This is a genomic window from Brachybacterium sp. AOP3-A1-3 (assembly GCF_052378285.1).
In the GTDB taxonomy this organism is placed as follows: Bacteria; Actinomycetota; Actinomycetes; order Actinomycetales; family Dermabacteraceae; genus Brachybacterium.
The window spans coordinates 1-43,559 of record NZ_JBQSXM010000022.1; the positions used below are offsets into that span (position 1 = coordinate 1).

41 protein-coding genes are annotated in these 43,559 nt (G+C 69.7%); 10 read left to right on the top strand and 31 right to left on the bottom strand.

What is annotated here, in order from left to right; all coding sequences use genetic code 11:
• Positions 1–679: 679 nt before the first annotated feature.
• From tyrS to ACT3T5_RS17385, 10 genes are all read right to left on the bottom strand, one after another.
• Positions 680–1,948 (bottom strand): tyrosine--tRNA ligase, encoded by a 1,269-nt coding sequence (gene tyrS / locus ACT3T5_RS17340; protein WP_444579963.1) that lies wholly within the window; start codon positions 1,946–1,948, stop codon positions 680–682.
• Between the two features lie 375 nt (positions 1,949–2,323).
• A complete protein-coding gene (gene argH, locus ACT3T5_RS17345; RefSeq protein ID WP_444579964.1) occupies positions 2,324–3,862 on the bottom strand; it encodes an argininosuccinate lyase in 1,539 nt (512 codons plus the stop codon).
• Entirely contained in the window at positions 3,859–5,094 is a 1,236-nt protein-coding gene (locus tag ACT3T5_RS17350) for an argininosuccinate synthase (RefSeq protein WP_444579965.1), read from the bottom strand. Before ACT3T5_RS17350 ends, argH begins: the two co-directional genes overlap by 4 nt.
• Positions 5,095–5,244: 150 nt before the next feature.
• Positions 5,245–5,844, bottom strand: coding sequence for an arginine repressor (locus tag ACT3T5_RS17355; RefSeq protein ID WP_443351089.1), 600 nt, complete (start codon positions 5,842–5,844; stop codon positions 5,245–5,247).
• Positions 5,841–6,824: an ornithine carbamoyltransferase gene (argF, locus tag ACT3T5_RS17360; RefSeq protein ID WP_444579966.1), complete on the bottom strand. Its 984-nt coding sequence runs from the start codon at positions 6,822–6,824 to the stop codon at positions 5,841–5,843. Before argF ends, ACT3T5_RS17355 begins: the two co-directional genes overlap by 4 nt.
• 1 nt (position 6,825) lies before the next feature.
• Complete coding sequence (locus ACT3T5_RS17365; protein ID WP_444579967.1) at positions 6,826–8,103, bottom strand: acetylornithine transaminase; 1,278 nt, start codon at positions 8,101–8,103, stop codon at positions 6,826–6,828.
• On the bottom strand, positions 8,096–9,097 hold the full coding sequence (argB, locus tag ACT3T5_RS17370) for an acetylglutamate kinase (protein ID WP_226850379.1): 1,002 nt from the start codon (positions 9,095–9,097) through the stop codon (positions 8,096–8,098). The genes ACT3T5_RS17365 and argB overlap by 8 nt, the downstream gene beginning before the upstream one ends.
• On the bottom strand, positions 9,094–10,263 hold the full coding sequence (argJ, locus tag ACT3T5_RS17375; protein ID WP_193117988.1) for a bifunctional glutamate N-acetyltransferase/amino-acid acetyltransferase ArgJ: 1,170 nt from the start codon (positions 10,261–10,263) through the stop codon (positions 9,094–9,096). Before argJ ends, argB begins: the two co-directional genes overlap by 4 nt.
• A 104-nt stretch (positions 10,264–10,367) precedes the next feature.
• Entirely contained in the window at positions 10,368–11,495 is a 1,128-nt protein-coding gene (argC, locus tag ACT3T5_RS17380) for an N-acetyl-gamma-glutamyl-phosphate reductase (RefSeq protein ID WP_444579969.1), read from the bottom strand.
• A gap of 202 nt (positions 11,496–11,697) precedes the next feature.
• On the bottom strand, positions 11,698–12,531 hold the full coding sequence (locus ACT3T5_RS17385; protein ID WP_444579970.1) for an EndoS/ChiA family endoglycosidase: 834 nt from the start codon (positions 12,529–12,531) through the stop codon (positions 11,698–11,700).
• A 408-nt stretch (positions 12,532–12,939) separates the two neighbouring features.
• Here ACT3T5_RS17385 and ACT3T5_RS17390 point away from each other — a divergent pair, with 408 nt between their 5' ends.
• The 5 genes from ACT3T5_RS17390 to ACT3T5_RS17410 are packed head-to-tail and all read left to right on the top strand — an operon-like array spanning position 12,940 to position 18,999.
• Positions 12,940–14,064: an ABC transporter permease gene (locus ACT3T5_RS17390; RefSeq protein ID WP_444595046.1), complete on the top strand. Its 1,125-nt coding sequence runs from the start codon at positions 12,940–12,942 to the stop codon at positions 14,062–14,064.
• Between the two features lies 1 nt (position 14,065).
• On the top strand, positions 14,066–14,995 hold the full coding sequence (locus ACT3T5_RS17395) for an ABC transporter permease (protein ID WP_444579972.1): 930 nt from the start codon (positions 14,066–14,068) through the stop codon (positions 14,993–14,995).
• Positions 14,992–16,104 (top strand): ABC transporter ATP-binding protein, encoded by a 1,113-nt coding sequence (locus tag ACT3T5_RS17400; protein ID WP_444595047.1) that lies wholly within the window; start codon positions 14,992–14,994, stop codon positions 16,102–16,104. The genes ACT3T5_RS17395 and ACT3T5_RS17400 overlap by 4 nt, the downstream gene beginning before the upstream one ends.
• On the top strand, positions 16,101–17,198 hold the full coding sequence (locus ACT3T5_RS17405) for an ABC transporter ATP-binding protein (protein WP_444579816.1): 1,098 nt from the start codon (positions 16,101–16,103) through the stop codon (positions 17,196–17,198). The genes ACT3T5_RS17400 and ACT3T5_RS17405 overlap by 4 nt, the downstream gene beginning before the upstream one ends.
• Before the next feature lie 46 nt (positions 17,199–17,244).
• Complete coding sequence (locus tag ACT3T5_RS17410) at positions 17,245–18,999, top strand: ABC transporter substrate-binding protein (RefSeq protein ID WP_444579814.1); 1,755 nt, start codon at positions 17,245–17,247, stop codon at positions 18,997–18,999.
• A gap of 104 nt (positions 19,000–19,103) precedes the next feature.
• Here the strand turns inward: ACT3T5_RS17410 and ACT3T5_RS17415 are convergent, their stop codons facing one another.
• From ACT3T5_RS17415 to pheS, 4 genes are all read right to left on the bottom strand, one after another.
• Positions 19,104–20,012: an endo-beta-N-acetylglucosaminidase H gene (locus ACT3T5_RS17415; protein ID WP_444579813.1), complete on the bottom strand. Its 909-nt coding sequence runs from the start codon at positions 20,010–20,012 to the stop codon at positions 19,104–19,106.
• 157 nt (positions 20,013–20,169) lie between these two features.
• Positions 20,170–21,270 carry a family 20 glycosylhydrolase gene (locus ACT3T5_RS17420; RefSeq protein WP_444579812.1) on the bottom strand — a complete coding sequence of 367 codons (1,101 nt, stop codon included), beginning with the start codon at positions 21,268–21,270 and terminating at the stop codon, positions 20,170–20,172.
• A 50-nt stretch (positions 21,271–21,320) separates the two neighbouring features.
• Complete coding sequence (pheT, locus tag ACT3T5_RS17425; RefSeq protein ID WP_444595048.1) at positions 21,321–23,939, bottom strand: phenylalanine--tRNA ligase subunit beta; 2,619 nt, start codon at positions 23,937–23,939, stop codon at positions 21,321–21,323.
• A gap of 1 nt (position 23,940) precedes the next feature.
• Positions 23,941–25,047, bottom strand: coding sequence for a phenylalanine--tRNA ligase subunit alpha (pheS, locus tag ACT3T5_RS17430; RefSeq protein ID WP_444595049.1), 1,107 nt, complete (start codon positions 25,045–25,047; stop codon positions 23,941–23,943).
• Positions 25,048–25,239: 192 nt separating this feature from the next.
• Between pheS and ACT3T5_RS17435 the strand changes: the two genes are divergently transcribed.
• Positions 25,240–26,340, top strand: coding sequence for an S-(hydroxymethyl)mycothiol dehydrogenase (locus ACT3T5_RS17435; RefSeq protein ID WP_444595050.1), 1,101 nt, complete (start codon positions 25,240–25,242; stop codon positions 26,338–26,340).
• The gene (locus ACT3T5_RS17440; protein WP_444595051.1) at positions 26,337–26,957 is read left to right on the top strand and encodes an MBL fold metallo-hydrolase; all 621 of its coding nucleotides are present in this window, start codon (positions 26,337–26,339) and stop codon (positions 26,955–26,957) included. Before ACT3T5_RS17435 ends, ACT3T5_RS17440 begins: the two co-directional genes overlap by 4 nt.
• Before the next feature lie 52 nt (positions 26,958–27,009).
• Here ACT3T5_RS17440 and ACT3T5_RS17445 read toward each other — a convergent pair whose 3' ends face one another.
• From ACT3T5_RS17445 to infC, 5 genes are read right to left on the bottom strand one after another with little or no spacing between them, the layout of a single operon-like run.
• Positions 27,010–29,067: a cytochrome c oxidase assembly protein gene (locus tag ACT3T5_RS17445; protein WP_444595052.1), complete on the bottom strand. Its 2,058-nt coding sequence runs from the start codon at positions 29,065–29,067 to the stop codon at positions 27,010–27,012.
• Positions 29,064–29,966 carry a TrmH family RNA methyltransferase gene (locus tag ACT3T5_RS17450; RefSeq protein WP_444595053.1) on the bottom strand — a complete coding sequence of 301 codons (903 nt, stop codon included), beginning with the start codon at positions 29,964–29,966 and terminating at the stop codon, positions 29,064–29,066. The genes ACT3T5_RS17445 and ACT3T5_RS17450 overlap by 4 nt, the downstream gene beginning before the upstream one ends.
• A 19-nt stretch (positions 29,967–29,985) precedes the next feature.
• A complete protein-coding gene (rplT, locus tag ACT3T5_RS17455; RefSeq protein WP_443398116.1) occupies positions 29,986–30,366 on the bottom strand; it encodes a 50S ribosomal protein L20 in 381 nt (126 codons plus the stop codon).
• A 58-nt stretch (positions 30,367–30,424) separates the two neighbouring features.
• The gene (rpmI, locus tag ACT3T5_RS17460) at positions 30,425–30,619 is read right to left on the bottom strand and encodes a 50S ribosomal protein L35 (RefSeq protein WP_193117972.1); all 195 of its coding nucleotides are present in this window, start codon (positions 30,617–30,619) and stop codon (positions 30,425–30,427) included.
• A 25-nt stretch (positions 30,620–30,644) separates the two neighbouring features.
• A complete protein-coding gene (infC, locus tag ACT3T5_RS17465; RefSeq protein WP_444595057.1) occupies positions 30,645–31,271 on the bottom strand; it encodes a translation initiation factor IF-3 in 627 nt (208 codons plus the stop codon).
• 325 nt (positions 31,272–31,596) lie between these two features.
• Here infC and ACT3T5_RS17470 point away from each other — a divergent pair, with 325 nt between their 5' ends.
• Both ACT3T5_RS17470 and ACT3T5_RS17475 read left to right on the top strand, forming a co-directional pair.
• Positions 31,597–31,971 (top strand): hypothetical protein, encoded by a 375-nt coding sequence (locus ACT3T5_RS17470; protein ID WP_444579802.1) that lies wholly within the window; start codon positions 31,597–31,599, stop codon positions 31,969–31,971.
• A complete protein-coding gene (locus ACT3T5_RS17475; RefSeq protein WP_444579801.1) occupies positions 31,968–32,342 on the top strand; it encodes a DUF1844 domain-containing protein in 375 nt (124 codons plus the stop codon). The genes ACT3T5_RS17470 and ACT3T5_RS17475 overlap by 4 nt, the downstream gene beginning before the upstream one ends.
• An 83-nt stretch (positions 32,343–32,425) precedes the next feature.
• Here the strand turns inward: ACT3T5_RS17475 and ACT3T5_RS17480 are convergent, their stop codons facing one another.
• The 7 genes from ACT3T5_RS17480 to ACT3T5_RS17510 form a co-directional block, all read right to left on the bottom strand.
• Complete coding sequence (locus ACT3T5_RS17480; RefSeq protein WP_444595054.1) at positions 32,426–33,283, bottom strand: SseB family protein; 858 nt, start codon at positions 33,281–33,283, stop codon at positions 32,426–32,428.
• Entirely contained in the window at positions 33,280–34,014 is a 735-nt protein-coding gene (priA, locus tag ACT3T5_RS17485) for a bifunctional 1-(5-phosphoribosyl)-5-((5-phosphoribosylamino)methylideneamino)imidazole-4-carboxamide isomerase/phosphoribosylanthranilate isomerase PriA (RefSeq protein WP_444579798.1), read from the bottom strand. Before priA ends, ACT3T5_RS17480 begins: the two co-directional genes overlap by 4 nt.
• Before the next feature lie 208 nt (positions 34,015–34,222).
• Positions 34,223–34,381, bottom strand: coding sequence for a hypothetical protein (locus ACT3T5_RS17490; RefSeq protein ID WP_193117967.1), 159 nt, complete (start codon positions 34,379–34,381; stop codon positions 34,223–34,225).
• Complete coding sequence (hisH, locus tag ACT3T5_RS17495) at positions 34,378–35,112, bottom strand: imidazole glycerol phosphate synthase subunit HisH (RefSeq protein ID WP_444595058.1); 735 nt, start codon at positions 35,110–35,112, stop codon at positions 34,378–34,380. Before hisH ends, ACT3T5_RS17490 begins: the two co-directional genes overlap by 4 nt.
• A gap of 26 nt (positions 35,113–35,138) precedes the next feature.
• A complete protein-coding gene (locus tag ACT3T5_RS17500) occupies positions 35,139–35,765 on the bottom strand; it encodes a hypothetical protein (protein WP_444595055.1) in 627 nt (208 codons plus the stop codon).
• Complete coding sequence (gene hisB / locus ACT3T5_RS17505) at positions 35,762–36,385, bottom strand: imidazoleglycerol-phosphate dehydratase HisB (protein ID WP_443412548.1); 624 nt, start codon at positions 36,383–36,385, stop codon at positions 35,762–35,764. Before hisB ends, ACT3T5_RS17500 begins: the two co-directional genes overlap by 4 nt.
• Positions 36,382–37,524: a histidinol-phosphate transaminase gene (locus ACT3T5_RS17510; protein WP_443412547.1), complete on the bottom strand. Its 1,143-nt coding sequence runs from the start codon at positions 37,522–37,524 to the stop codon at positions 36,382–36,384. The genes hisB and ACT3T5_RS17510 overlap by 4 nt, the downstream gene beginning before the upstream one ends.
• A 333-nt stretch (positions 37,525–37,857) precedes the next feature.
• On the opposite strand from ACT3T5_RS17510, the gene ACT3T5_RS17515 reads away from it, so the two are divergent.
• Positions 37,858–38,271: a DUF3054 domain-containing protein gene (locus tag ACT3T5_RS17515; RefSeq protein ID WP_444579795.1), complete on the top strand. Its 414-nt coding sequence runs from the start codon at positions 37,858–37,860 to the stop codon at positions 38,269–38,271.
• 111 nt (positions 38,272–38,382) lie between these two features.
• On the opposite strand, the gene ACT3T5_RS17520 is transcribed toward ACT3T5_RS17515, so the two are convergent.
• The 5 genes from ACT3T5_RS17520 to ACT3T5_RS17540 form a co-directional block, all read right to left on the bottom strand.
• The gene (locus tag ACT3T5_RS17520) at positions 38,383–39,969 is read right to left on the bottom strand and encodes a glucoamylase family protein (RefSeq protein ID WP_444579793.1); all 1,587 of its coding nucleotides are present in this window, start codon (positions 39,967–39,969) and stop codon (positions 38,383–38,385) included.
• A gap of 104 nt (positions 39,970–40,073) precedes the next feature.
• Complete coding sequence (locus ACT3T5_RS17525) at positions 40,074–40,892, bottom strand: carbohydrate ABC transporter permease (protein ID WP_193117962.1); 819 nt, start codon at positions 40,890–40,892, stop codon at positions 40,074–40,076.
• Positions 40,892–41,881, bottom strand: a complete 990-nt coding sequence (locus tag ACT3T5_RS17530) for a carbohydrate ABC transporter permease (RefSeq protein ID WP_444579790.1) — start codon at positions 41,879–41,881, stop codon at positions 40,892–40,894. The genes ACT3T5_RS17525 and ACT3T5_RS17530 overlap by 1 nt, the downstream gene beginning before the upstream one ends.
• A gap of 1 nt (position 41,882) precedes the next feature.
• Positions 41,883–43,175 (bottom strand): sugar ABC transporter substrate-binding protein, encoded by a 1,293-nt coding sequence (locus tag ACT3T5_RS17535; RefSeq protein WP_444579789.1) that lies wholly within the window; start codon positions 43,173–43,175, stop codon positions 41,883–41,885.
• Between the two features lie 116 nt (positions 43,176–43,291).
• Positions 43,292–43,559, bottom strand: a 268-nt coding sequence (locus tag ACT3T5_RS17540; RefSeq protein WP_444595056.1) for a substrate-binding domain-containing protein, incomplete at its 5' end; no start/stop codon positions are given.

The window sequence follows — 43,559 nt, forward strand, 5'->3', positions numbered from 1 at the left end:
ACACATCGTCATCGCACCGCATCAAGCGGCGTGAGTCAGAGGCTCGGATGCGCCAGCCGGTAGTAACCGTCTTGCGACTTCGTACTTCGTCGGCCCGGCGCGAGTCACTACTCTAGCAGTTCTTCGCGGCCCTGTCCAACTCCGCAGTCCGTGTCCTGCGTCTCGTCCAGATCGTCTGGCGATCCTTCCAGTGAAGCAGTCACAGCCGATCGTGCGGTCTCCCGCTCTCTCGGGCCCTCAGCTCTTCCGCATCCACTCCGTGCCGCTGCTCCCGGGGGAGCTGCTCGGCCTGTCGTGTCTGCGTCCTCGCTGCTGACAAGAAAGAACATTACGCACCTCGAGAGGGTCTGGCAAACCGAGGAATTCAGGCTCCGTTCACCCGGCCGTTGAGGCATACCTGCAGGTCAACGAAGGTTTTCCCGCGCTCGGAAAGCGCTCATCGGGCCCGATGTGACCCACGTCTGAGAGTGGGGTCACCAGGAGTTGCTGCCGGCGTCGACGCCATGGCAGTGCGTCGGCGACGTCCGCTCCAGGCACGGGCGCCGGCTGCTCCAGGGTCCTCCTGCGGACCCCTCGTGCACTCTTCCCAGGGCGGGCTCCTCGGGCGGCCTCCCCGGAATGCAGAACGCCCCGGCCCCTCCACGCAGGAGGGAACGGGGCGTTCGAGGGCATCAGGTCGTCAGCCGACCAGACGGACCATCGCAGCGTTCTTCCGTCCGCGGCGCAGCAGGAGGTGGCGACCTGGCAGCAGCTGGAGGTCTCCGATCTCCTGGGCAAGGGTGTCAGCAGAGAGCTTCTCGCCGTTCACGGACAACCCACCCTCATCGGCGCCACGCCGTGCAGCCCCCTTGGACTGCACGATGCCTGCCTCCACGAAGGCGTCGACCAACGGGGTCGTCGGTGCGACCTCTGCACCCGGGAGCTCGCGGGCGATCGAGACGATGGTGGCCTCGTCCAGCTCACGCACGTCCCCGCGGCCGAAGAGCACCGCGGCTGCGGCGGTGGCCTGGTCCGTCGCCTGCTGGCCATGGACCATCGTGGTGAGCTCATCGGCCAGAGCGCGCTGCGCAGCCCGCTTGTGCGAGGCCTCCCGCGTGGCCTGCTCGAGCTCGGCGATCTCCTCCTGGCCACGGAAGGTGAAGTACTTCAGGTAGTTCACGACATCCGCATCGGCCGCATTGAGCCAGAACTGGTGGAAGGCGTACGGGCTGGTGAGCTCGGGATCGAGCCAGATCGCGCCGCCCTCGCTCTTCCCGAACTTGGTGCCGTCGGCCTTGGTGACCAGGGGGGTGGTCAGAGCGTGGGCGTCATGTCCCTCCACCTTGTGGATCAGCTCGACACCCGAGAGCAGGTTCCCCCACTGATCGTTGCCCCCGAACTGGAGGCTGACTCCGTGCCTCCGGTGGAGCTCGAGGAAGTCGATGCCCTGGAGCACCTGGTAGCTGAACTCGGTGTAGCTGATCCCCTCGTCGCTCTGCAGGCGGCGCGAGACAGTCTCCTTCCCGAGCATCGTCCCCATCCGGAAGTGCTTGCCCATGTCCCGCAGGAAGTCGAGGGCGCTCATCTGTCCGATCCAGTCGAGGTTGTTCACCATGGTCACGGCGAACTCTCCGTCGAGGTCGAGGAATCGGGAGATCTGCCCACGCAGGCTGTCCACCCAGGTCCTCACGAGCTCAGCGTCGTTGAGCACGCGCTCCCCCGACATCCGGGGATCGCCGATCAGGCCGGTCGCCCCGCCCACGAGGGCGTAGGGGTGGTGACCCGCCAGCTGCAGGCGCCGCATCGTGAGCACCTGGGTCAGGTGCCCCACGTGGAGGGAGGCTGCGGTCGGGTCGAAGCCGCAATAGAGGCTGATCGGTCCGTCCGCCAGAGCGCTGCCGAGCGCTTCGCGCCCGGTGGTCTGTACGACGAGTCCTCGCCAGGCGAGCTCGTCCAGGACGGAATGCATCGATCGGTTCCTCTCGGTGAGGCACAGGATGTGCCGGTCAGCGGTCCGAGACGGCCGACGAGTTCGTCGTGCGCGGTTCGGACCGTCAGCGCCTGGGTGGCGCCGGTGCCCAGTATCCCAGATCCGTGACCGGGGGGACCGCTCGTGCCATGACGGAAGAGTGCGGGACTCTCCGAGCACTCGCGTCGCGGCACACGGGGCCGTCTCGACACGGAACCGTCGCCACGAGGGACTGTCTCCGCGCGGCACCGTCGTCACGAGGGACTGTCGCCACGAGGGACCGTCTCCGCGCGGCACCTTCTCGGAGAGTGACGCAGCGGCCGGCGACCATGGCGGTCACCGGCCGCTGACGGCGAGTGCTCGGAGCGCGGCGGCTCAGCGGCCGCGCGTGAACTCGCGCAGAGAGGTGAGGGCGTCGGAGACGGCCTGCTCCTGCTCCGCGACCCGCACCGGGGCGGTCCCTCCCTTGGCGTCGCGGGACGCGATGGAACCCTCGACGGAGAGGACGTCGCGCACCGAGGCGTCCAGATGCTCGGAGATCTCGGCGAACTCGTCGTCGGTGAGGTCCCACAGCTCCTTGTCCTGCTCCTCGGCCACCTTCACGCAGGCGCCCGAGATCTCATGGGCGCTGCGGAAGGGCACCCCATTGCGCACCAGGTGATCGGCGATGTCGGTGGCCAGGGAGAAGCCCTGCGGGGCCAGCTCCGCCATCCTCTCGGTGTGGAAGGTGAGCGTCGCCATCATCCCGGTGAACGCCGGCAGCACCAGGCCCAGGGAGTCGACCTGGTCGAAGACCGGCTCCTTGTCCTCCTGGAGATCCCGGTTGTACGCCAGGGGCAGCGCCTTGAGCGTGGTCAGCAGACCGACGAGGTCACCGACGATGCGTCCGGCCTTGCCCCGCGCGAGCTCGGCGATGTCGGGGTTCTTCTTCTGCGGCATGATCGAGGAGCCCGTGGAGAAGGAGTCGTCCAGAGTGATGAACGAGAACTCCTTGGTGTTCCACAGGATGACCTCCTCCGCCAGGCGGGAGAGGTCGATGCCGATCATCGCGAGCACGAAGGAGAACTCCGCGGTCAGGTCCCGCGAGGCGGTCCCGTCGATCGAGTTCCAGACCGAGTCGGAGAACCCGAGCTCGGCGGCGACGGCCTGCGGATCCAGGCCGAGGCTCGAGCCGGCCAGGGCGCCGGAGCCGTAGGGCGAGCAGTCCGCACGACGATCCAGATCCCGCAGGCGCTCCACATCGCGCAGCAGCGGCCAGGCGTGGGCCAGCAGATGATGGCTCAGCAGCAGCGGCTGGGCATGCTGGAGATGCGTGCGTCCGGGCATCGGCACGCCGTGCACCTCCAGGGCGCGTGCGAGCAGCACGTCGACCAGGTCCAGCACCTGGTCACCGACGACACGCGCCTGGTCCCGGATGAACAGCCGGATCAGGGTGGCGATCTGGTCGTTGCGGGAGCGGCCGGCGCGCAGCTTGCCGCCCACCTCTCCCCCGGCCCGCTCGATGAGGCCGCGCTCGAGGGCGGTGTGCACGTCCTCGTCATCCGGTGCCGCGACGAACTCCCCGGAGGCGACGTCGGCGGCGAGCTGATCCAGCGCGCCCTGCATCGTGGCGAGCTCGTCGTCGCTCAGCAGGCCCGCGGTGTGCAGGACGTTCGCGTGGGCCTTGGACCCCCGCAGGTCGTACTGCGCCAGGCGCCAGTCGAAGTGCGTGGACACCGACAGCGCGGCGAGCGCCGCCGCCGGGCCGGAGCCGAAGCGGCCGCCCCACAGGGAGGCACGCTCCTGCGCGGCCGACGGATCCCCGGCAGCCGAGAGGTCCGCGGCGACGGAGGGGTCCCCGGCAGGGGCGGCGGCCCCCGAGGAGGGCACCCCCGCCGAGCTGATCCCTGCCGAGCTCATCCCGTCCGAGCTCATGCGTCGGCCTCGCCGGTGGTGAGGTCCTCCCCATTGCCGAAGGCGACGTCGCGGGCCGCTGCCTGCTTGGCGGCCAGGCCGTAGATGTCGATGAAGCCGCGGGCGCTGCCCTGGTCGAAGGTGTCGCCCTCGTCGTAGGTGGCGAGGTTGAAGTCGTACAGGCCGGTCTCGCTGCGGCGACCGGTCACGGTGGCGCGGCCGCCGTGGAGGGTCATGCGGATGTCGCCGTTCACGTAGCGCTGGGTCTCGTCGATGAACGCGTCCAGGGACTTCTTCAGGGGGGAGAACCACTGGCCGTCGTAGACCATCTCGGTCCAGCGATCGCCCACGGTGCGCTTGAAGCGGGCCTGCTCGCGCTCGAGCGTCACACGCTCCAGCTCCTGGTGCGCGGTGATCAGTGCCATCGCGCCGGGGGCCTCGTAGACCTCACGGGACTTGATGCCCACGAGACGGTCCTCGACGATGTCGATCCGGCCGATGCCCTGGGCGCCGGCGCGACGGTTCAGCTCCTGGATCGCTTCCAACGGGGTCACCTTCCGGCCGTCGATCGCGACGGGGATGCCGCGTTCGAAGGAGATGACGACCTCGTCGGCGACCGGCGGGAAGGCCGGGTCGTCGGTGTAGCTGAAGATGTCCTTGGTGGGCTCGTTCCAGATGTCCTCGAGGAAACCGGTCTCGATGGCGCGGCCCCACACGTTCTGGTCGATGGAGAACGGGTTGTGCTTCGTGGTCTCGATCGGCAGACCCTTCTGCTCGGCGTACTGGATCGCCTTGTCGCGGGTCAGCGCGAGGTCGCGCACCGGGGCGATGCACTTGAGCTCGGGAGCGAGCGAGGTGATCGAGACCTCGAAGCGCACCTGGTCGTTGCCCTTGCCGGTGCAGCCGTGGGCCACGGTCGTGGCGCCGAACTTCTTGGCGGCCTTCACGAGGTGCTTGGTGATCACCGGGCGGGAGATCGCCGAGACGTTCGGGTAGGCGTCCATGTACAGCGAGTTGGCCTTGAGCGCCTGCATGCAGTACTCCTCCGCGAACTCGTCGCGGGCGTCGGCCACATAGGCCTCGACGGCGCCGCAGTCCAGGGCGCGCTGGCGGATGACCTCGAGGTCCTCGCCGCCCTGGCCCACGTCCACCGCACAGGCGATGACGTCGGCGCCGGTGGCGTCGTGGATCCAGCCGATGGCCACGGAGGTGTCGAGGCCGCCGGAGTAGGCGAGGACGATGCGTTCGGTCACGGGAATGCTCCTAATCGAGTTCTGCTGAGCACGTTCTACGGATTGTCCCGCGGGTGCGATGCACCCGGTGCCCTGGTCGCCCAGGGCGGGGTCCTGTCGTGCGGGTTCCATCGGGTCTTGGGGTCTTGCTGGTCTTGCGGTGCTGCGGGTCTATCGGGTCGTCGGGATCGGGTGCTGCGGATCGGCGCGATGCCGGCGCTCAGGGGCGGGTTCCGGCGGATCGGAGGCGTCCCGTCGGCCTTCGGCGAGATCGAGCAGGCGGGCGGCGAGCCGATCCCCGCCGTCGGGATCCCGGGCGATCAGCAGCACGGTGTCGTCACCGGCGATCGTACCCAGGACATCGGGCATGACCGACCTGTCCAGGGCCGAGGCGAGATACTGCGCACCCCCGGGAGGGGTCCGCACGACGACGAGATTGCCGCTCGCCTCGGCGGAGACCAGCAGGCCCTCCGCGAGGCGGGGCAGGCGGGCCTCGAGCAGCTCGTTCTCGGCCGGGGGCCCTGCCGGCCGATTCGTGCCGCCCTCCGGCGGGAGCCGGTAGACGAGACTCCCCGCGGAGCCCCGGACCTTCTCCGCCTGGAGCTCGACGAGATCGCGCGAGAGGGTCGCCTGGGTGACCTCGGTCCCTTCGGCGGTCAGCAGCTGCGCGAGCTGGGACTGCGAGGAGACCTCCTGGTGCGTCAGCAGCTGCACGATGCGCTGCTGACGGGACGTCTTGGTCTGGGCCAGTGCCCGCCGCTGCTCGCTCATCGTCGCGCGCCCCGGGGCCGAGCGTGCTCGGCGGTCTCCTCGTCAGGGTGGGTGAGGAGCCAGGTGAGCAGAGCCTTCTGCGCATGCAGGCGGTTCTCCGCCTCGTCCCACACCACCGAGGCGGGGCCGTCGATCACCGAGGCGGCGACCTCCTTGCCGCGGTAGGCGGGCAGGCAGTGCAGAAAGATTCCGCCGGAGAGCTCCATGAGCTCCTCGGTGACCTGGTAGGGCGCGAAGGTCTCCTCGCCCCGGCCGTCCTCACCCTCCTGCCCCATCGACACCCAGGTGTCGGTGAGGACCGCGGTCGCGCCCGCCACGGCCTCGCGCGGGTCCTCGGTGACGGTGACCGCTCCGCCGGTGGTCGCGGCGATCTCCCGGGCCCGGGCCACGATCTCGGGATCGGGCTGGTGGGAGGCGGGCGCGCCGATCCGCACGTCCATGCCGGCGGTCACCCCGCCCAGCAGGTACGAGTGGGACATGTTGTTCGCGCCGTCGCCGAGGTAGGCCATGGAGCGCCCGGCCAGGGCGGCGTCGCCGTCGGCGAGGCCCCCCGTGTGCTGGGCGATGGTCTGCAGGTCGGCGAGGATCTGGCAGGGGTGGAACTCGTCGGTCAGCGCGTTGACGACGGGGACGGTCGAGACCGACGCCATCTCCTCGATCCGCTCCTGGCCGAAGGTGCGCCACACGATCGCGGAGACCATGCGGGTGAGCACCTCGGTGGTGTCCGCGATGGACTCTCCCCGGCCCAGCTGGCTGTTCCCCGCCTCGATGACGAGCGGGCTGCCGCCCAGCTCGGCGACGCCGGTCGCGAAGGAGATGCGGGTCCGGGTCGAGGACTTGTCGAACAGGATCGCGACGGTGCGGGGGCCCTCGAGCGGCCGCTGGGCGAAGCGGTCACCCGCGAGCTCGAGAGCGAGGGCCAGGACCTCCTTCTGCTCGGCGGAGCTGAGGTCGTCGTCGCGCAGGAAGTGGCGGGGCATATCAGTTCTCTCCTTCGGGGGCCGCGACCTTGAGCAGTCCGGGCAGGGCGGCGACGAACTCGTCGAGGTCCGCCTGCGTGATGATGAGCGGTGGCGCGAGGCGCAGGGTGGTGGAGTTCGGGGCGTTGACGATGAACCCTGCCTGCAGGGCCGCCGCGGCGACCTGCGGGGCGATCGGGGCCGTGAGCCCGATCCCGATCAGGAGACCCGCTCCGCGCACCTCGGAGATCAACGGGTCGCCGAGGGCGAGCACGTCGGCCGTGAAGCGGGCGCCGACGGTGCGCACATGCTCGAGCAGGTCGTCCTCGATGAGGGTTCCGAGCAGGGCGAGCGCCACGGCGCAGGCGAGCGGGTTGCCGCCGAAGGTGGTGCCGTGCTGACCGGGCTGGAGGAGGTCGTGGACCTTCGGTCCGTAGGTGATCACGGCGCCGATCGGGAACCCGCCGCCGAGGCCCTTGGCCAGCGTCATGACGTCGGGCTGGAGATCGTCGACCGCCTGATGCGCGAACCAGTGGCCGCTGCGGCCGATCCCGGTCTGGACCTCGTCGAGGACCAGCAGGGTGCCGTGCTCGCGGGTGAGGCGACGCAGTGCCAGCAGGTAGTCGCGGCTGAGCGGCTGCACTCCGGCCTCGCCCTGGATGGGCTCGGCGAAGACGGCGGCGACGTCCCCGGGCGCGAGCGCCTCGGCGAGGGCCTGCTCATCGCCTGCGGGGAGGAACTCGACCCCGCCCGGGAGCGGCTCGAAGGGGGCCCGGTAGGCCTCTTTCGAGGTCAGTGCGAGGGCGCCCATGGTGCGGCCGTGGAAGGAGTTCGACAGCGCCAGGATGCGCGGGCGGCCGGTGCGGCGGGCGATCTTGAACGCCGCCTCGTTCGCCTCCGAGCCCGAGTTCGCGAAGAACACCGCGGACCCCTCCGGGGCCTCGGCGAGCGCGAGCAGCTTCTCGGCGAGCTCGATCTGCGGGGCGCTGGCGAAGAAGTTCGAGACGTGGCCGAGGGTGCCTGCCTGCTTGGTCAGCGCCGCGAGGATCGACGGGTGGGCGTGACCCAGGGTGTTCACGGCGATCCCGGCCAGCAGGTCGAGGTACTCCTTCCCGTCGGTGTCCCAGACGCGCACTCCCTCGCCGCGGGCGAGAACCTTCTGCGGGGTGCCGAACACGGGCAGCAGGGCCTCGCGGTAGCGATCCTCGAAGGACTCCCCCGCCACGTGGTCCGTGGGCGTCGCGCCGGTCGTCGTCGCGCCGGTGGTCGTCGTCGTGCCCGTCATCTCGTCCTCAGACATAGTCGTCCCTCCTCACCATCGTGCCCACACCCTTGGTCGTGAAGACCTCCAGCAGCACCGCGTGCTCGATCCGGCCGTCGATCATGGCGGCGGTGCGCACCCCGGCGTCGACCGCGCCCAGCAGCGCCTCCGCCTTCGGGATCATCCCGGCGGTGAGGGAGGGCAGCATCTCGCGCAGCTCGGTCGCGGAGATCTCGGGGATCAGCGAGCTGCGGTCGGGCCAGTCGCGGTACAGCCCCTCGACGTCGGTGAGCATCACGAGCTTCTCGGCGTCCAGACCCTCGGCGAGGGCCGCGGCCGCGAGATCGGCGTTGATGTTCAGCACCTCCCCGGTGGGGTTGCCGTCGGCGTCGACCTCGGGGGCGATCGAGGAGATCACCGGGATCCGGCCGCTGGCCAGGAGGTCGCTGATGCCGTCGATGTTGACGCCGTTGACGGCGCCCACGTGCCCGAGGTCCACGTCCTCGCCGTCCACGACGGTGCCGCGACGGGTGGCGGTGAACAGCCGTGCGTCCTCACCGGACATCCCGACCGCGAACGGCCCGTGATGGTTGATGAGGCCCACGAGCTGCCGGCCCACCTGGCCCACCAGGACCATGCGCACCACGTCCATCGTGTCCGTGTCGGTGACGCGCAGCCCGCCCTGGAAGGTGGAGTCGATGCCGACGCGCTCGAGCATCGTGTTGATCTGGGGGCCGCCGCCGTGGACGACGACGACGTGGATGCCGGCCAGCCGCATGAAGACCATGTCCGCCGCGAAACCGCGACGCAGCTCGTCGTCGACCATGGCGTTGCCGCCGTACTTGACCACGACGATCTTCCCGCGGAAGCGCTGCATCCAGGGCATCGCCTCGATGAGCACCTCGGACTTCTCGCGCGCCTCGGTGCGGGCGGCGTCGAGCTGCGCGAGCGGGTTCTTGCCGACCAGCTGGCCCTCGGCGGTGTCGGCCTCGGGCCCTGCGGCGGGCTGGGGAGTGTTCTGCGGAGAGGTCATGAGGAGTAGGCGCTGTTCTCTTCGACGTAGTCGTGGGTGAGGTCGTTGGTCCAGATGTCACCGGTGGCCTCCCCGGCGCCGAGATCGACCTCGATGAGGGTCTCGCGCGGGGTCATGTCCACCTCGGAGCGGTCGCGGTGGGCCCCGCCGCCACGGCACACCTCGATCCCGTTGACAGTGACGCTGAGATCGGCGACGTCGAAGGGTGCGACCGCCTCGGGCACGCAGCCGGCCGCGGAGACGATCCGGCCCCAGTTGGGGTCGTTGCCGAAGATCGCGGCCTTGACCAGGTTGGAGCGGGCGATCTCGCGGGCCACCGCGAGGGCGGACTGCTCGGAGGTCGCCGAGCGGACCACGACGTGGACGTCATGGCTCGCGCCCTCGGCGTCCGCCACCAGCTGCCGGGCGAGGTCCGCGCTGACGGCCCGGATCGCCTCGGTGAGCTCGTCGGCCGCGACCATCACGCCGCTGGCCCCGGAGGCGAGCAGGATGACGGTGTCGTTGGTGGACATGCAGGCGTCGGAATCCACCCGGTCGAAGGTGGTCGAGGTGGCCGCCTTCAGGGCCTCCTGCGCGATCGTGGCGTCGACGTCCGCATCGGTGGTGAGCACCACGAGCATCGTCGCGAGCTGCGGGGCGAGCATGCCCGCCCCCTTCGCCATGCCGCCGACGATCGCTCCGGACGCAGTCGTGACCTCTGCGGTCTTCGGCACCGAGTCGGTGGTCATGATCGCGCGGGAGGCGGCCGCATCCGAGTCCGCCCCGGCGGCGAGCTGCTCGCTGGCGGCGGCGACGCCGGCCAGCAGTGGCTCCATCGGCAGCCGCTCCCCGATCAGTCCGGTCGAGCAGACCAGCACGTCCTGGGCGGAGACGTCGAGCAGGCTCGCGAGGTGCTCCGCGGTGCGATGGGTGTCGGCGAAGCCCTCGGGCCCGGTGCAGGCGTTCGCGCCGCCGGAGTTCAGCACGACCGCGCGGGCGCGGCCGTCGGCCACGGCCTCGCGGGACCAGAGGACAGGGGCGGCCTGGACCCGGTTCGAGGTGAACACGGCGGCGGCGACGTCACGCGGGCCGTCGTTGACGACGAGGGCGAGATCGGCGGCGCCGGTGGACTTGATGCCGGCGGCGAGTCCGGCTGCGCGGAAGCCGCGAGGGCGGGTGATCGTCATGAGGAACTCCTCGGGGAGGGTCGAGAACGGGAGGGGCCGACGGGACCGGGCCGACGGCGGGGGGCACGGTCGGGCCGGACGCGTGCGGTGCGGACGGCCGGCCCTCAGGGGGCGAGTGCGGTGCGGGTGAGGCCGGTGGCCTCGGGCAGGCCGAGCGCGAGGTTGAGCGACTGGATCGCCGCACCCGCGGTGCCCTTGACCAGGTTGTCGATCGCGGCGATCACGGTGGCCTGGCCGCTGCGATGGTCCACGGCGGCACCCAGACGGATCGTGTTGGCCCCGGTGACCTCGCCGGTCGTGGGGAAGACGCCCTCGGGCAGCACGGTCACGAAATGCTCGTGCGCATAGTCGGCGGTCAGGGCGGCGAGGAGGTCCGCCGTGGTGGCGGATCCCGTGACCGGGGCGTTGAGCACCGCGAGGATGCCGCGGCTCATCGGCACCAGCACCGGAGTGAAGGTGAGTCGCAGGCCGTCCTTCCCGGAGGAGCGACGGAGGTTCTGCAGCACCTCGGGCACGTGGCGGTGACTGCCTCCGACGGCGTACGGTGCGGCGCTGCCGGAGGCTTCTGCGAACATCAGGTGCTGCTTGGCCGAGCGGCCGGCCCCGGAGTAGCCCACGGGCAGAACGGCGCTGAGCTGGGTGTGGTCGATCAGGCCGGCGCGCACGAGCGGTGCCAGCGCGAGGGATACGGCCGTCGCGTTGCAGCCGGGCACGGCGATCTCTCGGGCGCCGACGATCTGATCGCGCTGCCGGGTGCCGTCGGCCAGCGGCAGCTCGGGCATGCCGTAGGTCCAGGTGCCGGAGTGCTCGGACCGGTAGTACTCGGCCCAGTCCTCGGCGCTCTCGAGCCGATGATCGGCGCCGAGATCCAGCACCAGCACGTCCGGATCCTTCTCGCGCAGTGCGGCCGCGATCTGCCCGGACTGGCCGTGAGGCAGTGCGAGGACGACGACGTCGTGACCGCTGAGCGACTCGACGGAGGTCTCCGTCAGGATCGGGTCATGACCGAGGTCGATGTGCGGCGCGACCTCGCTCAGCCGCTTGCCCGCACTGGAATGCGCGGCGACCGTCGCGATCTCGACCCCGGGATGCGCGGACAGCAGTCGCAGCGTCTCTCCCCCGGCGTACCCGGAAGCGCCGACGACGGCGACGCGCGGCAGGCGCGCCGACGCGTCGCGAGGCGCAGCAGAGACAGGGGAAGCAGAGGCGGGGGTGCCCGATGCGGAAGTCATACCGGAAGTATATACAGCAGAGTGCATGAACAGCCAGTTGGCATCGGAGGGCGTCGATCACTCGTCCCGAGGACCCGTCCCGCACGGCATGACATCGGCACCATGACCTCCTCGACGAACCCACCCCCGTCCGCGCCATATGGCCGCGAGGCAGCACGGCGAGGCAGTGAGCCGGCCCTTTCACGTCGGGGAGAGCATCCGCTCAGGCCTGGTCGAGCATGCGATGCTTCAGCGCCTTGCTCCACTCGTAGGTGGTGTGCGTGATCGCGTCGTCCTTGAAGGCGACGCCATCGCGGTCGACGGCATACGAGAAGATGCCACCCTTCGCCGCCCCGTCGGGCTGCCAATCGGCGAACTCCACGGCCCGGGACTCTTCGAAGGGATCCGAGGTGTCGTTCCACTCGTTCGACCCGTCGTTCTCCTCGTAGAACGAGAATCCGATGAGGTACTGCTCCGGGTCGATGAACGGCGCGAAGGAATCCCAGGTCGACTGCAGCGACGAGATCGAGCGTCCATAGGACTGCACCAGAACGAAGTCGAAGCAGTCGGGCGTGGCGCGGAACAGCGGCACACGCCCGTCCCGGTTGGTGTCGTAGATGAAGAGTCGGTCGGTCCCGCTCTTGGGGCCGATCAGTCGCGAGAGCTCGAGGAACACCCCCACCGCTCGTGCCGTCTCGGACTCGTCGAGGGTGCGCTCCATATCGATGTCCAGACCATCGAGCCCGTGCGCCTCGACCAGCGTCTCCACAAGGTGCTCGGCATTCGCGCGGTGCCCGTCGGCGGTATCCGGGAATGCAGGATCCAGGACGGCCTGGATGTCCGTGGTCCTCACGACGCGGGTTCCCCTGCTGCGGAGAGCTGGCACGTACTCCTCACGCAGCACGGTCCAGAACGGACTGTCATCCGGGGTGTAGTCGGGGAAGACGAAGGCCAGGTCGATCTCCGCGGGAATCTCCCCCATCGAGTTCGGACGAGTCGGGTCGACCGCCCGGTCGTGCCAGGTGCGGAAGTAGGCGAACTCGAGCGGAGGAGCCATCTCGCACCCATCACCTCCTTCTGACTGCCGCGCGTGGCGTGGCATCCTCTCCTCCTCCGTCGCCCCGGGCAGGAGGCCCTGCCCCCGCGAGGGTTCCGGTGGTGCCGCCGCAGCCAGCGTCGACGTTCCGAGTGCTGCGGCACCCATCGCCCCTGCTATCAGGGCGCGGCGAGAAGTGTTCTGAGTCATCGGTGGCCTTTCTCCATACGGGCGTCGTCGCCCGCCGTCGGCACAGCTCCCTGCAGGGAGTCGCGTCCCGGACCATTGCCCCAACATCGATCCTCGGTTCGGTCACGAGTGGGTAACGTGGTCCGGAACAGCCAAGTTAACCGCTAAAGTCACGCTGGACAACCAATCATCGACGATTGCTCGAACTCCGAGGTACGTCGCGTTCACGAGGTGGTGATGATGACCGAGCCTGCCCCCATCGACGCCGTGACACCGGTAGCCGAAGCGACCCGTGCTGCCGAGTCGACACACGACGGGTCCACAGCACCGGGCCGCCGGCCCGGAGCGCGATCGAGTCGACTCGCCGGACTCGTCTATCTGCGACAGCGCCTCACGATGTACCTGACCGTGGCCATCGTGAGCATCCTGGTGAACTTCATCCTGCCGCGCTTCATGCCGGGCGATCCGGCAACCCAGATGATCCGCGACATCACCAACCGCACTGGCGCCCCGCCGTCCGGCTATCAGTCCCAGCTGATCAAGGCGCGCTACGGGGATCCGGACCGTCCCGTGCTGCTCCAGTTCTGGGACTACTTCTCGCGACTCGTGCAGGGCGACCTCGGTCAATCCGCGCAGTACTACCCGATCTCCGTCACCGAGCTCATCGGGCGCGCTCTCCCCTGGACCCTCTACCTGGCCATCGTCTCCACCGTGCTCGGCTGGATCATCGGCACGTACCTCGGAGCACGGCTCGGGTGGAAGCCCGGACGCCGGCTCGACGCGATCCTGACCCCTGTGTCGATGTTCTTCAGCTCGATCCCTGCATTCTGGCTCGGCCTGCTCATCGTCTGGTACCTGGCCTACAGCAACGGTTGGTTCCCGAACCAGGGCGCATACAACAACTCGCTCGAGATCGACTTCACCAGCCTTGACTTCTACCTCTCCGCCCTCTTCCACGGTGCACGTCCGCTCTTCACCTTGATCATCGTCGGCTTCGCCAGATGGCTGTTCTCCATGCGCAACATGATGATCACGACCGTCAACGAGGACTACGTCCAGCTCGCCCGCGCCAAGGGCCTGCCGGAGAACAGGATTCGCAGCCGTTACGCCGCGCGAAACGCCCTGCTGCCCAACTTCACGGGGCTCGCGCAGTCCATGGGCGGCGCGCTGACGGCGGTGATCCTCGCCGAGACGGTGTTCATCTACCCCGGAATCGGATCACTCCTCACCGGAGCACAGGCTGCCCGCGACTACCCCGTCATGCAGGGCGTGATGCTCATGGTCATCTTCGCTTCGCTGCTGTTCAACTTCATCGCCGATTCCGTCTACGTCCTCCTGGACCCACGTACACGAGAGGTGAAGTGACATGCTGAAGCGCTTCCTCCTCATCGGCAAGGTGCAGATCGGCCTCGCCATCATCGCGGTGTTCACGCTCACCGCGTTCTTCGGGCCCTGGTTCAGCCAGAACGTGCTGGGCATGACCCCGCAGCAGGTCGATTACCAGAATCTGACCGGAGGTCCGCCGGACTCAACGCACTGGCTCGGCACCACCAGCCAGGGCCAGGACGTCATGGCGTGGATGCTCTACGGCACGCGCACGTCGATGCTGGTCGGATTCGCCTCCGCCGTGATCGGCACGGTGCTCACAGTCGTCATCGGTGCCTGGGCAGGATTCTCCGGCGGGCTCGTGGACCGATTCCTCAACGGGACGATCCTGGTCTTCGGAAACTTCCCGACCTTCGCCCTGCTGTTCATCGTGGCCGCAGCCTTCCAGAACGCGAACTGGTTGCTGGTCTCCATCGTCATCGGCGGCATCGAATGGGCCAGCGGGGCCAGGCAGATCCGCGCTCAGACCATGAGCCTGCGGGGCCGCGATTTCACCACTGCGCTGCGTACCGTCGGGGAATCCCGGGCACGGATCATCCTGGTCGAGGTCATGCCCCACCTGCTCGGAGTCATCTCCCCGATGTTCCTCGGCCTCATCGCCGCTGGCGTGAACCAGCAGGCTGCCTTGGCCTTCCTGGGCATCGGCAATCCGTCGGAACCCTCCTGGGGCCTGATGATCAACTGGGCGATGACGCAGAACGCCCTCTTCCGTGGCCTCTGGTGGTGGTTCATTCCTCCGGGCCTCGCCCTGTGCCTCATCGGATTCGCGACCACCATGGTCAATTTCGGCTTCGACGAGATCACCAACCCCACGCTGTCGAGCAAGCGGATGAAGCTCATGCGGGTATTCCTACGGGACCGATCCCGCAGCACCGCTGCCGCGCGGAAGAAGGAGATGGCCACGCGATGACACTCACCACTGCACCTGCAATCCTCGAGACCGAATCGGAGATCATCGACCGGCTCGAGAACTCGCCGACACTCTTGGACGTCCGCGGCCTCTGCGTCGATTACGTGACGGAAGCCGGGAACATCCGCGCCTGCGACGACATCGATCTCACCCTCAAACGCGGGGAGATCCTCGGGGTCGCCGGCGAATCCGCCAGCGGGAAGTCCACCCTGCTCAACGCACTCGGGCGACTGCAGCGGATGCCCGCGGCGACCAGCGCCGGAGAGATCGTCTTCCATCCGACGGACGGCACCGACCCGGTCGATCTCGCGGCTCTCAGCGAGGCCGAGCTCGCCCCCTACCGCTGGACCAAGATCTCCGTCGTCATGCAGTCCGCGATGGCGAGCCTGAATCCCGTCATCCGGCTCGGAGAGCAGTTCACCGACGTCATCCGTACGCATGATTCTCGGCTCTCGGAACAGGACGCACGCGACCAGGCCGCAGACCTCCTGACCATGGTGGGGATCAGCTCCGACCGACTGACGGCCTTCCCGTTCCAGCTCTCCGGCGGCATGCAGCAGCGGGCTCTCATCGCGCTCTCGCTCGCCTGCGATCCGGACCTCGTCCTCATGGACGAGCCGACCACCGCGGTCGACGTCGTGATGCAGCGGCAGATCCTCGACCAGGTGCTGGCGGCCCAGGAACGACTGGGATTCGCCGTCGTCTTCGTGACCCATGACCTGTCCCTGCTCCTGGAGATCTCGGACCGCATCGCCATCATGTACGGCGGCAAGATCGTCGAGAACGGCACAGCTGCCCGACTCCACGGCAGCGCGAAGCACCCCTACACACGTGCTCTTCGCCAGGCGTTCCCGCCACTCTCCGAACCGGTGCGCCGGCTCTCGGGCATTGCGGGCTCTCCCCCGGATCTGTTGGACCTCCCGCCCGGTTGCGCCTTTGCGCCACGATGCGGTTCGGCGATGCCGATCTGCCATCAGCGCATACCCGAGCTCCGTGACATCCCGCAGGGGCGCAGCGCCTGTTTCCGCAGCAACGGAGAACTCAGCGAGACAGAGCTGTCCGAGCAGAGCAAGGCAGCCGACGACCAGGAAGAGGGAGACCACCGATGAGCACGTCCGCACGCCGCTCTCCTGCCTCGGCCGCTCCCGCGGACGCCGTAGCACCCAGCACTCGGAACACGCCGGACGAGACGGCGGTGCCGGTCCTGGAAGCGCGCAATGTCCATGTGCACTTCCCCGGGACCGACAGCGCGGGGCGCCCGGTGACGATCCGGGCACTGGACGGCGTCGACCTCACGCTCTACCCCGGGCAGATCAGCTCCCTCGTCGGAGAGTCCGGATCCGGCAAGACCACGATCGCGCGGCTCTTCGCTCTGATCTACAAGCCGACCCACGGCGAAATCCTGTACAAGGGAAAGCCGATCCACGTGCGCGGAGGCCGCGCCGAACGGGCGTACTACCGCAATGTGCAGCTGATCTACCAGGATCCCTTCGCCTCGCTGAACGGGCTGAAGAAGGTCCGGACGATCATCTCCCGCGTCGTGAAGATCCATTTCCCCCGTCTGAGCAGGTCCGAGAACACGGAGCGCACCGCGGATCTGCTCGAGAAGGCGAACATGACGCCGTCCTCGCGGTACCTGGACAGGTATCCCACCGACCTCTCCGGAGGTCAGCGCCAGCGGATCGCGATCGCCCGAGCACTTGCCGTGGATCCGGACGTGATCCTCGCCGACGAACCGACGTCGATGCTCGACGCCTCGATCCGGCTCGACGTGCTGAACCTGCTGAAGGATCTTCGGGAGTCGGAGAAGATCGCGGTCCTCTACATCACGCACGACATCGCGAGCGCCCGTTACCTCTCTGATCGCATCCATGTCATGTACGGCGGCAAGATCATCGAGGAAGGCCCGACGGAGAGCATCATCTCCTCGCCCCTCCACCCGTACACGAAACTCCTGCTCAGCGCGGCCCCCGACCCGGCACGATTCAAGGGTTCCGGCAAGCTGACGCACGAGCCCATCGCTGAATCGCGCCCGGTCGACAATTCGTCGGACATCAGAGGCTGCCGGTTCGCGGACAGGTGCCCTGTGGCCATGCCGAAGTGCACCTCCCAAGACCTCCCCCTGTTCCGCAGCACGCAGGACGCCCATTCGGTGCAGTGCTGGCAGGCGGAGAACGCCGCAGAGTACGAGCGGCAGTCGTGACACCGATCCCGGAAACTCACGGATACTGCAATGAAGGAGTAGTTCCATGTCTCAGCGTTTGACGCATACGTCGTTCGATCGCCGATCAGTGCTCGGCATGGGTGCCGCGGCGATCACCGCGGCCACCCTGGCAGCCTGCGGAGGGAAGACCGGCGGTGGGGGCAGCGGTGCCTCTGACAGCGGTGGCTCAGGCCCTCGCTCCACAGAAGGCACGATCGACAACGACGGCATCTTGCGCGTCGGTGCCGTCGTGGCGACCTCCAACGTGTTCCCGGAGAACTTCAACGTCTTCGGCGGCGGTGATTCGGCCCCCGGCAATGCGCTTTTCTGGGAGACCCTCTTCCGGATCTCTTCGACGGACGGCTCCGCACTGGTCCCGAACCTCGGGAAGGAGGTCGAGTACACCGAGGGAGGCAAGGTCGCCACGTACACGCTGCGCGACGACGTCACCTGGAATGACGGAGAGAAGTTCACGTCGAAAGATGTTGCCTTCACCTACGGCTTCATCTTCGAGGAGCCTGGTACCGAGCCCGATGAGGACGGCAACCTGCCGTGGCTCGTCAAGCCCATCGAGACCCCGGACGAGACGACGGTCGTCGTCACCTACAACGAGCCGCAGTACACCGAGGACCTCCCCCTGTCCCTGTACTTCCCGATCTACCCGGAGCACATCTACAAGGACCTCGACCGTCAGAACTACCAGGACAAGTCCCCGGTGGGGACGGGTCCAGGTCGGCTCAAGAAGTTCGCCGGCCAGCAGATCGAGGTCGAGATCCGCGACGACTACTGGGGCGATGTCAGCCCGGACCTCAAGGAGGTCCACCTCGTTCCCTCCGGCACCGCCGGCAATATCGAGTCCCAGATCACCCAGGGTGATGTCGACTGGTCGCAGGGCGGCGCACCGGGAGTCGTCACGAACTTCGTGACGATGGAGGACCACAACGGGTACTTCTATTATCCGGACGGTTCCACCCGCGGGATCATCATGGCCACCCACAAGGGGCCGACGCAGGACCCCGCCGTGCGTCGAGCACTGCGCTCGGCCGTCGACATGGGGATCGTCGCCGACGCAGCCGGTATCGCGTACACGGTTCCGTCAGTCAGCGGACTCGACACCGGCATCTATGAAGCGATGCTCAAGGACGAGTTCAAGAACCCCATGACTCCTGATGTCGAGGCGGCGAAGAAGGAACTCGCAGATGCGGGATGGACCGTCAACGACCAGGGCAACCTGGAGAAGGATGGCAAGGAATATCCGCTGAAGCTGCACATCCAGAACGACAATCCCGCCGAGATGACGACGATGCCGATCGTGGTGGACCAGTGGTCCACCAACCTCGGACTGTCCATCGCGTTCACGCCGCTCCCGCCCGATGTCTTCGGTCCTGCGCAGGCGAAGGGTGACTACGAGCTGTCGCTCTGGACCACGAATGCCGCGGGTGGCGCCTACCAGGCGTTCACCATGTACCGGCATACGAAGATCTACGACATCGGCGACGAGGTCGCGGATGGCAACTACGGTCGCTGGGAGATGCCCGATGCGGCCAACGATGCTCTGCTGGCAATCACGACGACACCGCCCGATCAGGTCGACGCGATCATCGAGCACTGCCAGGTCCTGCAGCAGGCGGTCGCTGACGATGCTCCGTACATTCCGGTCCAGTCCAACGGCGCCGGTGGGATGTTCTCGACCATGAAGTGGTCGGGGCTCGCCGAAGCGTCGGAGATCGACTACTTCCCGCGTGTTGACGGCTACAACAACATGATCCAGACGATCGCGGACTTCACCCCGTCGTCCTGATCACCGCAGGCCAGGACCGGACCTCCGACCGCGGAGGTCCGGTCCTGGCCTGTGTACCCATGCTGTGCGTCCTGTGTTGCGGGCTCTGACGCGGCGTCGGTGGGTCAGCTGACGTGCGATGCGCTGCCGTAGAGGGGTTCCGTCATGGCAGAGACGATCTCGGACTGGTCTCCGGTCTGGAGCTGATACGTCACGAACGCCCCATAGCCGCCGTCAGCCGTCCTCTGGGCGAACTCACGGACCAGTTCCGGTGAGGTGGCGCTCGAGCCGAGGTCGACTGCGGCCGCCCCGTACTGGGAACGGGGCAGACCCGGGACGGAGAAGTCTCGAAAGCTCCCGTAGTAGGGGTTCCAGGCGTAGTCGACCAGGTCGCCCACGCGCCGCCCCTCGAACTCCTGGTGTTCGGCAGACGGTCCGATCACATAGAACGTGATCAGACGGTTCGGAAGTCGCTTGCGCAGCGACGCCACGAAGGCGACGAAGGAGAAGTCGTTGGGCAGGCCTGTGCCGTTCTTCCCGTACTCCGACCACTCGTCATCGAGGTCCACCCCGTCAAGACCGTAGCGGCGCACGAGTGTCGTCACCTCGCGGGCGAACCGGTCGGCCGCCCGAGCATCGGGGAAGTTCGCGAAGCCGGCACCCTGATGGTTGCCGAGGATCGAGAGGACGACCTTGATCCCCTTCTCCTGCAGTGGCCTGACATAGGTATCCACGTTGTCCAGCAGGTGCTGGACGTTCTCGTTGAGGTGCAGGTACGCCCGTTCACCGTCGTAGTTGATGTTCGCCGCGAAGATCACGGCGATGTCGAAGGCAGGACTGCCGTCCTCCAGCGTGTACTGACCGACGTTCAGCAGGGAATTGTCATTGACCTCGATGTAGGCGACCGAGGCGATCCGGCCCCCTCGGCGAACCGGCTCTGCAGCTGCGGGGCCAGCCAGCAGGCTCGCGCCCACTCCTCCGACAGCCAGACTCCCGACGCCTGTGAGCAGGGATCTGCGAGTGATGCGTGCCATGCGATGACCTCCAGTGCGGATGACGCCCGGTTGCCTCGGGCGCTCGGGGCACCGTTGCCCCGACCTCTGTGACTGTAGACACTTGAGCGCGTAAGTACCAGGTCTTCCGAGCCATCTGTTCCGGGACGAGCGATCCGCCGCTCTGATCACGGCCGCTCTAGGTCCGATCGGCCGCCATGATCCGCGCGAAGGGCACGATCCAGGTGTCGAGGCGCTCCAGGAGCTCCCGCTCCCCCATCACGTCCGGGACGTCGCACCACACGGACAGGGACGCCCCGAGCACGGGGTCGGGCGTTCCCGCGGAAACGGCTGGGACCTCGAGATGCACGTCCTCAGCAGCGAGGCCCATGAACCGTCGGGGCGAGAAGGTGTCGGTGAGCAGGCCGAAACGCCGCGCACCATGGGGCGCGAAGGGCCCGTCCTCGGAGAGCACGGCGTAGAGCTGGTCGCCGTGGGAGTTGATCACCCGATACCCGGAACGCAGGTAATCCTCGACCGACGGGGTCCAGTCCCGCCAGCGGATCCACACGTCGAGCACCACGTCGGTGCTGATCGGCGCGAGGGGTTCGTCGGAGGCAGGCACCACATGGTCGTTCCACAGCAGCGGAGTGCGGTCGAGCTCGATCGCTCGAGCTGCGAGGGTGTTGACGAAGAGGGCGTAGGAGTCCAGAGCCGTCGCCGCCGGCCCCACGAGCGACCGGGCGTGCGCGAGGAGGCTCGGGAAGCGCTCGGGGTGCTGGGCGTCCTCGTCCTCCCAGGGCGCCGCGAAGAACTCGTCCCCGCCCAGGTGGATCGCGTCGCCGGGGAACAGTCCGGCGACGGCCTCCATCAGGTCGAGAGCGAGCTCGAGGGCCTCGGGCCGGGAGATGTCGAGGCGGTCCTCGTGGACGTGGCCGTGGCGATCCACGAGCTGGAGATGCTCCCGCCCCACGAGCAGTGCCGCGGCGTGGGAGGGCAGATCGATCTCGGGCAGGAGCGCGATGCCGGCCGCCTCGGCCGCGGCCACGATCTGCGCCACGTCCTCCGTGCCCCAGGCGTCGTCGGCCGCGAGCTCCTCGAAGCCCGGGAGCCGCACCCCCACACGATGGGTCTCGGTGAGATGGAGGTGCAGGGCGGTGAAGCCCAGCTCACCGAGCCGGCCGATGAGCTGCACGACGGCGTCGGCGGTGAAGGACTTGCGCCCGACGTCGAGGCTCAGGCCGCGGTAGTCCGCGGCCCCGAGCCCGCTGGGCGCCGTCGGCCCCGACGCAGACGGCACGGGCCGCCGGTCCGTCGGGAACCGGCGGCCCGTTCCGCTGTCGGGGGAGGTCACGCGCGCAGCACGCCGCCCACGGCCGAACCGACCGCCGCGATGCAGCGCGAGCGTGCCGCGCCGATCTGCTCCGCGGTCAGGGTGGCCTCGGCGGACCGCAGACGCACCGCGAACGCGAGCGACTTCTTGCCCTCACCGATCTGCTCACCGGTGAAGACATCGAACAGGTGGACGCTCTCGGCGAGGTCGCCGATGCCCACCACGATCGCCGCCTCAACGGCCGCGGCCGGCACGCTCTGGTCGACCACGAAGGCGAAGTCCTCCTTCGCCACCGGGTACGTCGGCACCGGCGCCGCCGCGATCACTGCCGGGGCGGAGGTGATCAGCGCCTCGAGGTCGACCTCGAGGGCGCTGGTGCGCGCGGGCAGGCCGAACTCCGTGACCACGGCGGGGTGGAGCTCACCGGCGTGGCCGATGACCGTGCTCGTCCCGTCGGCCGTGAGCACACGCAGCTCGCCGGCGCGACCGGGGTGGAAGGGAGCCAGCTCGATCTGGCGCACCTCGAGGTCGGCGCCGACGGCGGCGGCCGCCCGGCGGGCCAGGTCGAAGGCGTCGGCCCAGCCCCACGGGGCGACCTCGCCCTGCCACGATCCCGGACCGGACGCGCCGCCGACCACGGCTGCCAGGGTGCGGGTCTGGAGCGGGAGCGCCCCCAGTATGGCCTCGAGCTCGGCGTCGGAGGGTCGCTGCGCAGCGGCGGGGACCGGCGAGCGGGAGCCCTCTCCGCGGGAGAGGGACGTGGTGCCGAGCTGGAAGATCGCCACCGATTCCTCGCCGCGGCCGAGGTTGCGTCGCGCCACGGGCAGCAGGGTCTGCAGCAGCGACGTGCGCAGCAGGGGTTCGTCGTCGGCCAGCGGGTTCAGCAGGCGCACCGCGCCACGGCGGGCATCGTCCTGCGCGTACCGCAGGGCGTCGAAGATGCCCTCGCCGACGAACGGGTACGAGGTGACCTCGACGAGCCCGGCCTCGGCGAGTGCACGGTTCGCGGCGCGGCGAGCTCTCTGAGCGCGCGTGAGGCCGCGACCACCGGGGGCTGTGGGCAGCACGGAGGGGATGGTCTCGTAGCCGACCAGGCGAGCGATCTCCTCGATCAGATCCTCGCGGATGACGAGGTCAGGGCGCCAGGACGGCGGGGTCACGGCGAGCGTGCCCTCTGAGCCCTCGTCTGCCCTGTCCTCCACGGTGCAGCCGATCATCTCGAGGCTGCCCCGCACCTGCTGCGGGGTGTAGGCGATGCCGACCACGCGCTCGGCGTCGCCGAGCGGCAGTGGGATCGTCGCGGTGGCCGTCTCCGCGATGCCGCCCTCGTCGGTGATCCCGGGCGCGATCTCGCCGCCGCCGTACTCCACGATCAGCTGGGCGGCCCGGTAGGCGGCCACGCGGGGCAGCTGCGGGTCCACGCCGCGCTCGAAGCGCTTGGAGGCCTCCGAGGGGAGACGGTGGCGTCGCGCGGAGCGGGCCACCGAGATCGGGTGGAAGGTCGCCGCCTCGAGCACGATGTTCGCGGTGCCCTCGGAGACCTCGGTGGACTCCCCGCCCATCACGCCGGCGATGCCGAGCACGCGAGCGCCCTCGCCGCCCTCGCTGTCGGTGATCAGCAGGTCCTCGGCGTCGAGCGTGCGGGTGACGTCGTCCAGGGTGGTGAGCTTCTCGCCCTTCTGGGCGCGGCGCACCACGATCGGGGCGACGACCTTGTCCGCATCGTACGCATGCAGCGGCTGGCCGAGGTCGAGCATCACGTAGTTGGTGACATCCACGATCAGCGAGATCGGGCGCATGCCGGCCAGGGTCAGCCGACGCGCCATCCAGCGCGGGGTCTGCGCAGCGGGGTCCACGCCGCGGACCTCGAGAGCCACGAAGCGCGAGCAGCCCTCGACGTCCCGGATGGGGGCGTCGTCGCGCAGCCGGACGGCGAGCCCGCCGTCCTCGGCGGAGGGGATCTCGACGGTGGAGGCCGGATCGGTGTAGGCGACACCGGTGGCGTGGGAGTACTCCCGGGCCACGCCGCGCATCGAGAAGCAGTATCCGCGGTCCGGGGTCACGTTGATCTCGACGACCTCGTCGGCCAGGCCGAGCAGGGCGATCGCGTCGTCACCGGGCTCGCCGGTCAGGCCCTCGGCGTGGCCGCGGCCCAGCACGATGATGCCGTCCTCGCCGGTGGGGTCCTCGCCCAGGCCCAGCTCGTCGCCGGAGCAGATCATGCCGTCGGAGACGTGGCCGTAGGTCTTGCGGGCAGCGATCGCGAAGTCGCCGGGCAGCACGGTGCCGGGCAGGGAGACGACGACGAGATCTCCCTCGACGAAGTTGTGCGCGCCGCAGATGATGCCGCGGCTGGGTCGCTCCTCGCCGGGCTGCGGGTCCTTGGGGTCGTCCACGTCCTCGTTGTGCTCGGGGCCGACGTCCACGCGCACCCAGTTGATCGTCTTGCCGTTCTTCTGGGGCTCCTTGACGAGCTCCAGCACGCGGCCGACGACGAGCGGTCCGGACACCTGGGCGCCGAAGATCGCCTCCTCCTCGAGGCCGACGCGGGAGAGGTCGGTGGCGACCTGCAGGGCGGAGGTTCCGGCGGGCAGCTCGGTGTGCTCGGCGAGCCAGGTCAGGGGAATGCGGGGCATCTCAGATCTCCGTACCGTAGTGCTGGGAGAAGCGGACGTCGCCCTCCACGATGTCGCGCATGTCCGACACTCCGTTGCGGAGCATGAGGATGCGCTCGATCCCGAGGCCGAAGGCGAAGCCCTGGTACTCCTCGGGGTCCACCCCGGCCGCGCGCAGCACGTTCGGATGGACCATGCCGCAGCCGCCCATCTCGATCCAGCCGGTGCCGCCGCACACCCGGCAGCTCGGGTCCGCGTCATGGTCGAGCCCCTCGCGGGCCCCGCAGCTGAAGCAGCGGAAGTCCATCTCGGCGCTGGGCTCGGTGAAGGGGAAGTGGTTGGGGCGCAGGCGCGTGATCGGCGCCCCGCCGAAGATGTGCGCGGCGAACGCGTCCAGGGTGCCCACGAGGTTCGCCATGGTCAGGCCCTTGTCGATGGCGAGGCCCTCGACCTGGGTGAACATCGGCGAGTGCGTCGCGTCGATCTCGTCGGCGCGGTACACGGTGCCGGGGCAGGCGACGTACAGCGGGGCGCCGCGCTCGAGCATCGAGCGGATCTGCACCGGGGAGGTCTGCGTGCGCAGCAGCATCCCCGAGCCCTCGGGCGCCACGTACAGGGTGTCCTGCAGGGAGCGGGAGGGATGCTCGGGGTCGGCGTTGAGCGCGTCGAAGTTCAGCCACTGGGACTCGATCTCCGGGCCCTCGGCGATCTCCCAGCCGATCCCGACGAAGAAGTCGTTGATGCGGTCCTGGAGCACGGTCAGCGGGTGGGAGGCGCCGCGGGGTCGCAGGTCGGTGGGGAGGGTGACGTCGACGGTCTCCGCGGCGAGCGCGGCCTCCTCCTCGGCGGCGGCGAGCTCGCCCTGGCGTGCGGCCAGTGCCTTCTGGACCCGGCCCTTGCCCTGGCCCACGAGCTTCCCGGCGGCGGCCTTCTGGTCCTTGGGGAGGTCCTTGATGGCGCGGTTCGCGGAGGTCAGCACGCTCGCATCGCCCACGTGCTCGATGCGCACCTGCTTCAGCGCGGCGGTATCGGGGGCAGCGGCGATCGCCGCGAGTGCGGCATCGATCGCCGCGGTGATCGCCGCCTCGTCGATCGAGGGCGCCTCGGGCGCAGGGGATGTGTCGGACACGGGTATCGCTTTCGTCCTGAGAAGTCCTGAGTGGTCACGGGTGCATCCGGCGGAGCGACGTCCGGCGCGAAGGCACCACGGACCATTCTAGGAGGGATCGGCGACGGACCTCCGCACGAGGCAATCCACGCCACATCGCTTAGCCTGGAGGGGACAACGTCTACCCTCGCCCCGAGGAGTCAGGAGGCCCCCATGTCCACGACGGTCCAGGGTGTCGTCGCCCGTGCCGCCAGGCAGCCCGCCGAGCTCGTCGACATCGTGATCCCCGATCCGGGTCCGCACGACGTCATCGTCGACATCGAGGCCACCGGTGTGTGCCACACCGACCTCGCGTACCGCGACGGCGGCATCAACGATGACTTCCCCTTCCTGCTGGGCCATGAATCCGCCGGCCGCGTCTCCGTGGTCGGCGAGTCCGTCACCCATGTGGAGGTCGGCGACTACGTCGTGCTGAACTGGCGCGCCGTGTGCGGTGAGTGCCGCGCCTGCACGAAGGGCGTCCCCCAGTACTGCTTCGACACGCACAACGCCTCGAAGCCCATGACCCTGGCCGACGGCACCGAGCTGACCGCCGCGCTCGGCATCGGCTCCTTCGCGGAGAAGACCCTGGTCCACGAGGGCCAGTGCACGAAGGTCTCCGAGGATGCCCCGGCCGAGGTCGCCGGGCTGCTGGGCTGCGGCGTCATGGCCGGCATCGGCGCCGCGATCAACACCGGCGCGGTGCAGCGCGGCGAATCCGTCGCCGTGATCGGCCTGGGCGGCGTGGGCTGCGCGGCGATCGCCGGTGCGAAGCTCGCCGGAGCGACCACCATCATCGGGCTCGACGTCGACGAGAAGAAGGTCGCCGCCGCTCAGGAGCTCGGGGCCACCCACACCCTCGCGACGAAGGGTCTTTCCCCGCAGGAGGTCGCCGAGAAGGTCCAGGAGCTCACCGGCGGTTTCGGAGCGGATCTGGTCGTCGACGCGGTCGGGATCCCCCAGACCTACGAGACGGCGTTCTACGCCCGTGACCTCGCCGGTCGCGTGGTGCTGGTGGGGGTCCCCCGCCCGGACGTCGAGCTCACGCTGCCGATGCTGGACATCTTCGGCCGGGGCGGCTCGCTGAAGTCCTCCTGGTACGGCGACTGCCTGCCCGAGCGGGACTTCCCTTATCTCATCGACCTGTTCCTCCAGGGGCGCCTCCCGCTGGATCGGTTCGTCACCGGACGCACCGATCTCGCCGGGGTCGACGGGGCGCTGGACGCCCTGCACGACGGGAACACCCTGCGCACCGTGGCGGAGGTCGGCCGATGACCGCGCGACTCGCCCATGCCGTCGCCTCCGGCACCTTCAGCCTCGACGGCGAGACGCACGAGGTCGAGAACAACGTGTGGGTGCTCGGAGACGATGAGCAGTGCGTCGTGTTCGACGCCCCGCACGAGGTGAAGACCGTGCTCGAGCTGGTGGGCGATCGGGAGTGCGTGGGCATTCTGCTCACCCATGCCCATGACGACCACGTGCGCATGGCCCCCGAGCTGTCCGAGAAGCTCGAGGCACCCATCCTGCTCAATCCGGCGGACCGCGAGGTCTGGCAGCTCACCCATGGTGATCTGCCGTGGGATGACGACGTGCAGGACGGCGACATGTTCACGATCGCCGGCGTGGACCTCGAGGCGCTCCACACCCCGGGCCACTCCCCCGGTTCGACCTGCTACTACGTCGAGGCCCTCGGTGCCGTGTTCAGTGGGGACACGCTGTTCCAGGGCGGCCCGGGCGCGACCGGCCGCTCGTTCTCCTCGCGCGAGACCATCGAGGAGTCGATCCGCGAACGCCTGTTCGCGCTGCCCGACGACACCGTCGTGCACACCGGGCACGGCCCGGACACCACGATCGGGACCGAGAAGGCGGCAGCTCGCGGCGACTGGCTGTGAGCCGCCCGGGGTCGGGTCCCGAGGGGCCCGACCCCGCGAGCTCGTCGCCTCGTCAGGTCGGCGGCGGCGACTCGTCCTCGCGCGGGGACGCCCCCTGCGCGGGCTCCTCGTCGGCCGCTCCCGAGACTGAGGGAGCGGCCGACGGCGCGCCTGCCCTGCCCTGCAGGCTGGCGAGGTAGGCGTTGTACGCCTCGAGCTCGGCACCGCCGTCGCGCTCGGCCTTGCGGTCGTACTGGCGGGCCCGGCGGTCGTCGGACTTCATCCACATCGCGGCGACGATGATCGCGTAGCCGACGGTGGGGACCTCGGAGATCGCCCACATGATCGTGCCGCCGCGCACCTGGATCAGCATCAGCTGCTCATCGGTGTACATCGCCAGCTGGTGGTACCAGTCCGGGGCGATCAGCCAGGTCGCCGAGACCATCGCGACGCCGAAGAAGGCGTGGAAGGCGAGCGTCACCAGCAGGGTGATCAGCTTCAGGATCGGGTTGATCGGCTTCGTCGAGGGGTCCACCCCGATCAGCACCCAGGCGAAGAGGTAGCCCGAGGCCAGGAAGTGCACCGTCATGAGCACGTGCCCGAGGTGGGAGTACATCGCGGCCTCGAAGAGGGGCGAGAAGTAGAAGATCACCAGGGAGCCGGCGAAGATCAGTCCCGCGAGCGGCGGGGAGGAGAGGATCTGCGCGTACCGGGAGTGCAGCGCGGCGAGCACCCATTCGCGGATCCCCCGGGACCCGTCGGTGCGCGGGGCGACGGCGCGGGAGAGCAGCGTGACCGGCCCGCCCAGCACCCACAGCGGCGGCGCGATCATCATCATCGCCATGTGCTGGACCATGTGGGCGTCGAAGCGGAACCGGCCCCAGGCCGCCGCTCCCCCGCTGAGCACCCAGGCGAAGGCCACGCAGCCGGCCAGGAAGGCGAGCGTGCGGATCCACGGCCAGGTGTCCCCACGTCGCACCAGGCGCACGACGCCCGTCACGTAGAGCGCGGCCATCGCCGCAGCCAGCAGGAGCGCGATCCAGTCGGGCTGGATCACCGTGAACATGGTTCCCGGGCCGAAGGCCTTCGCGGGCGGCAGGTAGCCGACCAGCGAGAGGGTCTTCAGATCGCCGACGGCGGGGACCACCTGCGGCACGGGCGGGGCGGACCTGCCCAGGGCGATCGAGGCGCCGATCACGGCGGCCATCACGATCCCCTCGGTCGCGGCCAGGTGCCGGAAGCGCAGCCGGTCCCCGAGCCGTCGACGCTGGGCGGCACCGATCCCGGCCAGGACCAGCAGCCCCAAGGCCTTCACGAGCACGACGCGGCCGTACCCGGTGGTGAGCAGGTCGCTCCAACCCGAGAGGCGGATGACGGCGCTCAGCACCCCGCTGACCGCGAGCGACGCCACGGCCGCCAGGGCCCAGGGCGAGAAGCGGCGCACGGTCGTGGCGAGCTGCGCGTCCTCCAGGCGTGGAGCGATCAGCGCGATCACCAGCAGGCCGCCGGCCCAGACCGACACGGCCACGAGGTGCAGCGCCATCGCGTTGACCGCGTTCGTGTGGTCCAGGCTCGCCCCGGCGTGGCCGGCCAGACCGAGCGCGCCCACCCCGATCCCGGCGAAGGCGAGCCCCCAGCAGGCCAGAGTGGTGGACCGCGCGAGCGCATAGGCCAGCGCCGAGATCGTCGCGGCGATCCCCACAGAGAGCTGGAGCTTGCCGAGATCGGTGCCGAGCGCGATGTCCCAGACATTCAGACCGGAGCCCGATCCCGCGGCCTCCAGCCCTCCCAGCGGGATCTGGGCGATCGCGGCGACGGCCCACAGCAGAGCACCGACGGCGCCGAGGCGGACGGTGGCGCGTCGCGCAGGATCCAGCGTCGTGACCTCGCGCCGGGACGGGCCGGGCTGGAGGAGCACGGCGGTGCCGCCGGCTCCGATCGCGAGCAGCAGCCCCAGATGGTGCAGGGCTCGGACGACGGGCAGACCCCAGGTGACCAGCGGTGACGCGGGCACCAGGGTCGCCGGGGTGGCGGCGCCGGTGGCGAGCAGCCCGACCAGCGCGGAGGCGACGGTGAGAACCAGCAGCATCGGCACGACGGCCGCCCCGATGCGCAGGGCACGTGAGGTCATTCCCCGGCCTGCCTGCGGCGGAGCGTCTCGAACAGGCACACCGTCGCGGCGGTGTGGACGTTCAGGGATTCGGCGTGCCCGGCCAGGGGGATGCGCACCGCCAGGGGCGCCGCCTCGAGGGTGTGCTCGTCCAGTCCGTGCGCCTCGTTCCCGAGGATCCACGCGATCCGGGAGGGCAGCTCCGCCGTGAACAGCTCCGCCTCCGCGTAGCCGCTGGTCGCGGCGGCGGTGACCTGTGCGCCGTGCAGAGCCTCCAGCACGTCGTCGATCTCGGCGCCGGTGACGACCGGCAGATGGAAGAGGCTGCCCACGGAGGCACGGACGGCCTTCGGGGCATAGGGATCGGCGCAGGTGCGGGTGAGCACGACCAGGTCCGCTCCGGCGGCGTCGGCCGTACGGATCAGCGTGCCCACGTTGCCGGGGTCACGCACTTCGTGCAGGACGACCACCGTGACCGGCTGCTGCTGCGGCAGGGCGGCGATCGCCGCGACGGCGGCCGACGGGTCCTCCGCGGGCAGATGTCCGAGGGCCAGCACGCCTTGAGGGCTCGTCAGGGTGCCACGGGCCGCGCCGTCCGGCTGCGCGCTGTCAGGGCTCGGCCCGGTGGCGTCCTCGCGCACCATGGTGCGGATGATCTGATCCTCCACCTCGTGCACCGGGATCCCGGCCTCGCGGGCGAGATCCGCGAGCTCCGGGTGGGCGGCGTCGGCTCGGGCGGTGGTGAAGACCTCGCGGGCACGATCTGCGCGGTGGGCGAGCAGCGAACGGATCGACTGCGGGCCCTCCACGCGGAACAGCTGCTGCTTGCGACGAGTAGAACGCCCGGCCAGTGCCGCCACCTTCCGCACCCGCTCGGAGCGGGGGGAGGTGATCGGGGACTGATCCGGGCGCTCGGTCATCGCGTCGTGTGGCGCGATGTCAGGCTGCCGGGGCGTTGACGTCCTCGGGGAGGGCGTTCTTCGCGATCTCGACGAGCGCGGCGAAGGCCGGGGCGTCGTTGACCGCGAGCTCGGCGAGCATGCGGCGATCGACCTCGACGCCGGCCAGGCCGAGGCCCTGGATGAGGCGGTTGTAGGTCAGGCCGTTGGCGCGGGATGCCGCGTTGATGCGCTGGATCCAGAGCTGACGGAAGGTGCCCTGGCGCTTCTTGCGGTCGCGGAAGTTGTAGGTCTGCGAGTGCAGGACCTGCTCCTTCGCCTTGCGGTACAGACGCGAGCGCTGGCCGCGGTAGCCGCTGGCCTGCTCAAGGATTTCCCGACGCTTCTTATGGGCGTTTACCGCCCGCTTCACGCGTGCCACGTGATACTCCTTCGATCGTAAATTCAGGGGCGCGGGAGCAGGGCTCCCACGTGGGCGATCAGCGGCCCAGCAGCTTCTTCATGCGCTTGACGTCAGCCTTGGCGACAGTGGTGTCGGTGCCGAGGCGGCGCTTGCGGGTGGAGGACTTGTGCTCCAGGAGGTGGCGAGCGTTCGCCTTCTCCCGCATGAGCTTGCCCGACCCGGTCACCCGGATGCGCTTCTTGGTCCCCGAATGGGTCTTGTTCTTCGGCATGGTGCCTGTTCTCCTTCGTACGTTCTCAGGACTCGGAGCCGGTCTCGGCGTCGGCCTCGGGCTGGGACGACTCGTCCCCGCCACGGGCAACAGCCTTCTCGGCGTCAGTCTTGCGCTTGCGGGCCTCGGCCATGGCCTGGGCCTTCTTCTTGTGCGGTCCGAAGACCATCACCATGTTGCGGCCGTCCTGTCGCGGATGCGACTCGACGAAGCCGTACTCGGCGACGTCCTCGGCCATACGACCGAGAAGCTTGACGCCCCTCTCGGGACGGGACTGCTCACGACCACGGAAGCGGATGATGACCTTGACCTTGTCGCCACCATCGAGGAACTTCTCCACGTTGCGACGCTTGGTCTCGTAGTCGTGGATATCGATCTTCAGGCCCATACGGATTTCCTTCTGGACCGTATTCGCCTGGTTCTTCCGCGCCTCACGGGCCTTCAGGTTGGCTTCGTACTTGTACTTGCCGTAATCCATGAGCCGCGCGACCGGCGGGTTCGCGCCGGGTGCGACCTCGACGAGATCGAGATCGGCTTCCGCGGCGAGACGCAGTGCGTCCTCGACACGGACCTCACCGACCTGCTCGCCGGCGGGCCCGACCAGAAGGACCTTCGGGACCCTGATCTGACCATTGATGCGCTGTTCGCTGATGTTGGCTCCTCACCTTGGTTCGAGTCGGAAAAGACGAAAGGCCCCCGCTTCATGCGGAGGCCCCAAGGTGCGCGACGCCGGAGCGCCTGCCGGGCATTGCGGCCCGACGATCGGGCGTTGCCGCCCGACTGCGATACTGACCTGGCAACGGTTCGCGCCGAGCTCGAGAGCTGCGGGCTGTTTGCTACGAGGTGGGAAGGGACTCCACTTGAGGAACGATGTGACGAGGGTTTCGACCTGTTCCGATCCCCTATCCTAGCAGGAGCGCTCGCGCAGTCCAGGTGATGTGCGTCGCGTCCCTGACCAGTGATGAACGAGGAGTTCCGTGGAGAGCGACCGCAGCCCTGTCGGAGACACTGATCGAGAGGGCGACGCCCCTGCCGGCAGCACCCCTCCTGATCCGCGGCGCAGACGGGACATCATCATCTCACTGGTGGTCGTCGCGGTCCTGGTGCTGGTGGTCGCCATCGGCGGCAGCATCCTGGCCTATCGCGCACTGAGCCCCGAGCCCGGTGCAGCAGAGGGTGCGATCATCGAGGAGAGCACGATCCTGGAGACTGCAGGAGGGACGATCCACGACCCTCTCGCGGACGCCGCGGCGCGATGCGCTGCGGGCCCGGACCGCTCCGCCCGCACTCTCGACCCCCTGGTCGCCACCGACGACCTTGCCCCCGCCACGACGAAGGACAACACCCTGTGAACGACAACCAGACCCCCGCACCTGCCCCCGTGGACGAGTCCTCCGACGATGCGCTGCGCGACATCTCCGAGGTCGCCGCGGTCGAGATCATCACGTCGGCCTGCGTGCATCTCATGAGCGCCGCCGCCGTGAAGGTGGGTCTCGCGGAGGACGAGGCGACCGGGCAGTACCAGGACCTCGCCGAGGCGCGGAAGCTGATCACTGCCCTGGCCGGCCTGGTGACCGCCTCGGCTCCGGAGATCGGCAACGAGCATGCCCGGTCCCTGCGTGACGGCCTGCGCTCGCTGCAGCTGGCCTTCGCCGAGGCGCTGCCGTTCCCCGATGGCCCGGGCGAGGCCCCGGGCGAGAAGTACACCGGCCGCGTCTCCTGAGGACCGAGCGGTTCGTGAGTGCCGTACGGCTCATCCGGGCCGCACGGCTCCCGCAGCTCGACCGGCTCCCGCAGCTCGTACGGTCAGGACCCCAGCACGAGACGCAGTGAGCTGATCCGCTCGGCGACGAGCGTCTCCGCGCCGAGACGGGCGGAGACCTCGTCGACCACCGCGCGCACCTGAGGCGCCGTGAGTCCGGGGCGCAGCTGCAGATGGAGGTCGACCTCGCTGCGCTGCCCTGCACGCGCCGAGAGGCCCTCGACCTGATCCGTCGCGTCCGCGACGGCGTCCAGGACGGCGGAGAGCTCCGGATCCAGATGCGGAGGGATCCATTCGCGTCCCTGGGCGAGCGCCCAGAGCACGGATCGCGGGAGCAGGATCGGCCCGCCCACGTCCGGCGAGGTCGCCGCGTCCACCAGCAGTGCGGTGCAGCCTTCCTGCACCGCGGCCTGTGCGGCCTGCGGGGCCACCACGGGGACCGGGCGGGCGTCGGACCGCCAGGCGCTCAGGGCATCGGCGGCGGTGAAGATCGGCAGCACCCGGGTGCCGTCGGGCGCGGTGATCGACACCATCGCCATATCGGCGCCGTTGTCACCGGTCAGCCCGTGCGCGGTGGTGCCGGTCTCGGTGGCGACCGCCATGATCGGCACCAGCACGCGGCTCCGTGCCAAGGCCGCCACGAACGCCTGACGGTGGGGATCCTGACCGGCACGGTGGGCCGCCAGCGCACGGCCGAGCTCCTCCGGGATCGCCCCGGAATCCTCCGGGAAGGGGCTGACGGTGTAGTCGCGCCCTTCCCACGAGACACCCGCGGTGTCCGTGAGCGGTGACTTCTCGCGGAAGTGCGCGGGCAGCGTCTTCGCGACCGCCTCCGCACGGGTCTCGTGAGCGTCGGCGGGCCGCCGCTCCGAGGGGTCCGGGGTCTCTGGTGCCCCTGTCATCGGCGACCTGCGACGTCCAGCGCCTCACCCATCGTGAACGCCTGGGCGTAGAGGGCCTTGCCCACGATCGCGCCCTCGACCCCGGCGGAGACCAGCTCGCGCAGGGCACGCAGGTCCTCGAGCGAGGAGATGCCGCCGGAGGCGACGACGGCGGCGTCGGTACGGGAGCAGACGTCGCGCAGGAGGTCGACGTTGGGACCGCGCAGGGTGCCGTCCTTCGTGACGTCGGTGACGACGTAGCGCTGACAGCCGGCTTCGTCGAGGCGCTCGAGGGTCTCCCACAGGTCGCCTCCCTCGCGGGTCCAGCCGCGGGCGGCGAGGGTCGTGCCCCGCACGTCGAGGCCGACGGCGATGCGGTCGCCGTGCTCGGCGAGGATCTCCGCGGTCCACTCGGGGTTCTCGAGGGCGGCCGTGCCGAGGTTGACGCGGCGGCAGCCCGTGGCGAGCGCGGCGGCGAGGGAGTCGTCGTCCCGGATGCCGCCGGAGAGCTCCACGTTCATGTCGACCGCGGCGACGACCTCGGCGAGCAGGGCGGCGTTGCTGCCGCGCCCGAAGGCCGCGTCGAGGTCCACCAGGTGCAGCCACTGCGCGCCGCCCTCCTGGAAGGCGAGGGCGGCGTCGAGCGGGGCGCCGTAGGAGGTCTCGGAGCCGGCTTCGCCCTGCACGAGACGGACTGCCTGGCCGGACTGCACATCGACGGCGGGCAGCAGCTCGAGGATCGGAGCGGTCATAGGGGTGCCTCCTGGAAGCGGGTTGTCTCGGGGTCGTCGCCCTGCAGGGGCTCGAGATCACTGGTGGGGACTGCAGAGAATGCACGGACTGCACGGGATGCGGGAAATGCGGGGGTTACAAGGAATACGGAGAATGCTCGGGAACCGAGGAACTCAGGGAGGGGCGAATGGGCGGGAACGGACGGAGCCGGGCGACAGGTCGTGCCGGTCAGCCGGTCCGCAGCCGCCAGAACGAGATGCCGATGAAGACCAGGCCCAGCACGAGCAGTCCCAGGGTGGCCCACCATGGCTTCTTGGAGCGGTAGAAGGACCAGGCTCCGCCGAGGGTCATGCCGCCGGCGAAGAGCAGGATGAAGGCGTAGATCACGGTGAGGCCACCTGCTCGGCACCAGCTGCCGCGCCTTCAGTCCCGGGTCGGCGGCGCGGCAGCGTGCCGAGCCAGTTGGCCAGGAGCTTGGCCCCGGCGTCCCCGGACTTCTCGGGGTGGAACTGGGTCGCCGTGAGCGCGTCGTTCTCGACGGCCGCGACGAAGCGGTCCCCGTCGTGCTCGGCCCAGGTGACCTTCGGGGCGGCGAGCGAGCCGATCTGCTCCATGGTCCATTCGCGCGCGGCGTAGGAGTGCACGAAGTAGAAGCGCTCGGACTCGACGCCCCGGAACAGCTGGGTGCCGTCGGCGGCCTCCACGGTGTTCCACCCCATGTGGGGCACCACGGATGCCTGGAGGCCGGTGATCTCGCCCGGCCACTGCGCGAGCCCCGCGCTACGCTGGCCGTGCTCGGTACCGGCGTCGAACATGATCTGCAGGCCCACGCAGATGCCGAGGACGGGCAGGCCGCCGGCCAGCCGTCGTTCGATGATGCGGTCCCCGCCCACAGCGAGCACCTGCTCGATGGTGGCGGCGAAGGCGCCGACGCCGGGCACGACGAGACCGTCGGCCGCGAGCGCGAGATCGCGATCGGCGGTGAGCTCGACGGCGGCGCCGGCTGCCTCGAGGGCGCGCACCACGGAGCGGACATTGCCCGAGCCGTGATCCAGGACCACGACGCGCGGGGTGGCGGCGGCGTCGCCGACACCCGGCTCGGCAGAGGGTTCGGCGATGCTCTCGGGGAGGGGATCGGCCTCGGTCACTTGCGCTTCCCCTTACCGGCGATCCAGGCCAGGGCCTCGGCCCGGGTGACCGTCGAGGGGTCGATGCCCTCTTCCAGCTCGTCCACTGCCGTCGTCCCGAGGAGCAGCTCCTCCACGACGTCGTCCACCGCGCCGAGCACGATCGCGGGCGAGATGTCCTCGCCGCGCTCCCCGCCCTTGTACCGGGTGGCGGTCATGCGGTCGCCGCGGCGCCAGAACAGCACGATGCCGTTGCGCTGCAGCGCGGTCGAGGCGATCGCCGCGAGATCATGGGCGGCGGTCTCCTCGAGCTCCCCCACGGCGATCGCGCCGGTGCGGGTCTCCAGGGTGCGGCTGCCGGTGGGGATGTCGATCCCGTCGGTGCGCGCCTCCCGGCCCAGCCGGATCGCGCCGGCGAGTGCCTGGCTGGTCGCGACGGAGGTGGCGACCACGGCGATCGTGGGTTCCTTCTCCTCGGCAGGGGTCTCGGACAGGACGTCCTCGACGGTCAGCGGGGTCTCATCGAGGGAGTCGAGGGAGAGACCCTCGGTGAGCCGGGCGAACTCGGCATCGATGTCGTCGGAGCCGTGGCCGGAGCCGTCGGACGGATCCTGATGCGGGTCACGCGGGTCGGCGGTGCTCACAGGGCTCCCTTCGTGGAGGGCACGTCCAGGACGCGCTCGTCGTAGGCGCAGGCTGCGCGCAGTGCGCGGGCGAGCGCCTTGAACTGGGCCTCGACGATGTGGTGCGGGTCGCGGCCTTCGATCAGGCGGATGTGCAGGCAGATCGCGGCATGATGGGCGATCGATTCGAACACGTGGCGGGTCAGCGACCCCGTGAAGTGCCCGCCGATGAGGTGCGTGGCCTGGGCCTCGCTCTCGCCGGAGTGCACGCAGTAGGGGCGGCCGGATAGGTCCACGACGGCCTGGGCGAGGGACTCGTCCAGCGGCACCAGCGCGTCCCCGAAGCGGGCGATGCCCTTCTTGTCGCCGAGGGCCTCGCGCAGCGCCTGGCCGAGCACGATCGAGGTGTCCTCGACGGTGTGGTGCGCATCGATGTGGGTGTCGCCCGTCGCACGCACCGTGAGGTCGAAGCGCGCGTGCGTGCCCAGCGCCGTGAGCATGTGGTCGAAGAACGGCACGGAAGTCGACACGTCGACCTGGCCGGTGCCGTCGACGTCGAGGGTGACCTCGACGGAGGACTCGCGGGTGGAGCGGGTGATGCTCGCCGTGCGCGACGGGCGCGCGGTGGTGGTGTCGGTCATCGGGGGTCGGCCTCCTCGAGGGCGGTGCGGAATGCGGCGTTGTTCTCGGGCGTGCCGATGGACACGCGCAGCCAGCCGGCGGGGCCGACGGCTCGGACGAGGACGCTGCGATCGAGGAGAGCCTCGAACACCGCGTCGCGATCGGAGAAGGTGCGGAACAGGATGAAGTTCGCGTCGGACGGGGCCACGTCGTGACCGCGGGCCCCCAGGTGCTCGGCGAGGGCGTCGCGCTCGCTGCGCAGCAGAGCAACCTTGCCCAGCAGCTCCTCGCGGTGGGCGAGGGCGGCACGGGCGACGGCCTGGGTGACGGCCGACAGATGGTACGGAAGGCGCACGACGCGCACGGCGTCGACGATCGCCGGATGGGCGACCAGGTAGCCGAGCCGTGCTCCCGCCAGGGCGAAGGCCTTGGACATGGTGCGGGTGACCACGATGTTGGGGTGGCGGTCCAGGAGGGTGAGGGCGCTGGGCACCCCGTCGCGGCGGAACTCGCCATAGGCCTCGTCGACCACGAGCAGTCCCCGGCTCGGTGCCAGCGCCGCGGCGGCCGCCTCGACCACGTCGAGGGTGAGCGCCGTGCCGGTGGGGTTGTTCGGGCTGGTCAGCACCACGATGTTCGGTTCGTGTGCGGCGATCGCGGCGGTGACCGCCTCCGCGGTGAGCGCGAACTCGGGCTCCGGGCCCCGCTCCGCGGTGACCCACCGCGTGTAGGTGTCGCGGGCGTACTCGGGGTACATCGAGTAGTGCGGGGTGAAGCCGAGCGCGGTGCGGCCGGGGCCGCCGAACGCCAGCAGCAGCTGGTGCATGATCTCGTTCGAGCCGTTGGCCGCCCAGACCGACTCGAGCGGCGGCGCGGCGATGCCGGACTCCGCCGCGAGATACTCGCCGAGGTCGGTGCGCAGGTCCAGGGCCTCACGGTCCGGGTACCGGTTCAGGCCGACGGCGGCGTCCGCCGCGGCTCGGCCGATGGACGCCGCGAGCTCGGGCGAGGGCCCATAGGGGTTCTCGTTCACGTTGAGCGCATGCTCGACCTCGAGCTGCGGGGCGCCGTAGGGGGCGGCACCCGCGATGCCGTCGCGCGGCTGCGGCAGCGCGTCGGTGGCCAGGGTCGGAGCAGAGTTCTCGGGCATGTGCTCCATGGTAGTTCGGCAGCGCGCCGGAGGGCCTCGATGACCATCGTGCAGACGCCGTCCCTGGCTGCACCGATCACCACCTCGGGCGGCGCCGACCACCACCTCAGGCGGCGCCGATCGCCATCTGCCGGGACTCACGCAGCCGTGAGCAGGCACGAACGATCTCCGCAGGGAGGGCTCGGCCGCGCCCGTCGCTGAGTCGAGGCCGACGAGGGGCCGAGCCGGGGCCGAACCGGGTTGGCGCCGTCTCCCCCGCGGCGAGGTGGCGCCCTTCACACAGGTGCCTGCGCCGACCGTCGGCTGGGAGAACGGGGGCGGCACCGCCAGTACGCTGAGAGGATGTTCCGTTCTCTGGGTGCCCTGATCGGCGACCTGCTGGTCGTCATCCTCTTCGTCGCCATCGGCTTCCTGCAGCATGGGACGCCGCTGACCTCGCAGAACCTCTTCCTGGTGGGCTGGCCGTTCGCCGTCGGCGTGCTGCTGGGCCATCTCGCGATCCGCGCCTGGCGGGCGCCCTTCCGCGTGTGGCCGCACGGGGTGTTCGTGTGGGCGATCACGATCGCCGCCGCGATGGCGATCCGCACCCTCTTCTCCGCCGGCACCGAGGTGCCCTTCATCATCACCACGGCGATCTTCACCGGCGTGCTGATGCTCGGCTGGCGCGCGGTGGCGATGTACCTCACCCGCGGGGAGCGCAGGGTGCCCCTCGCCGGGGCTGCGGCTGAGGCCGGGGCCGGGTCCGCACCGCGGTGAAGGCCCGCTGACCGAGCTCGACACCGCGATATGTGTCGGTGAGAGCGTCCTCACCGACACGTGGTGCGTGCTCGGCGACGGGACGGGTGCCGACGAGAAGGACAGGCGCGGTCAGCCGTGGGTTCGGAAGGTCTCCTGCTCGAGCAGGGGACGGAGACGCGCGGCGACCTCGTCGGTGCCGAACCAGCGGTGCAGCTGCTCCTCGAGCAGCACGTTGCCGAGGGCGCCGAGCACCATCGACTGGTCCAGCGAGAGATGGCGCCGGGCGATGACTCCCGAGCGGACGGCGACGGCGTCGTGGAATCCGCCCGGCCCGTAGGCGCCGAGCTCCGTCTCGATCCGCGAGAGGTTCTCGATCGCCTCGTCGGGCTCGTACTGCATCGCGAGCGCCGCGGCGTGCGGCGTCACCACGCCGTCGAGTCCCTGCGGGTAGGGCTCCCCCGCGTGCCAGTCGGTGGCCGCGGCGTCGGAGAAGTAGCCCTCGGGGTTCAGGCCCAGGGCGTCGACCCCGTACTCGCGGTACTCGCCGTGCGGATCCGAGCTCGGGGAGAAGCCCCAGTAGCCGTAGCCCGCCTCGTCGAGGCCGTGCTCGCGCTGGGCCCGCACGTGGAGGGGATGATTCCTCCCCCAGCTCTGCGGACCCCAGGTGGCCTCGGGCACGAAGAGATCCGGCATCAGCTCCTCGAACATCGAGCCGCCCCAACCGGGCACGATCTCCATGCCGCGGTAGGTGTGGGCGCCCTCGAACACGGCGACCCCCTCGTGCTCGGTCCAGTCGCCCACCGGGGGCATCTCGGACCAGTCCCACTCGGGCGGGAAGGTGCGGAAGGTCGTGAAGTAGGCGGCCGCGGGGATCTGCTCCGTCATGATCCCGAGATAGGTGACCATGCGGGCCTCGGAGACGGCCGTGTCGTAGTGGTGCTCGGTGTGGTACCAGACGTCGGCCCCGGGGATGTCCTGGAACAGGGGAAGCAGCTCGACGCCCTCCCGGCCCGGGTCCTCGACCCAGAAGCCGCCGATGGTCTGCCCGGGCTGCACCTCGACATCGCGGTCGAAGAACACGTCCCAGCGCATCGCGTCGAAAAGGCGCTTCGCCCGACGGCGGTTGGAGGGATCGGCCTGGGCGACCACGTGCAGGGCGGCGCCGAGCCAGCCCATGTCGACGCTCGAGACGAACGGGATGACGGGGTCCCCCGTGCCGGGCCAGCTGCGCAGCACCGAGCCGTCGGCCTCGTCGTACCAGTTGTAGTACATGCCGGAGGGCTCGTGGTGCTCCATCCGCTCGAGGGAGTCGAGGGTGCGGGAGATCCGGTTGCGGGCCTCCCCCGGCGTGATCAGGCGCAGCTCGCGGGCCAGCAGCGTGGACCAGAGATAGCCGCCGATGTTGGTGGGCGACGTGTGGCGCGAATGCCCCGTCAGGTCCGCGTCGATGTTGTCGGACACGAGTCCGGTGCTGCGCACCGTCATCGCGTCCAGGGAGCGCCAGGTGTCCTTCGCCCAGCGTCGCAGGAGGCGCTCGTCGCTCCCTCCCCCGGCGGTGCCGCCGAGGGCCGGGAGACCGGCCGACGACAGCCCGGCCCCCGAGAGCGTCGGAGCGGGAGCCGCCAGGGCGGGACTCGCGGCGCCGACGGCCCCGAGGGCGGCGCCGGCTCCGAGCAGCGGGACGGTGAGCAGGGTGCGGCGAGGGATGGAGTTCACGATGCCTCCTCGAGGCGATGGGTACGACGTCGGACCGGGTCTCGTGCGGGGTCGTGCAGGATCGTGCGGGGTGGTGTCGGGTGGTGGAGATCAGCGGACGCCGATCATTTGATGCCGGAGGTGGCGATGCCCTGGATGAAGTAGCGCTGGAAGAAGAGGAAGACGAGGAGGATCGGCAGGACCACGAGCGTGGCGCCGGCCAGGAGCAGCCCGTAATCCGTCTGGTTCTGTCCGGTCGAGATCAGGGCGAGCGCGACGGGCAGGGTGTAGGTCGACTCGCTCGAGGAGACGACGAGCGGCCACAGGAAGTTGTTCCAGGAGCCGAGGAAGGTGAGGATGCCGAGGGTCGCGAAGGCGGGGCCCGCGAGCGGCAGGTAGATCCGGAAGAAGATCGCGACCTCGCCGACGCCGTCGATACGGCCGGCCTCGAGCAGCTCCCGGGGCAGCCCCAGGAAGAACTGGCGCATCAGGAAGACGCTGAACGGCTGCACCAGGAACGGCAGGATGAGCGCGGGGATGGTGTTGGCCAGCCCCATGTTCACCACCAGCACGTACTGCGGGATGAAGGTGACCAGTCCGGGGATCATCAGGCACACCAGGACCAGCACGAACAGCACCCGCTTGAAGGGGAAGGTGAGGTGCGCGAGCGCGTAGCCGAACATCGAGCTGAAGATCAGGTTCCCCAGCGTCACCGCGATCGCCACCACGGTCGAATTGCGGAAGTAGTGGCCGAAGGGCCGATCGAAGAGACGGCGGAAGTTGTCCCAGGTGGGTTCCTCGGGCAGCCAGGTGGGCGGGACGCGCAGGAGCTCTCCCTGGGTCTTCACGCTGCCGAGGATCATCCACACGAAGGGCGTGATGACCAGCAGCAGGAAGGCGGTGAGGATGACATAGGTCAGGACGGGACTGCGACGTTCGATCATCACTTCTCCCTCATCAGGCGGAACTGCGCGAGGGTGACGATGCCGATCACGATGAACGTCAGGTACGCCATCGCCCCGGCCATGCCGTAGTTGCCGAATCCGAACTGGTTGTAGGTGTACATGGAGGCGGAGATCGTGGAGTTCAACGGACCGCCGCCCGTCATGACGAAGGGCTCCTCGAAGAACTGCAGGTAGCCGATCGACGTGGTGACCAGCACGAACAGCAGCGTCGGCCGAATGGACGGGATGGTGATGTTCCGGAACCTCTGCCAGGCGTTCGCCCCGTCGAGCGCGGCTGCCTCGTGCAGCCCGCGGTCCACGGCCTGCAGGCCGGCCAGGAAGATCACCATCGAGGTGCCGAAGTTGCGCCAGACCGCCATCACGATGAGCGACAGCAGGGCGGTGCGCTCATCACCCAGCCAGTTGGGCCCGTCGATCCCCACCCAGCCCAGGACGGTGTTCACCAGGCCGTTCTCGGGCTGCAGCAGGAACCTCCAGACCACGGCGACGGCCACGATGGAGGTGACCACGGGGGTGTAGAAGCCCATCCGGAACAGTCCGCGCAGCTTCAGCGCGCCCCGGTTCAGGGCGATCGCGGCGCTGAGCCCCGCGATGATCGTCAGCGGCACCCCGACCAGCACGAACACTCCGGTGTTCAGGGCTGCCCGCCGGAAGACGGGGTCGTGGAAGGCAGCGATGTAGTTGTCCAGACCCACGAAGTCCACCGCGAACGGCGACCGGATGTCGGTGATGCGCATGTCCGTGAAGGACATGAACATCGACTGCAGCACGGGCCAGGCGATGAAGATCCCGAAGAGCACCACGAAGGGCAGGGAGAGCAGCAGCCCGGCGCGGGCCTCCGCGGCGGCGCGGTGGCCGCGGCGGCGCCCGGGCCGGGAGGCACTGCCCCTGCCCCTGTGGCTCCCTCTGCTCCCGGTGGGCGACGGCGGCGGGAGGGCCGCGTCCGAGGAGGCGGACTGCGTGGTCATCTCAGGCGCCGATCCCGATGCCCTGTGCCTCGGACTGCGCGGCCTGGAGGGCGTCGGCCGGGGCGAGGTCCTGCTTGCAGACCTGCTCGATCTGGGCGTCGAACTTCGCAGCCACCTGTTCCCAGGTGGCGATCGTGGGCGGGGCGAGGGCGGTCTCGAGCTGGGTGTGGAAGGCCTCGAACTTCTCGTTGGAGGAGACCTTCTCGTCCTCCCAGGCCGACTGCACCGCAGGCATGTCGGTGACCTGCTCGAACCACTGGATCTGGACCTCCGGGCGGGAGAGGTACTCCACGAGCTTCCAGGCGGAGTCGCGGTTCTTCGACCCCTGGAGGACGCCGATGTTGGCACCGCCCAGGAAGCTCGAGCTGGTCTCCTTCACGGGCATCACGAACACGCCGTACTTGTCGGCGAAGCCGTCTCCGCCCACGCCCTCGACGGCCGCCATCATCCAGGGGCCGGAGACGAACATCGGCACCGCTCCGGAGACGAAGTCCTGCTCGGTGGTGCCCTCGGCAGGTGCCGGGTCGGCGATCCCGTCGGTGAAGTAGGACTGGTAGTAGCCCAGCGCCTCCTCGTTCTGCGGCGTCTCGAAGGTGAACTCGTCCCCGGCCTCGGAGACGACACCCCCGCCGTTGGACCAGCACAGCGGGAGCACGGTCTGCCAGGAGCCGTCCCCGCCGGGCTGCAGGGCGATGCCCCACTTCCCGTCGGGCTGGCCCTGGAGCGCCTTCGCCATGGCGAACAGGCCCTCCCAGTCTGTCGGCGGCTCGCTGATCCCGGCGGCCTCGGCGATGTCCTTGCGGTAGTAGACCAGGCGGGTCTCGACGTACCACGGGACGCCGTAGGCGGTGTCGTCGACGGTGACCCCCTTGACCGCGCCGGGGAAGAAGTCGTCCAGGGCGATGGACTCCGGAGTGGGCTCCAGAGCCTTCAGGCTCACGAACTCCGCCATCCACGTCGAGCCGACCTGGGCGACGTCCGGGGCGGTCCCGGCGGCGATCGCCGAGGTGAACTTGTCGTGCGCCGAGTCCCACGGCAGCGGGGTCACCTCGAGCGTGACGTCGGGGTTCTCCTTCTCGAAGCCCTTGAGCAGCTCGGGGAGGGCCTCCCCTTCGGCGCCCATGGCCCAGATCGTGAGGGAGCCGGTGGCGGGGCCCTCGGCGATCGGATCGGCGGGGCCCGCGGCACCGCCGCCGTCCTCCTCGGAGCGGCCGCAGGCGGCGAGCGCGGTCAGGGCGCCGGCAGCGCCCAGTCCGCCGAGAGCACGGCGGGAGATGCGGGGAATGCTGGTCATGATGACTCCTTCGTCGGTGACGAGATGATGCGGTGCGGGACTGGTCAGTACGGGTCGATGCAGATGGGCGCGGGTCGAAGAAGGTGGCGCGGTGGACCGGGCGTCAGGCCGGTGGTCTACGCGAGCGCCGGTGCGGGGACGGGGACGCAGCCACAGGACTGCCGGAGCACGACGTTGGAGTCGACGGTGACCGGCTGCTGGGCCGTGTCGCCGTCGATGAGTGCCGCGAGGCGCTGCGCGGCGAGGGCTCCGAGCTCGGCGACCTCCTGGCGGACCGTGGTCAGGCCCGGGGTCAGATAGCGGGCGGTGACCGTGTCATCCCATCCGGTGACGGCGAGGCGCCCGGGAACGTCCACGCCTGCCGAGGTCAGGCGGGCGATGATC

Excerpts from the sequence above, each read along its gene's own strand:
- ACT3T5_RS17535 (WP_444579789.1), bottom strand. The coding sequence starts at position 43,175 with ATGACCAGCATTCCCCGCATCTCCCGCCGTGCTCTCGGCGGACTGGGC.
- argJ (WP_193117988.1), bottom strand. The coding sequence starts at position 10,263 with ATGACGATCACCCGCCCTCGCGGCTTCCGCGCAGCCGGACTCGCCGCC.
- ACT3T5_RS17415 (WP_444579813.1), bottom strand. The coding sequence starts at position 20,012 with ATGGCACGCATCACTCGCAGATCCCTGCTCACAGGCGTCGGGAGTCTG.
- ACT3T5_RS17445 (WP_444595052.1), bottom strand. The coding sequence starts at position 29,067 with ATGACCTCACGTGCCCTGCGCATCGGGGCGGCCGTCGTGCCGATGCTG.
- argC (WP_444579969.1), bottom strand. The coding sequence starts at position 11,495 with ATGACTTCCGCATCGGGCACCCCCGCCTCTGCTTCCCCTGTCTCTGCT.
- ACT3T5_RS17525 (WP_193117962.1), bottom strand. The coding sequence starts at position 40,892 with ATGATCGAACGTCGCAGTCCCGTCCTGACCTATGTCATCCTCACCGCC.
- argH (WP_444579964.1), bottom strand. The coding sequence starts at position 3,862 with ATGAGCTCGGACGGGATGAGCTCGGCAGGGATCAGCTCGGCGGGGGTG.
- ACT3T5_RS17440 (WP_444595051.1), top strand. The coding sequence starts at position 26,337 with ATGACCGCGCGACTCGCCCATGCCGTCGCCTCCGGCACCTTCAGCCTC.
- ACT3T5_RS17405 (WP_444579816.1), top strand. The coding sequence starts at position 16,101 with ATGAGCACGTCCGCACGCCGCTCTCCTGCCTCGGCCGCTCCCGCGGAC.
- ACT3T5_RS17390 (WP_444595046.1), top strand. The coding sequence starts at position 12,940 with ATGACCGAGCCTGCCCCCATCGACGCCGTGACACCGGTAGCCGAAGCG.
- ACT3T5_RS17385 (WP_444579970.1), bottom strand. The coding sequence starts at position 12,531 with ATGGCTCCTCCGCTCGAGTTCGCCTACTTCCGCACCTGGCACGACCGG.
- ACT3T5_RS17515 (WP_444579795.1), top strand. The coding sequence starts at position 37,858 with ATGTTCCGTTCTCTGGGTGCCCTGATCGGCGACCTGCTGGTCGTCATC.
- argB (WP_226850379.1), bottom strand. The coding sequence starts at position 9,097 with ATGACCTCTCCGCAGAACACTCCCCAGCCCGCCGCAGGGCCCGAGGCC.
- ACT3T5_RS17435 (WP_444595050.1), top strand. The coding sequence starts at position 25,240 with ATGTCCACGACGGTCCAGGGTGTCGTCGCCCGTGCCGCCAGGCAGCCC.
- rpmI (WP_193117972.1), bottom strand. The coding sequence starts at position 30,619 with ATGCCGAAGAACAAGACCCATTCGGGGACCAAGAAGCGCATCCGGGTG.
- ACT3T5_RS17510 (WP_443412547.1), bottom strand. The coding sequence starts at position 37,524 with ATGGAGCACATGCCCGAGAACTCTGCTCCGACCCTGGCCACCGACGCG.
- ACT3T5_RS17530 (WP_444579790.1), bottom strand. The coding sequence starts at position 41,881 with ATGACCACGCAGTCCGCCTCCTCGGACGCGGCCCTCCCGCCGCCGTCG.
- ACT3T5_RS17480 (WP_444595054.1), bottom strand. The coding sequence starts at position 33,283 with ATGACAGGGGCACCAGAGACCCCGGACCCCTCGGAGCGGCGGCCCGCC.
- ACT3T5_RS17450 (WP_444595053.1), bottom strand. The coding sequence starts at position 29,966 with ATGACCGAGCGCCCGGATCAGTCCCCGATCACCTCCCCCCGCTCCGAG.
- ACT3T5_RS17365 (WP_444579967.1), bottom strand. The coding sequence starts at position 8,103 with ATGTCTGAGGACGAGATGACGGGCACGACGACGACCACCGGCGCGACG.
- pheT (WP_444595048.1), bottom strand. The coding sequence starts at position 23,939 with ATGCCCCGCATTCCCCTGACCTGGCTCGCCGAGCACACCGAGCTGCCC.
- ACT3T5_RS17400 (WP_444595047.1), top strand. The coding sequence starts at position 14,992 with ATGACACTCACCACTGCACCTGCAATCCTCGAGACCGAATCGGAGATC.
- argF (WP_444579966.1), bottom strand. The coding sequence starts at position 6,824 with ATGCCCCGCCACTTCCTGCGCGACGACGACCTCAGCTCCGCCGAGCAG.
- ACT3T5_RS17395 (WP_444579972.1), top strand. The coding sequence starts at position 14,066 with ATGCTGAAGCGCTTCCTCCTCATCGGCAAGGTGCAGATCGGCCTCGCC.
- priA (WP_444579798.1), bottom strand. The coding sequence starts at position 34,014 with ATGACCGCTCCGATCCTCGAGCTGCTGCCCGCCGTCGATGTGCAGTCC.
- hisB (WP_443412548.1), bottom strand. The coding sequence starts at position 36,385 with ATGACCGACACCACCACCGCGCGCCCGTCGCGCACGGCGAGCATCACC.
- ACT3T5_RS17410 (WP_444579814.1), top strand. The coding sequence starts at position 17,245 with ATGTCTCAGCGTTTGACGCATACGTCGTTCGATCGCCGATCAGTGCTC.
- tyrS (WP_444579963.1), bottom strand. The coding sequence starts at position 1,948 with ATGCATTCCGTCCTGGACGAGCTCGCCTGGCGAGGACTCGTCGTACAG.
- ACT3T5_RS17355 (WP_443351089.1), bottom strand. The coding sequence starts at position 5,844 with ATGAGCGAGCAGCGGCGGGCACTGGCCCAGACCAAGACGTCCCGTCAG.